This window comes from Thalassotalea piscium (genome assembly GCF_030295935.1).
Lineage (GTDB): Bacteria > Pseudomonadota > Gammaproteobacteria > Enterobacterales > Alteromonadaceae > Thalassotalea_B > Thalassotalea_B piscium.
In genome coordinates this window covers 2,883,570-2,941,240 of record NZ_AP027362.1, presented here as the reverse complement: position 1 = coordinate 2,941,240, position 57,671 = coordinate 2,883,570, and the positions used below count along the sequence as shown (strand labels likewise).

The following is a 57,671-nucleotide window of genomic DNA, read 5'->3' as shown; positions in this document are numbered from 1 at the left end:
ATGGTTTGAATGATGAATTATGCTCGCCAATTGATATTTCAGGCGGACATCAAGGCAGTATTGCTTTGTATCGAAAATACGGTAAACATAATCAAACTTTGGGTGAAGATGTGTTAATTGTGAACCATTTAAGTGAACCACTCGTAAAACAAGTTAACTGGGAAAAAACTGCACGTATCGAGCATCGATTGGGTGCGGCAAGTTTGCAATATAATGCCTACGTTAATGTGGTTTTTACCTTGTTAAATGTGGTTGATGCCGTTAAAGCATTTGAAGAAAACAATAGGTTTGTAGCGCCTTTAAACGCCTTAACTAAACCACTACCTTTATCCTTGTACGATGAAGGGCGAGTGTTAGGGGCGTATAGTTTATTCAAAAAGGCGCTTTGGTTTGAACAGCGTTTAAATGAAATTGAACATATAATGTTAGCAGGCAGCGCATGCCTGCCTGAGAAAATTGGTAGTAAAATTAAAAATACCATTTTAGATAAGTACTGTAATAAAAAAATTGTGTTTAGCACTAGGACAGATGGCAACTAATGAATAAAAATACTCAAGCTAAAACACCTTGGCTGACAGGGACTTGTGTTGATGAAAAAAAATCAGAACTAAAGCGATATTTTCAAAATACGTGGCAAACTTATGAAAGCTTATTTTCGTTAATCAATAATGATGAAGCTTATTATCTAAGACCTGAATCACTTCGTCACCCTTTAATTTTTTATTTTGGGCACACTGCAACGTTTTATATTAATAAGTTGATTTTAGGTAAATATATTAAGCAACGTGTGAATCACTCGCTTGAAGCTATTTGTGCTGTAGGTGTTGATGAAATGAGCTGGGATGATTTAGACAGCCGTCATTACAACTGGCCTACAGTGGAGGAGGTTAAAGCTTATCGACAGCAAGTGTATGCGTTAGTTAACCAGCTAATTGATACTATGGAGTTGTCGTTACCTATTACTCAAGACTCGTTAGCATGGGTAATATTAATGGGCTGTGAGCACGAGAGAATTCACTTAGAAACCTCTTCAGTAATTATGCGCATGCTTGATCTCGCTCATTTAACACCAGATTGTGCATGGCAAGCGTGCCAAGATTTTGATAAAGCCCCAAAAAATAAGCTGGTACCTGTTGCGGGTAAATCATTTTCTTTAGGTAAAAAAGCTGAAGATTTAACTTACGGCTGGGATAATGAATATGGTGAGCTACCGGTAGAAGTTGAAGACTTTCAAGTTGGGCAATATTTGGTATCAAACCAAGAATACCTAACCTTTATTGAAGCTGGCGGTTACCAAAATTTAAAGTGTTGGACGGAAGAAGGACAACAATGGTTGGCGTATAGTAAGGTATTAATGCCTCGCTTTTGGCGCAAAAAAGGCGATCAATATTTTCAGCGAAACTTACTTGAAGAAGTGCCATTACCATTAAATTGGCCTGTTGAAATTAACTACCTAGAAGCAAAGGCATTTTGTAATTGGAAAGCATCAATAACTCAGCAAAATGTTCGGTTACCTACAGAAGCCGAATGGATGGTAATGCGAGATTTAATTGAACAAGACTTAACTACTTGGCAGCAAGCACCGGGTAATACTAATCTTGAATATTTTGCTTCCTCTTGCCCTGTTGATAAATTTGAACACAGTGGGGTTTATGACATATTGGGAAATGTATGGCAGTGGACTGAGTCAAGCATTGATGGTTTTAATCAATTTACTGTTCATCCGCTATATGATGACTTTTCTACACCAACCTTTGATGGTAAGCATAACTTAATTAAAGGCGGATCATGGATCTCTACCGGTAACGAAGCAATAAAGTCTTCTCGTTATGCCTTTAGGCGTCACTTTTATCAACATGCAGGCTTTCGTTACGTGGTGTCAAAAAATGCTGAGGTACCATTAACTGCAGTAAACCCTTATGAAACATCGTTAGATATTTGCCAAAAAATTGCCCAAGAGTACGACCTTGTTAATCGCTATGCACCACAATTAGCTACTTTAATTAATCAATCGATCGACAAAGTGGGAATACCTAAAGCACGATTACTGAATTTAGGCTGTGGCGTTGGTCGACTAGCATTTGAATTAGGGCCATGTTTTGAGCAAATAGATGCGATTGATTTTTCGGCTCAAACCATTCAACACGCAGTGCGATTACAGCAACAAAAAGATGTGCGCTACATAACGGTTAATGAAGGTGAACTTGTCGACTATCATCAAATTAACTTATCTGATTTTAAGCTCTCGAAGCAGGTTGATAATATTTTATTTAGTCAAGGCGATGCGAGTAACCTCAAGCAGAAGTTTACAGACTACAATATTATTGTAATTGATCAAGTACTTGAAAATAGTTATCAACCTAAACAGGTATTGGCTAATGTGATAGAGCGACTTTTACCTCATAGTTTACTCATTGTGGCCAGTAGTTATTGTTTTAATGAGTTAAACACTGCAAAAGAAAGCTGGCTTGGTGGTGTTAAAGTTAATGGTGAAAATGTAACGGGATTCGATGGTCTGCATAATCAGCTTGCAGCGCACTTTACATTAATTGATCAACAAGCCTTAACAACGATAAATAAAATTAACTTACGACAATTTTTGACAACATCAATTGATGTAACTGTTTGGATGAAAGGCGAATAATGAATGAGCTAACAACATTTGATTTGCCTACACATATTGCTTATAGCCAATCAATAACTGCCAATATAACGATAAACTTGAGTCACTCATGTGCACAAGCCATGTCGTTAGCAGATCTTGTTCAGCTCTCCCCAGTCGATTTTACAAACATTAATCTTGAGTATGCATCATTGCGTGGTAGCGAAGAATTAAGACTCGCTATTTGTCGTTATTACCAGCAGTATAGCCAATCAGTTCTGTCAAAAAGTAACAGTTTATCACCAGACGATGTAGTAACGTTTTGCGGTGGGCAGGAAGCTTTAGCTGCTATCTATCAAACTGTTTTAAAACCAGGTGATGAAATAGTGGTGTTTACCCCCTGTTATCCTTCTTTAATATCCATGGCTGAGCAAATGGGTTGCAGTGTTAATATTGTTGAGCTTAATCAAGCTAATGCATGGCAGTTTAGTATTGATGAGGTTGAGTCCTTGATGTCAGCAAAAACAAAGCTACTAGTACTAAATTCACCGCATAACCCAACCGGCGGTGTAATAGACACTAATCTGAGTAAGCAATTACTTGCATTAGCGATTAAGTACCAATGCTATTTAATTGCAGATGAAGTAGCGCAAGCGTCTAATTATTATCAACTTCCATTAACTAATGACTATCTTAGTTATGATAAAGCTATCTCTGTCGGCGTAATGTCAAAGAGTCTTGGCTTAGCTGGGGTCAGAATTGGATGGGTAGTGAGTAAAAACCAAGCGTGGTTATCACAACTTATTGCCGTAAAAGCGACAGGTTCAATTTGTATTTCGGCGATTGACCAAGCACTAGCGATATGCGCGTTAATGCATAGTAATGAAATTATCGATAATAATAATCGGTTAATTTTAAAAAATATTGATTTGGTTAAACATTTTATTAATGAATACAATCATCTTTTTGAATGGGTTGAGCCTAAAGCAGGGATGCTCGCGCTAGTAAAGTATTTAGGTAGTGAAGGAGTGGAGGTCTTAAGCGCAAATATGGCAAATAACTATGGTGTGTTAATTTTACCAAGTAAATTGTTTGGCTTATCTGGAAATTTTTTTCGCTTAGGTTTAGGACAAAATAACTTATCTACAGGCCTTGGTGCGCTTAAAGACTATTGTACTGACTTCAAACCCACTTAATGTACTCTTAACACTGACTGTTTTGGGGACATTAAGTTGGTTTGAACATACCTAGCTATGCTAGGTAATAATAACAGTTACTTATTAAAGCGCTAACTCTATGACCATCTGTTTTAATTCATCTTTAGAAATTGAGTTACTATGGTTTTTGTCGAAGCGATGAAAAATTGTTTCACACATGCGAATGCCTTTGTCTTGTAATAAACAATCAATTAATTCAACAAACTCTCTGCGGTTAATGACACCGTCTTTGTCTACGTCGAAAACCTCAAATAACTCATCTACCCACTGATTAATTTCCATTGCGCTACTCCTGCGTGAATACTTCTATATAGACTCTATCGTTAATTTAATGATTTGTGAATGATTAAAAACGGATCTTGTCGTTTATTGTGTATGTGTGATTAAAATTGATGCAAATTCAGCGTATTAAGCGAAATTATTATCTCTAAGTTTGTCTTTTATTTTGTTAATTTACATTAATTTAAAAATTATTGTAATAAATTTGTTAACTTTGAGACTATAGGGGAGACGTTTTTAAAGGAAGATAATAATGAAGAAACCTTGGAATAGCATTTTTGTAGCAAGTTTACTGCTTTGCTCAAGCCAATCTTATGCTAATGCTGATAAATTAGCATTGGAAGATTGCCATATAGATGGCATAAAACAAAAAGTACAATGTGGAACTTTGCAGGTTCCTGAAAACTATCAAGTACCTGCTGGCACTCAAATTAGTGTTAATTTTGCAGTTATTCCCGCAATCGACAAAACCCAAAATAAAGAGCCTCTAATGTTTTTAGCCGGTGGACCTGGACAGGCAGCGGCTGAAATTGCTGCAAGTTTACGTCAGGGTTTTACCCAGGTGAGAAAAACGCGTGATTTAATTTTAGTTGATCAACGCGGAACAGGTAAATCAAACCCTTTGCAGTGTGAAGAAGTTGATGATGTTGATCCTTACGCCTCAATACCTGAAGATTTAGATGTTGAAGATATTAAACAATGCTTGGCGCAATTTGAAGGTGATCTGAGTCAGTTTAATACTGAAAATGCCATACGAGATTTTGATGCAGTAAGGGCTGCATTAGGTTATGAGAAAATTGCCATTTATGGTGGCTCATATGGCACACGAGCAGGATTAGTCTTCATGCGCATGTTCCCTGATTCGCTTAGTGCAGTAGTACTAGACAGTGTTGGCCCTATTGAAGTGCCAATTGGTACTTTTGGGCAAAGTTCAGCGCGATCATTTAATATGTTAATACAGCACTGCATGGAAGAGGCGACATGCAAACAAGCTTATCCTAATTTAGCGCAAGAGTTTGCCACTGTAATGGAACGCTTAAGTGAAAAGCCGATAACCACTACCATCACACATCCAAGACTAGGTACGCCCACTGAATTTGTTATCAGTCGTTTGAAGTTTGTTTCGACTTTAAGAATGCAATTATATACCGTTGAAATGAGAACCATGGTGCCTTTAGTCGTTCATCAAGCATTTTTAGGTAACTTTGCTCCATTAGCGGGCTTAACAGCGATGCAAGACAGCAGCATGGGTATGTACGTTGGTTTATTATTTAATATCGTTTGTAATGAAGACGTACCGCGTATTAGTGATGAAATGTGGCGTAAAGATGCAGATAATAATTTTGGTCAAGACGCTAGCCATTTAGCTTGGAAAACCGTATGCCCTGTATGGCCACAATACCGACTGAATGAAACTTTTTATCAACCAGTTACCACAAACGTACCTACCTTGATTATTTCTGGCGATGTAGACCCAGTAACACCGCCGAGCAATGGAGAATATTCAGATAAATCGTTACCAAACAGTAAGCATTTAATTTTAAAAAATAGTGGCCATACGCCTGGCCCTTCAACCTGTGCGATTAACATTATTGATGAGTTTTTAACGATAAAAGATCCTAATGTTTTAGATGAGTCTTGTTTAAATAAGATCCCGAGTGAATCGTTTATGACTAGTTTAAATGGCAGTATTTAAGGAAGAATTATGATTGAAGTTAACAATTTACATAAAACATTTAAATCGAAAAAGAATACAGTTGTCGCCTTAGATGGTTTGTCATTTACTGCAAAAGACGGTGAAATTACCGGTATTTTAGGCCCAAATGGTGCAGGAAAAACAACCTGTTTAAGAACGCTTTATGGTTTGTTAGATGCTGACCAAGGTTCAGCAACTATTGATGGTATTTCGGTAACTGAACAGCCTTTAGTAGCAAGGGCCAGATTAGGTATTTTTCCTGATAAATTTGGTTTGTATGAGCGCTTAACCGCTTATGAGCAAATAGATTACTTTGCTAGTATTCATGGATTACATGGTATAGGTAAAAAAAATGCGATTGAACAGGTGATAAAAGACCTTGATATGGAAGCATTAGCACATCGAAAAACAGCGGGCTTTTCTCAAGGGCAACGTATGAAAGTTACTTTAGCGCAAGCGTTAGTTCATCAACCACAAAATTTTGTACTTGATGAGCCAACCCGCGGCTTAGATGTAATGAGTACTCGTGTATTGCGCGACTACCTCAGCAGCTTTAAAGCAAAAGGGCATTGTATTTTATTTTCATCACATGTAATGCAAGAAGTAGCAGCGCTTTGTGACCGAGTGATAATTGTTGCTAATGGTAAGTTAGCTGCTCAAGGCACTCCACAAGAGTTATGTGATTTAGCCGGTAAAACTCAGCTAGAAGACGCATTTGTTAAACTGATTGGTTCTGATGAAGGAGTCGCAGCATGATCCAGTTTAAAGCATTACTTAAGAAAGAATTAAAAGAAGCTTTTCGTGACAAGCGCGCCTTAATGGTGGCAATGATGATGGCGATTATGGCGCCAATTATGATCTTTGCGATGTCTAAAATGATGATTAAAGAGATGGCATCAACACCGCTTGTCTACGTTAAAGTAACGGGGAGCGAGTTTGCACCAAAACTAATAAAAGCATTTGCAGATGACAATATTAAGTTATTTAGTGATGTGCCAGCAGAAGAGGCTGAGCTTTGGGATAAACGTAATATAGAACTCACTATTCCTGAAACGTTTGCACAGGATATGCTTGATGGTAAAAGAATTGATATATATCTAAAAGCTGACTTTAGTGAAAAACCAATGAATGCACCACTTCGACGTATCAAAGAAACCATTCAAAACTATGCTCAGGCTATTGGATATAAAAGGCTGTTAGTACGAGGAATCGACGTTAATTTATTACGACCTGTCAATGTAATCGAGCAAGATACATCGTCCCCTAGTAGTAACTTTATTATGATTTCAATGATGCTTGGCTTGTATTTATTAATGGCTGCATTTATGTCTGGGTTATCTGTCGCTATTGACAGTAGCGCTGGTGAGCGTGAACGTAATGTACTTGAAATGTTATTGTGCCAACCTGTTAGCACATTAAAAATTGTGCTTGCTAAACTTTCCTGCGCTAGCACCATTGCCTTTATTGGTGTGTTACTCACTATTTCATTGACCTTTGCCTCAATTGGGTTTGTTGATTTAACGAAAATTGGCGCTAGCTTCAGCCTAGATTTGAGCGCAGTTGTTATAATAGTTGTGATGCTGATCCCAATTTGCTTTTTCGCTTCAGCGCTGCAGTTATTTTTTTCATTTCAAGCAAAAAGCTTTAAAGAAGCCCAATCTTCAGTGACTATGGTAGTGCTTATTCCTGCAATGTTACCTTTTATCATGACCTTTATAGACGATAAACCTAAGTGGTTTGATTGGGTGCCAGTAACAGGGCAGTCATTAATAATGGAAGATATTTTTAAAGGCTTGCCTGTCGATTGGACTAACTTAGCGTTAACAACGTTAGTTACTATTGTGTTGACCGCGATATTAGTTTTTACCCTAGCAAAAAAATTAACGTCTGAAAAAGTTGTTCAGTCGTTAAGTTAATGAGGGTTTAATATGAATAACTCTTTAGAATTACAGTTTAATAAAAAAGATCGTTTCCAAACGACAGCAACTAACAATAAGAGTCATTCCTTGAACTATAAAACAACTTTCTACCAGTGGATGACGGAGTATGAAAAATTACTTCGTCATATTATTAACGGCTTTGAAGCTGATACAGCTATACAAGATGAGCTGTTTCAAGAAATATCATTAAATATTTGGCGTGCGTTGCCAAGTTTTAGAGAAGACAGTTCAGTGAAAACGTTTATCGCTCGAATCGCTCATAATGTCTTAGCAACTCATGTTGCCAAAGCCGTTAAACGTATTAAACCCGAGAAAAAACTATCAGAAATACCTGTTGAGGCCGAGCAAGATGAAGTTCAACCCACACCTTATCAAGCCTTAGATAAACAGCAACGCCAACAACGGCTAGCGATAGCTATTCGTAAATTAACATTAGATCAACAGCAAGTGATCACATTAGCGTTAGAAGGCATGAGTTACCAAGAAATAGCAGAGGTTTTGTCGATTACTACAAATTTAGTCGGTGTACGTTTGCAGCGCGCTAAACAGGCGTTACAGCAGAAATTGGCGGTGAATTGATGACAGGCATAGAGCATAAACAAGTGAAAAATCCAGAAGATTTATCAAGTGTCGAAGCAGAACTCGACTTATCATGGGATGAGCTGTCTAGCGACTGGCAAAGCCAAGCTTATAAAAAAACAGATATTAAGCAACTCATTAAGCATACTAAACGCCGAGTTTATCTTGCTAAATGTTGTCTGGCTGGAGATTTACTCGCAACGCTAGGTGTTATTATTTCCTTTATATGGGGGATTATTGCAGGTGACTGGGAAAAGGCCACTATTTATTATTTAGGGTTTGGTAGTGTTACATCCATTGTTTTTTGTATCTATGTAATACAATTTCGGTTACAAGCTTGGCGACAAGTAAGAGATGCACCTGATAAAGCCATTGCTAATGCAGTGGTAAACTGCCAATCATCGATAAAGTATGCACAGCTTGTGAAGTTTTCCTGCCTCCCTTTTTTACCAGTGGCAAATTGGTATCTATACGAAGTTACAACAGCAGCTGAAAAACCTATTTTGCCCGCATTACTATTTGTTAATGTTTTTATCGCAACTATTTGGTGGGTTAGCGAATATTTTCTGCGAAAACGTCGAGTTGAGCTGGAACGGTTAAAGGGTTTTGTATCAGAATAAATTACAGGTAAGGCGCCATTACTTTAACTTAAATTCGGAAATGATGATGTTTTGTTTATCTATGTTCTTGATGTTTTGTTTTTTATTCGATATATTCAAGCTAAGACGAACTTACTCTCGTTGAAGAAATTTTCTACTGCATATTTATGGTTACTGTCGATATTTAGCCTTTTTGATGCTTTGATATAAATCATCGCAAAATAAGCTAAAACCTATAGGTTTTATCGTGTACAAAAGCACCTGATTCAGGCAAAATATGCGGCAATTTTAATTAATCCATTTTTTCCAGTGAATAACTGTGAACTTGAGGTAAAGACATGCTTACTCGTGATATGAATATTGCTGATTTTGATGCTGAATTATGGCAATCAATGGCTGACGAAGTTGTTCGTCAAGAAGAACACATTGAATTGATCGCATCAGAAAACTATTGTAGCCCTCGTGTACTAGAGGCACAAGGCTCTCAACTAACTAACAAATATGCAGAAGGTTATCCTGGCAAGCGTTATTACGGTGGTTGTGAATTTGTTGATAAAGCAGAAACATTAGCGATTGAGCGTGCAAAAGAATTATTTGGTGCAACATACGCTAACGTACAGCCACACGCTGGTTCTCAGGCGAACTCTGCTGTATTTCAAGCGCTAGTATCTCCAGGCGGTAAAGTATTAGGTATGAGTCTTGCTCATGGCGGTCATTTAACACATGGCTCACATGTGAACTTTTCTGGTAAGTCTTATGAAGCAATTCAGTATGGTTTACACCCAGAAACAGGTGATATTGACTATGAAGAGCTTGAGCGTTTAGCAAAAGAGCATAAACCAGAAATGATCATTGGTGGATTCTCTGCATTCTCAGGTATTGTTGACTGGGCTCGTATGCGTAAAATTGCTGATGAAGTTGGCGCTTATTTTATGGTTGATATGGCGCACGTAGCAGGTTTAGTAGCTGCTGGCTTATATCCTAACCCTGTTCCACATGCTCATGTGGTTACTACAACTACTCATAAAACATTAGCAGGCCCTCGTGGCGGTTTAATTGTTTCAGGGTGTAATGATGAAGAGATATATAAAAAATTAAACTCTGCGGTATTTCCTGGTGGGCAAGGTGGCCCATTAATGCACGTTATTGCGGCTAAAGCGGTTGCATTTAAAGAAGCATTACAGCCTGAGTTTAAAGTGTACCAACAGCAGGTATTGAAAAATGCTAAAGCTATGGTTGAAGTATTACAAGAGCGTGGTTATAAAGTGGTATCTAACGGTACTGAAAACCATTTATTCTTACTTGATTTAATTGACAAAGACATTACTGGTAAAGATGCTGATGCTGCCCTTGGCCGTGCACATATTACGGTAAATAAAAACTCTGTGCCTAATGACCCACGCTCTCCTTTTGTCACTTCAGGCTTACGTTTAGGTACACCTGCAATTACTCGCCGTGGTTTTGGTGTTGAAGAAACGAAGCAATTAACAGGCTGGATTTGTGATATTTTAGACGATATTAACAACGAAGATGTTATTGCTACTGTACAGGGTAAAGTAAAAGAAATTTGTGCACGTTTTCCTGTTTATGGATAAGTTTTAGCAAACGCTAATTTACCTTAATTAAAGCTCAAACTATTTCAGTTAGAGCTTTTTTATTGCCAAAAATTTACAGTATTGCAATAGTGCTCGTTACTTGGCGGCGAAAATAGATTAAAATAAGTGTTATTGAATTTTTACTTATAGAGAATGGAATGTATTGCCCATTTTGTTCAGCTACCGAAACAAAAGTTATTGACTCTCGATTAGTGGCCGATGGTCATCAAATACGTCGTCGTAGAGAATGTATTACTTGTAGCGAACGCTTTACTACTTTTGAAACTGCAGAGCTATTAATGCCACGCATTATTAAGCGTGATGGTTCGCGTGAACCCTTTAATGAAGACAAAATGCGCAGCGGATTAATTAGAGCACTTGAAAAGCGACCAGTTAGCATTGAACAAGTTGAACTAGGTATCAATAAAGTGAAATCTCAAATGCGAGCAACGGGGGAGCGAGAGGTAAGTAGTGAGCTCTTAGGTAACTTTATTATGGAGCAATTAAAAACGCTTGATAAAGTAGCGTATGTTCGCTTTGCTTCTGTTTATCGCTCTTTCGAAGATATTCGTGAATTTGGCGAAGAAATTGCGCGTTTAGATGATGATTAATGCCATTCAGTATAAATAAGTGGTCACTTCTTTATGCGCAATGGTAAAACAGGAATATCAATGGATTTTGAATTTATACAGTGGCTAGGTTTGTTAGGGCTACCCCTAGTTATCTACAATTATTATAAAGGTAACTTAGGTAATAAGTATGGTATTGAAGTTATCGACGATACACTATTGATCAAGCCTTTTATAGTAACGCGTGTTGGTAAAAAAGCATCAGCGACAATTGCAATGAAAAAAGTAACTAAGCTGCAAAAGTCGAAAAATGCCATTTCTTTTTTCTACCAAAGTGGTCATGCCATTGATATTTGGCACAGGCGAAAAGGTAGTGATGAATTCTGGTTTAAGTTAGTTACGTTATTTCCTGATGCAGAACATATTATTATTGATTAAATAGTAATACCAATCTCACTAACTATGTGATCATTTCTACTGGTTAAAACAATCAACTACTGCGTTATTTATTTTATAATTAGAACAACTAGTTATGAAAACAAATGCCTTGTATTTGACTGTTTTTACTGCGTATAAAATAGATCACTTAATTAATGAAACTGGTATAATACCAATTCGAATAAGAAAAAAGTGATCACTTTTTTCGTTCGGTGAGTATTACTAAACCTAAACTTACATAGGCTTTTTTTGACAGAATTTACATTACTTGATCACCAATTTATGACACGTGCTATTAATTTAGCAAAAAAAGGGCGCTTTACTACGTCTCCTAATCCCCGTGTTGGTTGCGTGCTTGTTAAAGCAGGAAAAATTGTGGGTGAGGGTTTTCATGTAAAGGCAGGGCAAGGTCATGCTGAAGTTAATGCACTTGTTCAAGCAGGCATGAAAGCAAAAGGCGCAACTGCTTATGTAACATTAGAGCCTTGTAGTCATTTTGGGCGAACACCACCTTGTGCACAAGCACTGATAGATGCTGGCATAAATAGCGTTATTTGCGCAATGGTTGATCCTAATCCTCAAGTGAGTGGCCGTGGTTTGGCGATGCTCAATCAAGCAGGTATTGAAACCAAGTCAGGATTACTAGAACTTGATGCTAAGGCACTTAATGTTGGCTTTATTAAGCTGATGAAACATCAAGTGCCGTATGTTCGCTGTAAGTTGGCAGCAAGTTTGGATGGTAAAACGGCAATGGCAAGCGGCGAAAGTCAGTGGATTACCTCACCTGAAGCGAGAAAAGATGTTCAAAAGCTTAGGGCTCAATGTTGTGCAATAGTTGCTGGCGCAGACTCTATTATTTTAGATAACGCCCGTATGACAGTGCGTTTTTCAGCGCTCGAGGCAGCGCAACTTGGCTACCCTGATACAGAATTAAGGCAACCTGTTCGCGTTATTATTGATAGTAAAAATAGATTAACACCAGATTTAGCATTATTTAACGACTTGGGTGAACATGCACCTATTTTATTAATTAGAGCAGCTATTGAAAATGTGCATCAATGGCCGCACTTTGTAGAACAAGTACAAGTTAAAATGCAACCTTCAGGCTACATTGATTTGCCAGCCCTAATTGCCTTGCTAGGCCAACGGGGGTTGAATAATGTGCTAGTTGAAGCGGGTAAAACCTTAGCAGGCGCATTTATTGAGCACAATTTAGTAGATGAATTAATACTATATCAAGCGCCTAAGTTAATGGCTGATAACGCTCAAGGCTTAGTGTCAATGCCAAGTTTAATAACGCTTGATGAAGCGAAAAAATTAACGTTTAAAGACATTACTATGGTAGGCCCTGATATTCGTATTACCGCGGTATTTAACCACTAGTTTAAAAGAGAAGAATTATGTTTACTGGAATTATTGAAGCCGTAGGTAAAATAAAACAGATCAATATCACAGCAGATGGCGCAAGACTCACTATTGATACCCAATCATTAGACATGGGCGATGTCAATTTAGGTGACTCAATAGCAACCAATGGCATTTGTTTAACGGTTGTTGCTTTTGACTCGTCAAGCTTTAGTGCTGATGTTTCTAAAGAAACCCTAACTCGCACAGGCTTTGGCAGTTATCAGGTAAATCAAATAGTTAATTTAGAAAAAGCGATGTTACCAACGACACGATTTGGTGGTCACATTGTATCAGGGCATGTAGATGCGGTAGCAACGATAAAGTCAATTGCGCCTAGCGGTAATAGTATTGACTATTGGATCAACATGTCTGATGAAATCGCGCATTATATTGCCGAGAAAGGCTCAGTTACTGTTGATGGTGTTAGCTTAACGGTAAACACTGTACTTGAAGACAGTTTTCGATTAACGATAGTGCCACACACGACTGAAAAAACAGTGATCAGCCAATACAAAGTTGGTACGCCTGTTAATATTGAAGTTGATGTTATGGCTCGATATATCGAACGATTATTATTAAAGAAACAAACACCGGTAGCGTCAAGTAACGTTACAGAAGCTTTATTGAAAAAAAGCGGATTTATTAAATAATACTTTAAAATTTTAAGAGGTTGTCATGAATTTAAATACTCCGCAGGAGATCATTGAAGACATCAAACAAGGCAAGATGGTTATTTTGATGGACGATGAAGATCGTGAGAATGAAGGGGACTTCATTATGGCGGCAGAGTTAGTAACTCCAGAAGCCATAAACTTCATGGCAACTCATGGTCGTGGTTTGATCTGTATGCCGATGTCGGCTGAAAAGTGTAAACGTTTGAATTTACCATTAATGGTAGAGAAAAATGATGCTCAGTTTACTACCAACTTCACAGTGTCCATTGAAGCGGCTGAGGGGGTTACCACTGGTATTTCTGCAGCAGATAGAGCAACAACAGTACTTGCAGCAGTTTCTAAAGAAGCTAACCAGCACTCTATTGTTCAACCAGGTCACATTTTCCCATTAATTGCGAAAGATGGCGGTGTATTAAATAGAGCAGGACACACTGAAGCTGGTGTTGATCTTGCGCGTTTAGCCGGCTTAGAGTCTGCTGCTGTTATTGTTGAAATACTCAACGAAGATGGCACTATGGCGCGTCGCCCTGACCTTGAAGTCATTGCAAAAAAACACGATATTAAAATGGGTACTATTGCTGATTTAATTGAATATCGTAATGCGAATGAAACAACTATAGAACGAATTTCACAGTGCAAACTACCGACCGCATTTGGTGAATTTGATTTAACCGTATTTAAAGACACAATAGACGGTAAAGCGCATTTTGCTTTAACCAAAGGTGACATTAAAGCAGATCAACCAACCTTAGTGCGAGTGCATTTAGAAAACACTTTCAGAGACTTATTATTTAGCCAGCGAGAAAGCGTGGCTAAATGGCCAATTGGCAATGCGTTAGAGCGTATTGGTAATGAAGGTGGTGTTTTAGTGCTACTAGGTAAGCATGAGTCGCCAGAAGAGTTGATCGCACAGGTTAAAAAATATGCCAAACTTGATGCTGGCGAAGAAGTTAAAGAAATAAAGCGTCATGTGGGTTCGCGAAATGTCGGCGTAGGCTCGCAAATATTAGCAAATTTAGGCGTAAGTAAAATGCGTTTATTAAGCTCTCAAACTAAATATCATTCATTATCGGGTTTTGGTTTAGAAGTGGTTGAATATATCTCTGAGTAATACCTGTTTCATTAGGGCTGTTGAACTACCGCTTATAACAACGCAACGTTATACGTATTTTTAAAAGATAACGTTGCGTTTTTAACATTTGATGAATGCAATTGACTTTAATGAGTTACTTGGTTGCGCCCTGATCTTTTAGCGGAATATAAATTTTCATCTGCTTGTTGAATGATCTTGTTATTATTATCTAGATTACGATATGTAGTAAGGCCAATACTTATAGTTAAGCGTTTAAAGGGAGATGAGCCATGAGTTAAATTAAGGGCTAAGATATTTTCAATAATTTTTTCGGCAATCAACTTCCCACCATTTAAATTTGTCGAAGGTAAAACTACTGCAAATTCTTCACCACCAAAGCGTGCTACAAAGTCACTCGGTCGATTCAACGTTCTCACAATAGTTTCTGCAACTTTTACAAGTGCTATGTCTCCATTGATATGCCCATAAGTGTCATTAAATTGTTTAAAAAAATCTATATCAATAAGAAGAAGTGCGTAATCATCATCATTTCTTTGAGAGATAAGTTCAGTTTGAGCTAAGTGTGTATCGAAATATCGACGATTATAAATTCCTGTTAAGCTATCTAAGAACGCTAACGCTTTTATTTTATCACGTTGTAATTTAAGCGTTAAATGAGACTTTACGCGATTAAAAACAGTTTTATAACTTATCGGCTTTGGAATAAAGTCGACACCACCAGCTTCCCAGAAAAAATCTTCATGCTCTTGGAGTGAAGTGATAAAAATAATAGGGATATCTTTAGTTCTAGGGTCGCTTTTAAGATGCTGACATACTTCTACACCACTAATACCCGTGAGTTGAATGTCGAGTAAAATAAGATCTGGCATATTCGTTCGGCATTCATTGATGGCATCTTCACCACTTTCTACAGCACTAACTTGATAATAACTTGAAAGAATACTTTGTAGTAGTACAACATTCATTGGTTGATCTTCTACAATGAGAATTTTTGATTGAGGTAATGTGTCTTTAACTTCTTGATCAATATTCATTATTAATATTTACCCCTTACTTAAGCACTGAGCGCCTAACCCTTATGACGTGTATCATTTGATTTTAGCAGTATTAATGGGTAAAAGAACAGTAATAAGGGGTATTGCCAATTGGTATAGCGCTAAGCCATTATTCATATCTGAATAATGGCTAATGAATGTTAAATTGATCGCGGTAAGTAACCTGAGTTCGGGGTAAGCTAAGTACACCGATGCTACGATTTTTGCGCCCATCCATTATCCCGAGCTCAGGTTAAGTAATAACTTAGAATAGGTTATGCGACTTGCACTTGGTTTCTGCCTAAGTTTTTAGCTTTATAAAGCGCATCATCTGTACTTTTTAACAATTCATCACTTGTTTGAGTGTCGGTTAATGTGGATACGCCAAGGCTAATGGTAATTTTTACTTCTTCACCTCCAAGCATGAAAGTGTGCTCTTCTACTTTTTTTCTGATACGTTCTGCTAGTGCAGCAGCCGTGCTTTTATTTTTTCCTAAGCTAGTAATTGAAAACTCTTCTCCGCCAATACGAGCAACATTATCTGAAGGGCGGGTGTTATTCTTTAAAATATCAGCAAGTTCTTGTAGAACTTTGTCGCCAGCAGCGTGACCATAGGTATCGTTAATGGTTTTAAAAAAGTCGATATCAATATAGGTAATTGAAAAATCTAGCTTGTTTCGTGCTGCTATCGATAAGTCATGATTAATTCCTTCCATAAACTTTCGTCGATTACCAAGTTGAGTTAACGAGTCAGTTCTGGCATCTTTTTCTGCTTTAACTCGTTCATGGTCAAGTTGCTGGGTATGCTCTCTAATTTTGACTTTTAAACGACGATTATGAAAAATTAATGCAATAGTAAATAAAATAACAAGTAGTACTAAGGCTTGAGTTTTAAAGTTTACAAGTGCTTGCCAAACTGAAACTTTTGAAGTTGATGAATAAATAAAACGATTAAGATCTACTTGAGGGTTGTCTAAAATTTCAACTTCTTGTAGCGCTAACAGAATTGCCTCCCAACGCTCACTGTTCATGTAACCTAAAGGTATAATGTCGGCATACATTAACTCAATGAGTTGTTGGGCTTCAAACTTGAGCTCTGCTTTTGTTTTGTTTTGGCTATTATATTTCTCAACAATAATGTCTATTGTTTCGTCTATATTATTAATTGCATAGCGCCAGCCCTCAATGGTGGCTTCTGTGATATGTTCGACTTCCTCGGGCTTGTTATTAACCGTATTTTCTAAGGTAAGTAAAACATCTCCATAAAAGTTTATACCATGATCACTCGGGCGAAATGCATAAAATTCCACGCCTTTCTTATTTAATGAATATAGCTCATTGGATGTGTAAACATTATAAGCATCTACATTACCTTTAATAAATTCAGTGAGAGACTCTTGGGTTGCAATAATATTCATCTTGTTGGTATGCAGGTGATACTTTTTAAACATTGCAATTATTTCAGCATTCATTAAACCCTTAGTTATCATGACTTTCTTGTTAATCAGATCTGAAAGCTTGGGATAACGGCTAATAAGTAACGAGGGGGAATGCTGAAAAAAGCTCGCTAAAGCAACTAAAGGAACGCCATTTGCTCTATAAACAATAGCACCAGCAGCTCCTATGGCATAATCTACATCGCCGTAGCTGAGTTTTTCGATAGGCGAAGGGCCGGTAGTACGTTCAATTAAATTAACCTCTAGGCCGTATTTTCTATAATAGCCTTTCTCTTTGGCCATATAGTAACCTGCAAATTGAAATTGATGCCGCCATTTAAGTTGAAGATCTATCTGAGTGAATTGTTGGGCAGTATTATTTGCATTGGCAAAGGCGAAGTTTCCCGACAATAATATGTAAGTAAATAGAAAAATAGATGATAAAACTGCTGTACTCATTGATATTCCATTAACAATGTACCGATTACAAGCTTAAGTATAGCTTGAATTTACTATAAATCGAGTTTAACTATGAAAATTTATCTTTGCTCTGCGATTGCCACTAGCTCGTCAGCCAAACGTTTTTTTTGTATGAGAGGAACGGTTAAACGTTCACTGTTTTTACGCTCTGTATAGCCGAAGGTGGAATCAAATTTTGAGCCACCCTCGTTGCTTATTTTAACTAATCGTTGATTAACTATTTGATAAGTTGAGCGTTCAAAACCGTCTGCTTTAACACTTAATACTAAGTATGCACGCCCTCTACCATTAAAAGTTAATTCTGTTGTTAAGGGCACACCTGTATCAGAAATAATAACACTGTACTGACTTTGGAATTTTTTAACATATTTACGGGTACGCTTATCACGGATAATAGAGCTAACAGGCAATTCAAAGTTGAGTTGTCGCAATGTTTTCCCGTCAACGATTACCTGTTCTTCGCTTAAGAATGTGGCTTGCGCTAAGGTTCTTTCTATACCTGGAGCAGCTGATAAGGTTGACTTAAGTTCAGTTGCTCTATTGGTATCAATAGCGTTGAGTGTTGGTGTGTCTGCATCTTCATTATTGATGCGCTCACTTGACTCAAGCTCTAACTTTGAGAGTACTTCTTTACTATAGGTAATCTGAAGACCATTATCGCTATCGTTTAAGATTATTTCAGCTTTACCTGTGCGTACAATTTTCTCTTTTCCTTCACCCTGCTGATAATAATTTGTCGCGATCAGTGTTGCACTAATAGGACTATTGCTTTTAAGTGTAGTTAATGCACGATTTAAATCGGCAAGACCGTCAGCTTTGCTTATGAAAGGTATTATTAGTAGGGTAAATATAAGCGCAAACGCTTGTTGCTTAAGCATTAAAGATCCTTTTTTAAAACTGAGAAGTTAAAGTTTATACATTGCGGTTATAAAAATCACTAGTGTCGAAATTTTACAACACTAGTGTAAGGTTATATCAGCTGTCTGGTGTCAGTCTATAGCGATAAAAAAGTATTAATTTTATTCACAATACCTTCACAATCTAAAGCAAGTTCATGATGAATTTCTTCTTGAGTTCCGTGTTTAATAAATTGATCAGGTAAACCTATATTTAAAATATTAATTTTACGTGCTTGCTGTAAAATATATTCATTAACTGCAGAACCAGCTCCTCCAGCAATAGCATTGTCTTCTATGGTTATGATAGTGTCATGTGCTTCACAGAGTTGGTCAATTAAATTGTGATCTAACGGTTTAACGAAACGCATATCCGCTAGTGTCGCGTCTAATATTGTTGCAGCTTTTTGGGCTTGGCTTAACATTGTGCCAAAGCTTAATATTGCGACACGCTGACCTTGCTGGATAATTCTTCCTTTACCAATTTCTATAGTTTCATGAATTTGTGGTAACTCTTTACCTAAACCGTTGCCTCGCGGATATCTTACAGCCGATGGTTGATTGAGTTGATGTCCGGTGGTTAACATTAATTGGCATTCACGCTCATCGCTAGGGGTCATGATAACTAAATTAGGAATGCAACGCATAAAGCTTAGGTCAAATGAACCTTGGTGTGTTGGACCATCTGCACCGACAATACCTGCTCTATCAATAGCAAACATTACGGGTAAGTTTTGAATAGCAACGTCATGAATAAATTGGTCGTAACCTCGCTGTAAAAAACTTGAGTAAATAGCAACTACAGGGCTATAACCACCAATGGCTAGGCCTGCAGCAAATGTAACGGCATGCTGCTCTGCAATCGCGACATCATAGTATTTTTCAGGAAAGCGCTGGCTAAATTCAACCATGCCTGAGCCTTCTCGCATTGCCGGGGTTATTGCTACTAACTTCTCATCTTTTTCTGCAGTTCTGCATAACCAATCACCAAAAATTTTGGAATAAGTGGGAAGGCTTGGCTTGCTTGGTGGCAAGGAAGTTTCTTCCGGGTTAAATTTTGGTACGGCATGGTATTTTATCGGGTCTTGTTCGGCTGCTTGATAACCTTTACCTTTTTTGGTGGCAATATGAAGCAACTGAGGCCCTTTTAAACTCCGCATATTGCTAATCGTATCTACTAAGCCATTTACATCATGGCCATCAATAGGGCCGATATAGTTAAAACCTAATTCTTCGAAAAAAGTGCTAGGAACAACCATACCTTTTAAATGTTCTTCAGCGCGACTTGCCAATTCTTTAATTGGAGGTATATTTTTAAGTATGCGCTTACTTCCTTCACGTATCCCAGTATATAAGCTGCCAGATAGCATTCTAGCTAAGTGATTATTTAATGCGCCAACATTTTCTGAGATCGACATCTCGTTATCATTTAAAATAACCAGCATATCTTTATGAATATCACCTGCGTGGTTTAATGCCTCAAACGCCATACCTGCCGTCATTGCGCCATCACCAATTACGGCGACAACTTTACGTTTCTTTCCTTCTTTTTCTGCTGCAACGGCAAGCCCTAATGCTGCAGAAATAGAAGTGCTGGAATGGCCAACACTAAGCACGTCGTATTCACTTTCCTCACGCCAAGGAAAGGGGTGTAAGCCTTCTTTTTGTCTAATGGTATGTAATTGATCGCGGCGACCCGTCAGTATTTTGTGTGGGTATGCTTGATGACCAACGTCCCAAATTAACTGATCGAAGGGGGTGTTGTAGACATAGTGAAGCGCAACGGTTAATTCAATAGTGCCTAAGCCAGATGCAAAATGCCCGCTGCTCTTACTTACCGAGCTCAAAAGATAACGACGCAGTTCATCACTTGCCTGTGGCAATTGAGAACGGGTTAATTCGCGTAAATTTTTTGGCGAATCAATTTGAGACAACAATGGAAAGTCGTTAAGGTTTTTAGTCATAGTAATATTAGCCAGGTTAACTGGTTCGCTTTATTATAAATGTAGCGAATTGCGACAAAGTTTGTGTATTGTAAGGCAAACGGGCTAAAGCTTGAAGTGCTTGTTGATATAACTGTTCAGCTTTTTCTTGTGCGCCCTTTAACCCCAGTAGTGCAGGATAAGTACTTTTATTAGCTGCAAGGTCTGAACCGCACGGTTTACCTAGCTCTTCTTCGGTAGAGGTAATATCGATTATATCATCTCGAACCTGATAGGCTAAACCTATGCTTCGGGCAAATATTGCCAACTGATTTTTATCTTCGTCACTCACTTGTTCAGCGCATTCAGCGACCATCAACACACAAGCTTCTAATAGTGCGCCTGTTTTCAACGCATGCAACTTTTCTAGCTCAGCTAGTGTAATTGTTTTATCTGTTGCGGCTAAGTCCATTGCTTGACCGCCGCACATACCCTGATATCCAGCTGCATTAGCAAGTTGTTGAATTAGCTTAACTTGTTTGGTCTTACCGTAAGGTGAAAATTCATGGTTGGCAATGATATCAAAGGCCAATGTTTGTAGGCTGTCTCCTGCAAGTATTGCAGTCGCTTCATTGAACGCTTTATGGCAAGTTGGCTTTCCTCGTCTAAGGTCATCATTGTCCATTGCAGGTAAGTCATCATGCAATAACGAATAGGCATGAATACACTCAATTGCAGCGCCAATAGCATCGGCATCTGTACTTTCAACATTTAGTGTAATTGCGGTGACGTAAGAAAGGTAAGGGCGCATGCGTTTGCCACCCATTAGAAGCCCATAACGCATCGCGGCTAATAATTCGTCATTATTTACATTAAGTTGATCGAGTTTACTGGTAAGAAAGTGATCTATATGCTGTTGTAAATATTCTATATCGATTAGCTGGCTCACTACTCGTTCTCTTCAACGTTGAAATCAGTTAGGGTTTGTTGCCCATTTGCTGTCATTAACATTTGAATTTTTTGTTCCGCGTCTTGAAGTTTTTCTTGGCTTAATTGGCTTAAATTAAGTCCACGTTCAAAGAAATTCATTGAGTCTTCCAAACTAAGCTCTCCGGCTTCTAATTTTTGAACAATTAGTTCAAGTTCTTTCAAAGACTCTTCAAAGCTTAAGTTTTCTATTTTTTTACGTGCCATAGTTTTTAGTGCCAAAATATTGCGATTGATGCTATAGATAAATGGAAAGAAGGATTTAAAGCGCAAAGTTACCTTAGCTAAGCCCTTTGGTCAATCTAACATTAAGTTATCTTTATTGCGTGATAAAAATGAAAAATACAAAATAATCTTAATTATAAGTTAAGTTATTGACAATATGGGCGATAATAAAAGAGCAACATCAATTTTATATTCGTATATAGTCGCGTATATTTAAACCTTATTGTATTATTTAAAGTATAAGCAAAACAAAGGTTGTTATTAAAACAGCGTATAGGGGAGACATTTTGTGGATTTAGCTACGCTACTGGGGATTTTAGGGGCTATTGGTTTTATCGTAATGGCGATGGTGCTGGGTGGTGATATCAGCATGTTTATCGATACCCAGTCTATATTGATTGTTTTTTGTGGATCTACCTTTGTTGTTTTATCAAATTATACTCTTGGTCAGTTTTTTGGGATTGGGAAGATTATTGCTAAAGCATTTATGTTCAAAATTGAACAACCAGAAGAGCTGATTGAAAAGTCAGTTGAAATGGCAGATGCAGCACGTAAAGGTGGTTTTTTAGCATTAGAAGAAGCAGAAATATCGAATGCCTTTATGCAAAAAGGTGTAGATATGCTGGTTGATGGGCATGATGCCGATGTCGTTAAAGGAACGTTACAAAAAGATATTAATTTAACCTCTGAACGTCATGAAACTGGTGTAGGTATGCTAATGGCTTTAGCTGAAGTTGCACCAGCAATGGGGATGATAGGAACGCTCATTGGTTTAGTTGCAATGTTATCAAATATGGATGATCCAAAAGCGATCGGTCCCGCTATGGCCGTTGCATTATTAACCACACTATACGGCGCATTTTTAGCTAACGTAATTGCTATCCCTATTGCGAATAAACTAAAACTAAGGCTTGCTGAGGAAAAGTTAAACCAAGAATTAATTCTTGATGCAGTATTAGGCATTCAAGATGGGCAAAACCCACGAGTAATTGAGGGATTATTGAAAAATTATATATCGGAAGGTAAACGTGTTGTGAATACCACTGAAGAGTAACGAGATTAATTATGGCTAATCCTCCAGAATGTAAATGCCCACCACCCGGACTACCCGCGTGGATGGGAACGTTTGCCGATTTAATGTCATTATTAATGTGCTTTTTCGTGTTGTTGTTGTCTTTTTCAGAAATGGATGTACTTAAGTTTAAACAAATTGCAGGTTCAATGAAGTTTGCGTTTGGTGTACAAAATAAAATTGAAGTAAAAGATATTCCAAAAGGCACTAGTATTATTGCGCAAGAGTTTCGTCCGGGTAAACCAGAACCAACACCTATTGAAGTGATTCAACAACAAACTGTTGAAATGACACAGCAAATGTTGGAGTTTCAAGCGGGTGATGAAACCTCGGCGGGTGGTCGCCAAGAGCAACGTGGCGCAGAACGAGGTGGACAATCGCAAAGTACTGATGACTCCCAATCAGCTCAAGCTGAACAGCAAGCAAAAGATGCACTTGAACAAGCTTCTAAAGAGCAAGTTAATGAGTTGGTCAAGAAGATTGCTGAGCAAATGGAAAAGCAAATACAAGACGGGGCGATTGAACTTGAATCTCTGGGACAACAAGTGATAATTCGAATACGTGAGAATGGTTCATTTGCTGCAGGTTCAGCATTTTTACAGCCTAAGTTTAAGCCAATTGTTCAAAAAATTGGAGAGTTATTAACCACAATTCCAGGCGAAATAATGGTGTCGGGTAATACAGATAGCCAAGGTATGAACTCGGAGCTATATAGTTCTAACTGGGACTTATCGAGTAAGCGTGCAGTTGCAATTGCTCATGAATTAATAAAGGTACAAGATTTTGATGCTACACGAATGTTAGTTGTAGGTCATGCTGATACAAGGCCATTAGTGCCCAATAGTAATGCGCTAAACCGCCGCCGAAATCGACGAGTTGAAATTGCGATTAATCAAGGTAAAGCAAAGGTGTCTGAGCCTATTTCAATTTCTAACGAGGCCAGTAATTAGGGTCTGTTGAGTTTTTGAGACTATAGGCTCTAATGAGCTTTGTAGAGCCGAGCTTGAAAGGCACCTATTACGCGCCACTGATTTATAGCAAAGGTGATTACATGGATGTAATTTACTGGAGCAGTTACGAAAAATAACCATTCTTACGATCAATACCTTGTCTTTACACCTTTATATTTACTATGTGTTCAGCTCATTAATTCAATTGGCATGTACCAAATTTAGTGTTAACTGTGTATAATTCGCGCCAATAATTTATGTAGGTCCCTTAATTACCATGAAGTTTATCGTAAAATTACAAGCTGAAATCACTATTAAAAGTCGCCCAGTACGCAAGCGCTTTACTAAAATCCTTGAGTCTAGCGTTAAAAATGTACTGCGTCGTATTGATGAGCAAGTAACGACACGAGTTAATTGGGATAATATAGAAGTTAACACTAAAAATAATACTCCTGAAAATCGTTTGGCATTGATTGAAGCGTTAAAGTGTATTCCTGGAGTACCTGCTTTTCTTGAAGTGCAGCAAATGGAGTTTACAGATCTACATGACATTTTTGAAAAAACCTTAGCAGTTCATGCAAAAACAATTGAAAATAAAACGTTTTGTGTTCGTGCTAAGCGGACAGGGAAGCATGAATTTAAGTCATTAGATGTTGAACAGTATGTGGGTGGCGGTTTAAACCAGCATGTTGAAAGTGCAAAAGTTCAGTTAAGAAAGCCAGATGTTACTGTTCGCTTAGAAATTAAAAATAATGTACTAAATGTTGTTAGTAACACGTTTAAAGGTTTAGGTGGCTTTCCTATTGCAACCCAAGAAGATGTGCTGTCGTTAATGTCTGGAGGTTTTGATTCTGGTGTCGCTAGCTATCAAATGATTAAGAAAGGCTCACGTACACACTTTTGCTTTTTCAATTTAGGTGGTTCAGCACACGAGGTAGGTGTTAAGCAAGTAAGTTATTATTTGTGGGATAAATTTGGTGCTTCTCATCGTACAAAATTTTATGCGGTAGATTTTGAGCCTGTTGTGGCTGAAATTCTAGAGAAAATTGAGAATGGTCAAATGGGTGTTGTTTTAAAGCGAATGATGATGCGTGCAGCAGCTAAAATTGCTGAAAGTAGAGGTATTCAATCATTAGTAACGGGTGAAAGCTTAGGTCAAGTATCAAGTCAAACGCTCACTAATTTAAATGTGATTGACCGAGTCACTGAAACCTTAATTTTACGCCCTTTGGTTGCTTATGATAAACAAGAAATTATTGATATTGCTCGTGAAATTGGCACAGAAGACTTTGCTAAAACCATTCCTGAGTACTGTGGCGTTATTTCGAAAAAGCCGACGGTAAAGGCAGTTCTATCGAAAGTTGAGAAAGAAGAAGAAAACTTTGATTTTTCAATCCTTGATAGGGTTGTTGCCCAAATGAGAGTGTCAGACGTGCGTGATATTGGGCAGGAAACTGAAGCAGAAATAACAGCTGTTGAAACAGTAGGTGAAATTACCGCTAATGAGATTGTTGTTGATATTCGCAGCCCTGAAGAAGAAGATGAAAACCCATTAATTATAGATGGTATTGAAGTTAAGCATATACCCTTTTATAAATTATCAACCCAGTTTGGTGATTTAGATAACAGTAAACAATATTTACTTTATTGCGACAAAGGAGTTATGAGTAAGTTACAAGCACTGTATTTAATTGATAATGGTTTTACAAATGTGAAAGTATATCGAAAATAACCTTGCCCGCTTTCATGTAATCAACGCGGTATTTAATAATGTTGCGTTGATTAAGTAATTGTTAACACGAACTGAGATTTTTATACGGCTACTTCCTTTTTTCTAATGAGTTAACTTGTTGCCAAAAAAATGTATTTTGTGGTGTTGCGATTTTGTGGTGAATACCAAGTTGATGAATATAGCCATTGATATTGTCGATCTCAGTTTTACGAGCAGCTAAAATATCACTGAGCATAGAAGAGGTGTTTTCAGCTGTAAGAGAAGCGACTTTTTTTACCGTTGTTATCAGCGATTCACTCGTTAGGTTAACACCTTCCATCTGAGCAATTGTAACTAACTCAGCTATTGTTTCACTTATTTCCTGTTTATATTCGATATTATTAACTTGCCCATTTTTAATGTTATTTATTGCAGTAATTGGGTTGATAACACAATTAATTGCAAGCTTTTCCCATTGCTGTTGTTTTACACTATGCTGCCAGTAAACATTAGGAAGCGCATTATTGAGCGTTTTGAGGATCCGCTCCTTAGTATGGTTATTTAACTTGCCATAAACACTTCCAATATCAGTTTTACCATTGCCTGTATGAGTGATATTAAAAGATGCGTTAGCTTTTGCTCCATGAGTGATCAGCATCGAAAGTATATTGTGTTTTTTTATAATACGCTGTGGTAATTTTTCAGCAACCCCCATACCGTTATGGCATAGTGCTATAACGGCGCTTTGATTAATGGTGCATTTTACACTATCAATTGCATCAACAACCTGAAATGCTTTAACACAGAGCAGTATTAAATCAGCACTTTTAATTGACTCTTGTGACGCTGTAACAAGGTCTATTTGCTCAGACTTATTATCTAAACTCGTAAAAGTGAATCTCTTGGGGGGGCGAGTAATGTTTTTAGAGCATATTAGTTGAACATTGTTGTTATTGGATAACGATAAGTATCGATACCACAGTAATCCAATGGCGCCTTGGCCGATGATAACAATTTTCATGTCAGTTTATTTTGACGATATAGTAATACTGCCCACTTGAGTGTGGCAAATAATGCAATACCGACCAAGTCTGCAAAAAAATCGCTAACTTCACCATTGCGAAAGCCCAAATAGTACTGCCCAAACTCTGTTAATGCCGCATATAAGCTAATGGTTATTACACAATTTATCAGTGGCAGTTTGGCGATGCTATTCAATAACCATGTGAGCAGGAAAAAACTGATTATATGCCCAACAGAATCAATTTGTGTACCTCTAAAAATAACTGCACGTATTTCATCTGAAATAAAATACGTACTTAAACTGATAGTAAGAGCGATTAAAACGATAAGTAACTGGTAATGGCGGTTCATTGTTAAAGGTATTAGGAAAGTAGAATGTTATTTTAGCATGATAACGAAAAAGCACCATGGTCTTGAAGAATAACTATAATTTGGTTCAGCAATGATGAATATTTTGTTAGAATCTTGTTTATTTAACTGGTTAGGGTCTTGTTATGCCTTCAATGGATATAGTGTCAGAAATAAATTTAGAAGAAGTACGCAATGCAACTGATAATGCAAGTCGTGAGCTAGCGACACGATTCGATTTTCGTGGTGTGGAAGCAAGCTTAGAGTGGAAAACCCCCAATGTGGTCATTAAGTCTGAAGGTGACTTTCAGGTTAAGCAAATAGTCGATATATTACGCTCGCAATTAACTAAGCGCAGTATTGATGCTAAAGCAATGACCGTTGGTAAATACGAATTTTCTGGGCGAAGTTGCAGTGTTAATGTCTCATTTAAAGAAGGGATTGAACAACCGGTAGCTAAAAAGGTAGTGAAGCTAATTAAAGACAGCAAATTAAAAGTTCAAGCTGCTATTCAGGGAGAGCAATTGCGTGTTACTGGTAAAAAACGTGACGATTTACAAGCTGTAATGCAACTTGTTAAAAATGGTGAATTTGAACAATCATTTCAGTTTACTAACTTCAGAGATTAAGCCCATAACTTAACTTATCGTTCAAAACTTATGAAATGCACATATGCTATTGTTTATAAAGACTAAGGCGTGTTGCTTTGTGCGGTAACCAACTTGGGCCTCAAAGAGCAAAACGTCCTACTATAAGCACCTAACATTATTGGCGTAGTTTTAACCCCTTTGTATTTAATTTAGGTAACATAATGCTTCCACAGCAAGAAGAACTTATTAGTACGGTTAATCAAGTAATGCCATTTGGCAAATATGCTGGTCGAAAGTTACTGCATTTACCCGAACCCTATTTAGTATGGTTTCATGGAAAAGGTTTTCCAGAAGGTAAGCTCGGTCAGCAATTAGCATTAATGTATGAAATAAAACTTAATGGCCTTGAAGAAATGCTTAAGCCTTTATTAAAAAATTAATAATAGACCAATTAATTATCAATAATGTCTTTCATAGATCTAGTTTTTCGTTCCACTTTTAATAACAAGCTGTTTTTACAATGAATTATAATTCGACAGTTTTTGCACATAGATTCAATAATGAACTTCTCGTTATTTTGGTCATTTCTCAGGACTATACTACTTGCAAAGCACTACATTATGATCTTAAATGAATTATCGAACTAGTGAATGTTCGATTGTGTAATTATTTAATAAAGCTATGCTTATTAGTAAGTTATGGAGATTTATAAATGAGAAGACAAAAACGAGATCGTTTAGATAGAGCATACTCAAATGGCTACCAAGCAGGCCTTTGTGGTAGAAACAAAGAAAATTGCCCCTATCAAAACACTACGGCTAGATCTGAATGGCTAGGTGGTTGGCGAGAAGCGGTTTCTGATCGACATTCAGGGTTATTCAAATAAATATATTGCTGACTTAAGCCCTCTAAAGAGGGCTTTTTATTAACTAATATTTACTGGTCAAACTAAAAAAACGTTGTGCTTGTTGCCATTGCTCAGGTGTGTTTGTATTGAACAAACAGCTTTGATCGGGTTGGTTAATTTCCTGATGGGGTATTGCTTTGAATAATTGCCGAATAGATGGCCCTTTTTCAATCAGTGAATTTTTACTTAACGCTTGTTGTATAAAAAGTTCAACAAAGCTATTAACCGGCAGGTATAAAGGTAAAGGATGGTCTTTATATGAGCAGGCTTTATTACTAAGCTCACCTACTAGCTTTAACTGCATTAAAATTTCAGGGGTTATTAATGGTAAATCTACCGGCATAATTAGTAAGGCACTCGCAGGGCATTGTTTAATAACACTAAAAATACCAGCTAAAGGGCCTAAATTTATATAAGCGTCTTTAACTTGGTAGTTACTACCACTGATCACAATATCATCAACATCACATTTTTCTAGTGTTGACCGACTAAACTCAAGCATTGTTTGATGATTTCTTTGCAGGGATGCCTTATCTTGCTTCATTCGTGATGAAAGACCTCCTGCAAGTACAACACCTAACGTTCTTTGTATCATATAGCTTAACCTTTTATCCGCCTAGCATCGCTAAATTTTCAGTAGCACCGACAAGTTTGTCGTGCAAAAAATGCGTTGATTTTTTATCAGCAAGTAATTTGATAAGTTCACGTTTGAGCGCGGTATTATCTTCCAGTTGGAGCAGATCACGCAGAGACATTCCTTGTTCGGCAAATAAGCATAAATGCAATTTACCCAGCGCACTTATGCGAAGGCGATTACAGGTATTACAAAAATCTTTACTATAGGGCATTATTAAGCCGATACTTCCAGCATAGTCATTATGAAAAAACTCTTCTGCGGGTCCTGCAGTTTGAGCTCTTTTTTTCAGCTGCCAGCCCTGCTTTAACAAGTCGTTTTTAATATTTTGACCTGAAACATGTTGCTCATTAAAAAAGGTCGCATTATCACCAGTTTGCATTAATTCGATAAACCTTACTGTAACTGGGGTTTCTTTAAGCCAATCGAAAAAGTAGCTCATGTGCTGATGATTAAACGATTTCATTAATACACTATTTACTTTGATATTATTGCAGCCCAATGTGAAAGCTTTGTCGATACCTTTTAGAATATAAGGCAATTTGTTATGCCCAGTAATGCTATTAAATAGCCGAGGATCTAAACTGTCGATACTAATATTGAGTGAGCTTAACCCGGCATCAAGCCATGTATTAATGTGGTCGAATAGTTTATAGCCATTACTGGTAAGTGCGACTGTTTCAATACCTGGGGTTTGATTAGCAATTGCTATGATCTCAGGAAGGTCTTTTCGTAATGATGGCTCGCCACCTGTAATTCTGATTTTTTTGGTACCCAGCTCTGCAAATGTTGTAATAATACGAGAAATTTCAGTGGTTGTAAGAAAGTCTCTATCAGAATTGCACTGGTAGCCATCAGGTAAACAATAGTTACAACTAAAGTTGCATACATCGGTAATTGAAAGTCGCAAATAACTAAACTTGCGTCCATAAGTATCTGTTAACATCTCACCTTTCCAAATGTCGGGAGGTCAAAACGTTTCCATTGTGACCCTGGCGGTTTACTTTACCTGCATAAGGCAGAAACCACGGCTAAAAAAGCATACCTAAATCTATTAGGTGAAGCTCGTTGAGCTCGGCGAATTAAATTGAGTGTAATTAGTGTACGCAACTTAACAGAGGATGTCTGTATTTATTAAAAAATTGAATAATATTCAATGTAAAGATAATCTATTTTCACTTGCAATCATTAGTTATAAGCGTATATTACTGTGTATGCATACAGCGTTAAAGTGTTTAATTGTACTGATAGTAGATTAAGGGAAAAAAATGGCAGTAGAAACTAGATATGTCGTCATGAGAAAAGGTGTAGAGGTAGAAACATTTATGGATAAGAAAGCCGCTGATGAATATGACAAAATGTTAGACATGGCTGACAACCTTGCTGAAATGTTTCAACATGCGCCAGTCGAACTTTCTGAAGCATTACAGGAAGAATTAAGTATTTATCTTGCACAAAATAGAGAAGAGGTGTTGATTGCCCTACAAGCAAAGAAACCAAAGCCGATTAACAAAGTAAAAGCGGATAATAAAGCTAAAAAAGTTGAGGATCTAGACACAAATAAAAAAGCAAGCGACGCGGCTTAATTTGTAGCTTTTCTATCAAAGTGGAATATCAATTAGTAAAAAGTAGAAGAACATCTATTTCCTTGCAAGTTATTGCAGGTAGGGTTGTTGTGCGTGCGCCATTAAAGATAAAGGAGCAGTATATTGAAAAGTTGCTGGAAAATAAATCAGCGTGGATTGAAGAAAAAATCAATCAACAGATCTTAGCACAAAAACACCAAAACCAACTACGCGTTAATGGCCAAATGTGGTTTGACGGCAATCTTTATCCGCTTAATGTGACAAATGCGATTAAACACGATGTATATTTTGATGGAGATTGCTTTCAAGTTAGCCTTAAAGTTAATAAAATATATCCGCCAGAGTCGATGTCAACCGCCGCTTTAATAACTGATGCACCAATGCGGCAACGACTAAAAAAATTACTAGAGCGCTGGTTAAAGTGCCAAGCTCAACAGTACCTAATTCCACGAACAGAAAACTTAGCCAAACAAACGTTACTTATACCCAAAAACATTACTATTCGCCAATATAAAGCCCGTTGGGGGAGTTGTAATAGTTTAGGTAATGTTCAATTTAATTATTTGTTAATGATGGCCCCTAAATGGGTTGTTGATTACGTCATTGTGCATGAACTGTGTCATTTAAAACATTTAAATCATAGTCCTAAATTTTGGTCTTTAGTTGCGCAATACTCTCCAAATTATTTATTAGCAAAACAGTGGCTAAAAAAACATCAGCATAAACTACAGTGGACTCTTTAAATTCAATCTAAAACTTAATTTTTGGCATGGAAATTGATTGATTATCTCTAAATCGTCAGCCGAAAAATAGAGGAAATAATGGAATTTAAAAGTTATCGTGTGAAAATAACTTGCTTATATTTAACTTCATGCTTTTTATCATTGTTGATATTGGATACTTTACTAATGGTTTTATAGCGTAAACACTTTTAGCTTGTGTAATAGCAGTTAACTTTGTAATTGATTATTACTATTGTTTCTCTTGTGTTTCTTTTTTGTGATATTTTATCTAATTTGTTGTAAAGTAAAGTTTTTATTCTTTTGTAAAGCTTTGTAGAAGGGCTACTACAAATAAAGTAGGACTTTTTAGCAATTGTGCATTAACACCAGGGAATATTTAAGGTAAATTAGCAGTATAAAAATAATAATTATAGGACTTACCATTTTATGAGCTCGTCAATCCTTATTTGTGATGACTCTAACTTAGCACGTAAGCAAGTACTAAGAAGTTTACCAGATTCATTATCCACTAACGTACAGTTAGCTACTAACGGCCAAGAAGCACTAGAATTATTAACAAGCCAGAGCTTTGACTTATTATTTCTTGATCTAACAATGCCTATTTTAGATGGCTTAGGGGTTTTACAAGGCATTAAAGACAATAATATTAATATTTCTGTCTTTGTTATCTCTGCTGATATTCAACCTGAAATGCAAAGTAAGGTATTAGAATTAGGTGCTAAAGCTTTTCTTCAAAAACCGGTTAAAAGTGAAGTATTAATTGCGCAACTTGAGCAACACGGGTTTCTATGAAAAATATTAATTTAACGGAAGATCAAAAAGATTGCCTGCAAGAAATTATAAATGTTGCCATGGGGCAAGCGAGTGACCAACTAGCACGCTATTTGGATACGTTTGTTCATTTAAAAGTACCGAGTATTGAACAGGTTGATTCTCAATGTATTATTGGGGCATTAAACTCTGAAGATGATAGAGTTGCAGTTGTTAGCCAGGGTTTTTTTGGCTATGAAGGCGTTCGTGGTGAAGCCCTACTTATTTATCAACCAAAAGATTCTGATAAGTTAGCCGATTTATTAGGGTATGAACCCGGTGAATTGTCAGTTGAAGAGCAAATTATCGATTTAAGTTCAATTTTAACGACAACATTTTTGAATGTTTTTGCTAGCCAGATTGAAAATCAGATGTCTTATAGTGCGCCTAGATTACTTTCTTCTAATAAAGGTGCAATTTCTGAACACATTGAACAACAGTCCTTTAATTGGGATCTTGCTCTGAAAGTAAAAATTACTTACCAAGTAACAGACTATTCGTTTAATTGCGATATGGTTTTGCTGATACCAGAGTCTGCAATTAATAATATAACCGATGTACTCGATAGAATTTTGGCGTCTTTTTAATGTCACTTGATAGTTACTGTTCACATATAACAGATAAAATAAATACTGGAATTTTAGTATTAGATCTTGATTATAATATTGTCATGTGGAATCGGTTTATGCAGATTCATGTGAATAAAAAATCAGATGAGGTGCTAGGAAAAAATATATTTGAGGTTTTTTCTGAATTACCTCAGCGATGGTTTGAAAGAAAGTTATCAAGTGTAACCCAGCTAAATACACAATCTTTCTGCTCTTGGGAGCAACGACATCATTTATTTGAACTACCTCACACCCGACCTATTACTACAGACAGTGTCTTTATGGCACAAAATTGTACATTTTCTCCGGTAATTGATGAAGGTAAAATAACGAATATTTGTATCTTAATTGAAGATGCTACCGACGTTTACCATTATCAAACAAAGTTGAATGGTGCGCTAGAGCAACTTGCTCTATCAAATCGAATTGATGGCTTAACTCAGGTTTTTAACCGAAAACACTGGGAAGAGTGTTTAGCTAATGAGTTCTCAAGAGCTAGACGCTATGATCATGGCTTGGCCTTAATTATGTTTGATCTCGACTATTTTAAGTTGTTAAATGACACTTTTGGGCATCAAGGTGGCGATAAAGTGTTAATTGATGTTGCAACTCAGGTGCAATCACTTTTACGCACTTGTGATATTTTTGGCAGATATGGCGGAGAGGAATTTGCTATTATTTTACCTGAAACGGATTTAACTGGCGCTATTGATGTTGCAAAAAGGGTACGAAGTACCATTGAAAATATGACTGTCACTTTTCAAGAAGATCATATTAAAGCAACCGTTAGTGTAGGTGTAGCGGTTATGAACAACGAAGATAAACGCTACGAAGATCTGATTTCAAATACCGACATTGCATTATATAAAGCTAAAAGCTCAGGCCGTAATATGGTTTTTACCGCTAAAGAAACAAGAGAATGTGCATAAACATTCAATTATTCACTTCAACTGCCGTTTTATTCATAAATTATAACTTTTTAGTCATAGATAAAGGTTGACACTAATTAGCAAATCGGGCATTTTATCGTCATGAATTTATTTATCAGCCGCATTACCATTATTATTACCACTACCATTCTCACACGACTGGTGGTTATTGGCTGACGTATAAAAAAGAAGTATTTTATCGAAGTCTGTGACCATCAAGGTTACGGACTTTTTTTGTTTTTAGGGGATGTAAAAATGCGTGTATTAAAGTTTGGTGGATCGTCATTAGCAACTGCAGATAGGTTTATCCAGGTTGCTAAGATCATCAAAGAAAAAAGTAAAGACTCACCACTAGCTGTAGTGGTTTCTGCGCCACAAGGTGTAACGAATCATTTAGTTGCAATGGCTGAAAATATTACAGATGAAGTAAAGCTTAGCAGTGACTTAATTCAGTTTAACCGCGCTATAACCACTATTGTTGAAGATCTATCCACTAAAATACCTACATTCTCTGGACAAGCAACACATGAATTATTGGCTACTTGGGAACACAAACTAGGGCGTTACTTGCAAGGCGCTGTAATGCTCTCATACTGTCCTGACCATATACGTGCAATTATAATTAGTATTGGTGAGCGTATGAGTGTTTCAATCTTAACCTCCTTGTTAAAAACTAATGAAATTAACGCTTCTATTATCGAACCAGAAAAGTTTCTTTACACGAATAATGTTTCTTTAAATGCTTTAGCTGATTTAGTGTTATGTAAAGAGGCGTTCCAAAAAGAATACAGTGAGTTAAATCGTGTTTCGCTTATGCCCGGTTTTATTGGCACGAGCGAAAAAGGTAGCATAACAACCTTAGGTCGTAATGGCTCTGACTATTCCGCAGCTGTTTTAGCTGTGTGTTCACAAGCAGAATGTTGCGAAATATGGACAGATGTAGATGGTGTATATAATGCAGATCCGCGCTTGATTAAAGATGCAACTTTACTTGATTATTTATCGTATCAGGAAGCGATGGAGCTCTCTTATTTTGGTGCGAGTGTATTACACCCCAAAACCATTGGCCCAATTGCTCAATACCATATCCCTTGTTTAATTAAAAACACTGGCAACCCAGAAGCCCAAGGTACTTTAATTGCTAACGAAAACGATAAGAAAAAACAAGTAAAGGCTATTTCTAATCTTGATAACTTAACTATGGTTAACGTTTCAGGTCCAGGTATGAAAGGTATGGTTGGCATGGCAAGCCGAGTTTTTGCAACGATGAGCCGTGAAAATATATCATTAGTGTTAATTAGCCAATCTTCCAGTGAATATTGTATTAGCTTTTGTATTTATTCTGCTGATGCTGCTATTGCTGAAAGCTGTTTGAAGCAAGAGTTTGAACTAGAATTACTCAATGGCTTGCTTGAACCAATAGGTTTGAAACACGAACTTTCTATTGTTTCATTAGTCGGAGATGGTATGCACCATCAACAGGGTGTTGCGGCGAAGTTTTTTAGCTCGTTGGCCCAAGCGCGTGTAAACGTGGTTGCCATAGCCCAAGACTCTTCAGAACGAAGCATTTCAGTGGTTATTGAGAAACGTAAATGTACTGCTGCTATGAAAGTCAGTCATCAGAACTTCTTCTCTCATAAACCGACTATCGATGTATTCTTGGTAGGTTGTGGTGTAGTGGGAAGTGAACTTATTGCGCAAATCTTCCGTCAACAAGCAAAATTGAAAGAACAAAATATATCTTTGAAAGTTTATGGCTTAGCAAATAGCAAGGGTATGGTTTTTGAAGCTGATGGTATTGATTTGGAGAACTGGCAAGGTCTTCTGGGTAAAGATCCCGTTGAAGTTAATGCTGAAAATATTAAGCAATTTGTTCGTGATCATCATTTAATTAATCCCGTCTTGGTAGACTCTACATCGAATGAAATATTAGCGATGAGCTATGTTGATTTTTTACAAGAAGGATTTCATGTAGTTACGCCAAATAAAAAAGCGAATACTGATTCTTGGGAATACTACCAAGCATTAAGAAAGGCAGCGCAAACAACTAATCGTCGTTTTTTATATGAAACAACGGTGGGAGCAGGTCTACCGGTAATTGATACCTTACAAAGTTTAATTAAAGCGGGTGATGAGTTAGTTCAGTTTGAAGGGGTGTTGTCAGGTTCGCTTTCTTATATTTTTGGCAAACTAGACGAAGGTATGAGTTTATCACAAGCAACAAAAATCGCTAAAGAGAATGGTTTTACTGAACCAGATCCTCGTGACGACCTTAGTGGTTTAGATGTTGCTCGTAAATTATTAATTATGGCGCGTGAAGCTGGAATGAAATTAGAATTATCTGATATTGAAATTGAACCTGTTTTACCTCAAGGCTTTGATGATAGTGGCGATGTTTCACAATTTATGGCAAATATAGTTACATTGGATGATGCTTTTGCACAACGGGTTGAAGCAGCTAAAGATGAAGGTAAAGTTCTGCGCTATATCGGTAATATTATTAATGGTAAATGTCGTGTTTCAATAGAAGCAGTTGGAGTGGGTCACCCTCTATACAGTATTAAAGATGGTGAAAATGCTCTTGCTATACATAGTCGTTATTATCAACCATTACCTTTTGTGTTAAGAGGTTACGGTGCAGGAGCTGAAGTGACAGCTGCGGGGGTTTTTGGTGACTTGTTAAGAACATTGGCTTGGGAGCAACAACACTAATGTCTATTTCAGTTTTTGCTCCAGCCTCAATTGGCAACGTTAGCGTAGGGTTTGATGTATTAGGATTGAGCGTAAAACCTATTGACGGAACATTGCTAGGCGATGTAGTGTCTATCGTACAAGCAGATAAAGACAGTTTGTCTGTTATTGGCGAGTTCTCGAATAAGCTACCAGGAAATGTGAAAGATAATATTGTCTGGCACTGTTTAACTTTATTTAATAAAGCGATGGCGCAAGCTGGACATAACACAGTAAAGTTAGCCTTAACATTAGATAAGAGAATGCCAGTAGGTAGTGGCTTAGGTTCAAGTGCCTGTTCGGTTGTTGCAGCACTTGAAGGATTAAATCAGTTTTATCAACAATTCAATAATACGGGCTTTAATCAAAAGAAAATGCTATTAATGATGGGCGAAATGGAAGCTCAAATTAGTGGAAGCCTACATTACGATAATGTTGCGCCTTGTTATTTAGGAGGCATGCAGCTGATGGTGCCTGACGCTAATATTATTAGCAGAGATTTACCACAGTTTGATGATTGTTTTTATGTGATGGCCTATCCAGGCATTTCAGTATCAACTAAAGCTGCTCGTGAAGTGCTTCCCGCTCATTATAACAGGGCTGATTTAATTACTTTTGGGCAGAACTTGGCTACTTTTGTTGACGCATGTCATCGAAATGATAAAGCTCAAGCATTCTCAGTGTTAACAGATGTGGTTGCTGAAAAGTATCGTCAACATTTATTGCCTAAATTTATTGAAGCTAAGCAATATCTAGTTTCTCAAGGGTGTTTAGCCGTTGGTATTTCTGGTTCGGGTCCTACGTTATTTTGCGTTGTTGATGATGAAGCTAAAGCGAATAAGTTTGCTAAGTGGCTTAAAATAAATTATTTACAAACTGAGACTGATGGTAAAAACTATGGTTTTGTTCATGTTTGTAAAGTAGATAATCAGGGTGCGTGTGTGATTGAAAACGACACATAGCACAACAGTTAATCGTGTTAAATTGATAGAAATTTAATACTGTTACCACGTATATAAAGTGTAATAGGGTTTTAGAGTGAAATTTTATAATTTAAAAGAAAATAATGAAGTGGTGAGTTTTGCGGGGGCAGTTAAACAAGGTTTAGGGCGTAATCAAGGATTGTTTTTTCCTGAGAGTGTTCCCGCGATAGCTGATATTGAAGCACTACTTGCATTACCTTCAATAGAACGCAGTGTAAAGGTACTCTACCCTTTTGTGAGTGATGATTTAACTGAAAGCGAGTTATTGGCGATAGTCACTGAAGCCTTTAATTTTCCTGCTCAAATTCAACCAATAAGCGAAAAACGTGCAATTTTAGAGTTATTTCATGGGCCTACACTCGCATTTAAAGATTTTGGCGCTCGCTTTATGGCTAAATGTTTGCAAAAATTTAGTAAAGACAAAAAAATCACTATTTTAACTGCTACATCAGGGGATACCGGAGCCGCTGTTGCTCATGCATTTCATGGCATTGCTAATATTAGAGTTGTAATTCTTTATCCAAAAGGAAAAATCAGCTTATTACAAGAAAAAATGTTTACGACGCTTGGTGGTAATATAGAAACATTGGCGATCGATGGTAGCTTTGATGACTGTCAAGCTCTCGTAAAGCAAGCATTTGATGACAACGAACTTAAAGATGAGATTGGCTTAAACTCTGCTAATTCAATTAATATCAGCCGCTTATTGGCACAGATTTGTTATTACTTTGAAGCAATAGCACAGCTTTATCGTCAAAAAGGTGATAAAGCATTAGACAATATTGTTTTTTCTGTACCTAGTGGCAACTTTGGTAATTTAACCGCTGGCTTATTTGCTAAAGCGATGGGTTTACCTATTAAACGTTTTATCGCCGCAACAAATGCTAATGACACAGTCCCACGATATTTGCAGACTGGTGAATGGTCACCAAATGAAACCATTGCAACAATGTCTAACGCAATGGATGTGAGCAATCCTAACAATTGGCCTCGCGTTGAACACATGTTGAAGTCGGGTATTGTAGAAGAGGGTTGTGTAAGCTCAGTATCTATCGATGAAGAGCAAACACAAATGACAATGATAGCATTGGCAAAGCTTGGCTATATAAGTGAACCGCATGCGGCAGTTGCATATAAAGCGCTGCAGTACAACGCAAATGATGAAGAGTTTGGCGTGTTTTTAGGTACTGCTCATCCAGCTAAATTTAAAGATGTGGTTGAAAGTACGTTGGGGCAGCCAATCGGTTTACCTAAAGAGCTAGCTGATTGTGCAAGCGAAACTATATTGTCAAAAGATATGGACGTTAATTTTGCAGATATGAGAGCGTACTTATTAGCTGGGAACTAAAGGTAACACCGTTTTACATGAACAGCTATGCAGTCCCTCAGTTGGATTGATAAAGTTTTCAAATTTTAATTTTTAAGAGCAGTACTCAACTGCTCTTTTTTATCAGGGAAATAAATGAATTTACCACCTGTATGGCAATCAACCTTTGAACAAGAACAAGCCAAACCATATTACATCGCTTTACAAGCAGAAATAACTCATCAAAGAGCGATTGGAGAGGCTATTTATCCTGAACAAGCCCATGTTTTTTCTGCGTTTAATTATAAAGATTTGCCTGATGTTAAAGTGGTAATACTTGGGCAAGATCCGTATCATGGTGTGGGATTAAATGGGCAACCGCAAGCACATGGACTTGCTTTTTCAGTACAGCCTCCAACTAAAGTGCCCCCTTCATTAATCAATATTTATAAAGAGTTAGCTCAAGATGTTGATGGTTTTTTCATACCTGAACACGGCAACTTATCGGCTTGGGCAGAGCAAGGTGTTTTATTGTTAAATACGGTGTTAACTGTAAAAAAAGGACAAGCTAATTCACATGCGAAGCTTGGCTGGGAAACCTTTACAGACGCTATTATTGAGGCGATTAATTTAAATAACTCAGGTTGTGTATTTATCTTGTGGGGCAGTCATGCTCAGAAAAAAGGAAAGCATATTGATCGTAATAAACACTGCGTTTTAACAGGGCCACATCCTTCACCATTATCAGCTTATCGAGGTTTTTTTGGTTGTCAGCACTTTTCAAAAGCTAATCAATGGCTTTTAAAAAAAGATATTAAAGCAATTGATTGGTGTATTTAATCATTTTTATTTAGCGCCAGCGCCACTGTATTTGGCTAGTTTTTTCTCTGTTATATTTCGCTTAAAAAAATTAATGACCTACATGGCCACAAAGTAGGAGATCGTATTTTATGCCACCTGAGCGAACTAATTTCAGTTAACATCAGAGATGTTGATCTTTTAGCCCGTTGGGGTGGGGATGAATTTGTCATTATTTTACCTGAACTAGATCTTGAGCAAGCTAAGTTAGCCTGTGAAAAGCTTAAATCTCTTATCAATAGTAATCCGATAAGTTGTGATTTATCGGTAACCTGTAGCTTTGGCGTTGCGCAATACCATTTGGGTGACACGTTAAATGAACTTTTTGTTCGTGTAGATAAATTATTGTACAGCGCAAAGCAACAAGGCCGAAATACAGTCCAAACTTAGATAATGAGACGCGCTAGGTTGTGGTCTTTATACTAATCAGCTGAAATCACTTTCCAATAATGCGCTAAAGAAATAGCGTATCGGTTGAATAATCTTATTAAGATGTTAAAAGTAGAAATATTTTGCGTAATATCTCTTCTGATTGGTTTTGTATTGCTTATGGTTGCATTATTGGTAAAATTTAACCACTGTAATAATTGTCAACCAGAGTGATTTTATGTCTTTAGAGCACTATTTTTCACAATTTCGCCACCATATTATTGGTCAAGACTTAACACATACCATTAATGGTGTGGACCATAAAATAGTTTACGCAGACTGGACCGCAAGCGGTCGGCTATATCGACCTGTTGAAGATTATATTACCAACGTTCTTGGGCCTTATGTTGCCAATACTCATACAGAAACGAACTTGACGGGCTGTGCGATGACACATGCATATCACGATGCGCAAAAAGTTATTAAAAAGCATGTAAACGCTTGTGATAATGATATTTTAATTACTGCTGATGCGGGTATGACTGGTGTGATCAATAAGTTTCAACGCTTACTTGGATTGCGTATTCCTGAAAGAATGCAGTCGCAAGTTCATTTTTCTGATGAAGATAAACCTGTTGTTTTTATTACGCATATGGAGCATCACTCAAATCAAACTTCTTGGTATGAATGCGATGTAACCTTGGAAATAGTAGATCCTAATAACGATGGACTACCTTCTCTCGCACACCTCGAACAACTATTAATAAAGTATGCAGATCGTAAGGTTAAAATCGGCTCATTTACTGCTTGTTCTAATGTTACCGGTATAAAAACACCCTATCATCAGCTTGCTGAAATTATGCATGAGCATGGTGGCTTATGTTTTGTCGATTTTGCCTGCTCAGCACCTTACGTTGATATTGATATGCATCCGACAAATGCAAAACAATCGTTAGATGCTATATATTTTTCACCTCATAAATTTCTAGGTGGGCCTGGTAGCTCAGGAGTCTTGCTGTTTAATAAAGCTTTGTATAAGAACAGAGTACCAGATCATCCTGGTGGTGGTACGGTAACTTGGACTAACCCTTGGGGTAAACATAGTTTTTTTAATAATATAGAAATGAGAGAGGATGGCGGAACACCAGGCTTTTTACAATGTATTAGAACTGCGTTAGCCATTAAAGTAAAAGAGGCTATGGGAGTTAATAATATAGCCAAAAGGGAACAAGAGATAACAGATTATGTAATGGATAGGCTAAGTCAAAATGACAGGGTGGTAATGCTAGAGCCCAAAATTCGAGACCGTTTAGCGATAGTCTCATTTTATGTTAGAGATGCTCACTATAACCTTGTTGTTCGCTTGCTCAATGATAAGTTTGGTATTCAAACACGTGGTGGCTGTTCTTGTGCAGGCACATACGGGCACATTTTATTAAACGTTGATCAAGACACATCTTCAAAAATAACGCAGCAAATAGATTTAGGTGATTTTGCTGGAAAACCGGGTTGGATTAGAGCTTCTTTTCATCCTACTATGACAGATAAAGAAATCGCTTTTGTCGTTGATGCAATAAACCAAGTAACAGAAAATATTGAATTATGGGGTAAGGAGTATCGTTTTGATCCTGCTTGCGGGGATTTTACCTATGCCAATAACAAGGTTGCTTATCCAAGTCTTGATGGTTTTTCTGCGTTAATGTGTAATCCAATTAGATCAACAGCCCCTTCATTGATGAAAAAGCTGTTTGGTTAGGTTAGATTAACTATATCTGTGCTAGCGCTAATTTAACGATCTAGCACAGATATAATTGAAAATTAATGTAATATTCTTGCTTTAATCGTTCCTTTGATCTGTTTTAATTCTCTTAATGCAAGGTCACTATTTTCTGCTTCAATATCTATTACTACGTATCCGATCTTTGAATCTGTTTGTAAGTATTGGGCGGCAATATTAATATTGTGCTCAGCAAAAGCTTGGTTAATTTTTGTTAAAATACCGGGCTGGTTATGATGAATATGTAACAAACGACGTGCGCCAACATATTCAGGTAATGATACTTCAGGAAAGTTCACCGCGGATAATGTGGAACCATTATCAGAATACTTTGCAAGTTTGCTAGCAACTTCCAATCCAATATTTTCTTGCGCCTCTTTAGTGCTACCACCAATATGAGGGGTAAGAATAACGTTATCAAATGCTCGTAACGGTGAAATAAATTCTTCGTCATTACCCTTAGGCTCTATTGGAAATACATCAATAGCTGCTCCTGATACTTTTTTAGTTGCTAAGGCATCAGCGAGTGCCTCTATATCTACTACGGTACCGCGGGAAGCATTAATAAAAACAACACCGTCTTTCATAACTTCAAATTCAGCTGCGCCCATCATGTTTTGAGTTTGTGCAGTTTCAGGTACATGTAAACTAATAATATCTGATTCTTGAAGTAAAGAAGTAAGTGAGGTTGCTTGACTGGCATTACCTAAAGGTAACTTAGTTTCAATATCATAAAAGCGTACTTTCATACCTAAGGTTTCAGCTAATATGCCTAACTGCATACCAATATGACCGTAACCAATGATCCCCAGTATTTTGCCTCTAGCTTCAACAGAACCTGCTGCAGATTTATTCCATACACCACGATGAGCTTGCGCACTTTTTTCAGGAATACCGCGAAGGAGCAATAATAACTCACCAATAACTAACTCCGCGACGGAGCGAGTGTTAGAAAATGGCGCATTAAATACAGGGATACCACGTGATTGTGCAGCGGCAATATCAACTTGGTTAGTACCAATACAAAAACAGCCAATAGCAACTAATTTTTTTGCGTGATTAATAACTTTTTCAGTTAATTGGGTGCGGGATCTGATACCAATAAAGTGAACTGAAGCGATCTTTTCAATGAGCTCTTCTTCACTTAGAGATGTTTTAAGGTATTCAATGTTAGTGTAACCCTTGGACTTTAATTCTTCTAATGCGCTCTGGTGTACACCTTCTAATAATAAAATCTTAATTTTTTCTTTTGCTAAAGAGTTATTGCTCATGATTAACATTCTCTAAGTTATTTTTCTTTTAGATGGCTAGATATCTAAAACTACCCACCTAAATTATCATATAGTGTATAAACTCTAAAGTGTTATTTTATGATTTTTGGACCTAGCGCAGTGCCAAGGATCAAAATATCTGCGCAGCGATGCGCAAAAAGGCCATTAGTAACAACGCCTACTAATGCATTGATATCTGATTCAAGCTGCTTTGGATTAATTATGTCTAAGTTATGCACATCAAGAATTACATTACCATTGTCTGTGACCACGCCTTGGCGATAAACAGGATCTCCGCCAAGCTTTACAAGCTCTCTTGCTATGTAACTTCGTGCCATTGGAATAACCTCTACTGGCAATGGAAATTTGCCAAGCATTGGCACTTGTTTGCTCTCATCGGCAATGCAAATAAACGTTTTAGCGACAGCAGCTACTATTTTTTCACGAGTGAGCGCTGCACCACCGCCTTTGATCATGTGCATGTGTTCGGTAATTTCGTCGGCACCATCAACATAAACGTCAATAGCGTCTATATTATTTAAATCAAATACCTCTATACCTAAGGCCATTAATCGTTTTGTAGACTCTTCAGAGCTTGATACCGCACCTGAAATACGATCTTTTTTTGTAGCTAAAGCGTCAATAAAGTAATTTACAGTAGAGCCTGTACCTACACCTACAATTGTATCGTCTTTAACAAATTCTAGCGCTTTTACTGCGGCTGATTTTTTCATTTCATCTTGTGTCATACCAGATCCTTGAAGAGTTATTGATGTGTTAGTTGAATGTATTATATACCCATTGGTATGGCATTTGTTATTTAAACAGTGAAATCATAAATAGCTGTAGGGGTAACTATTTTTGCAAGTGGAATATCCCAGTCTTGAACCGCTAGACGTTCAACTTTTTGGCAGTCATGAGCTAAACCAATTGGGCGTGGCTTAGCGTTAATATCACTCTGAAATTGCTGGTACCATTTGCTTAAGGTTCGATCATAAAAACCACCACCCATACCCATTCTGTTACCTTCAGCATCAAAGGCAACCAGAGGTGTAAAGATAATGTCGAGATCTGACGTTGAAATAATATCAAGTACACTAAGCTTAGGCTCTAGAATGCCATATATATTAGCTTTCATTTGGCTGTGTTGATGGTAGCGCAAAAACAGTAACTGGCCTTTACTAAAAGGGTGAAGAACGGGTAAATATGTATTAATGCCTTGCTGCCAGCACCACTGTATAAATAATTCAGGATTAAGTTCGCCATCATTACTTAAGTAAATTGCAATATTATTAGCCTGCCCAACATCAACTAGCTCACGCAATTGTATTAAAAGTGCTTCGCTAGCAATGCTCTGCTCTTGAAATGATAATGCTTTTCGGCGCTGGCGTATTTTTGCACGAACGGCATGGGCTGAATTCGTTGAAAAGGATGGTTTATTCACAAAGCTTGCCCTGACGATATATTTGCTTGTTAATTTAAACAAAAAAAAAGCAGTGAACAAGTTATTGTTTCACTGCTTTTATAACTAATAATTAGTTTTTATTGCATTGTAGGAACTACGTCTTCAGGTTTAATCTTCTTTTCATCATTTTCGTCTTGTAAGCTTTCCCAGAAACGAGTTTTTAAGCTAAAGAGTAGGATCATTATACCAATACCAATACTAAATAAGCTGATTTGTAAGTAAAGTTGAGGTAATTGATCGATAGCATTTGGATCAAAGTTACCCGCTAACAATCCTGAAATAATGTTACCTATTGAATAAGTTAGTACAAATACCCCCATCATTTGACCTGCAAAGCGACGTGGAGAAAGCTTACTAATTGCACTTAATGCAACAGGGCTTAAACATAGTTCACCAACCGTGTGTAAAAAGTATGTAGCAATTAACCAATATGGTGCAACTTTTAAACCAGATGCTGCCCATTGCGCTGCAAGGAACATTAGGATAAAGCCACTAGCCATAATAATTAAACCAACAGCACATTTTATGCCGTAAGCAGGTGTAACATAGCGTTTACCTATATTAATCCAAAGGGCTGCGAAAAATGGTGACAATACCACAATAAACATTGAGTTTAATGACTGGAACCAACCCGTTGGTACTTCAAAACTTCCAACAAAACGGTCTGTGTAATCTCTGGCAAATAAATTCATTGAAGAACCCGCTTGCTCGAAACCTGACCAAAAGAAAGCTGAAGCAATACACACTAGTAGAAGAGCGCCAAGGCGTTTCTTCTCGTTAGTCGTTAAATTACCAAACCAGTAAATAGCCACATAATATGCGACAAATATAGCAGTGAAACTAATCGCTACATATTCAGCAACAGTAACAGGATCTATTGTTAAACCACCAGTTAATGCCATATAAGCAATAATACCAATAGCGCCAAGTACACCAATGATAATAGACCAACTAATTTTTTCACCTTTTGGTGATAGTGGAGATTCAGGCTTATCACCAATAGAATTTAGTTTCGGAAGTGTTCTTTTATATTGAATTAAACCAATTGCCATACCAATAGCTGCAGCACCAAAGGCCCAGTGCCAACCTTGATATTCCATTAAATATCCACAAATAAGATTACCAAGTATTGAACCAATATTAATGCCCATATAGTAAATGGCAAAGCCACTATCGCGTCGTACATCTTTATCAGAATATAACTGCCCAACTAGCGCTGCGATATTTGGTTTAAGTAAGCCTGTTCCTAAAATAACTAGGATCAAGCCAACAAAAAAGGTTTTGTCGTTAGGGATTGCTAACACAATATGGCCAAACATAATAATAAGGCCGCCATACCAAACTGCGCGTTGACCACCTAATAGTCGATCAGAAATCCAGCCGCCAGGTAGGCCCATAAAGTATACACAGCCGGTGTATAAACCATAAATAGCGGTAGCCGAGGCAACGGTAAGTGCTAAACCACCCTCTTGAAGGGTTGCGGTCATAAATAACACTAACAGCATACGCATGCCGTAGTAACTCATTCGCTCCCACATTTCGGTGAAAAATAAGGTTTGTAAACCTGCTGGTTGACCAAAAAATGTTTTTTCGGTTTGCGTTGTCATAAAGTTTCCTTCCAGATTGCTTCATTACTTTGTAATTATTATTTGTTGCTTTAAATTTAAACGAATTGAATAAAAAGTAACACGAAATGATGCATATTAAATAAAATCTGCGCTTGTTATACCGAGGAAAATCGATAAGTGCAAGTTCTTGGTGCTTTCATATGCAGGGTACTATGAAAGTTTTATTTACATAAATTAAGTGAATTATAATTTAATATAAGGCCGATATATTCAACTTTCCCCAAGGTTTATATAACTTTTACTAGTCTTCATTTGTTAATTAATAGTAAGATTGATCTATTAAATGTTTCTAAGATAGATATACGTTAAATATAAAAGGATTGAGTGCGAACTATGTTTCATACATTAGAGAATACTAAAGTAGCTGTTATTGGTTTAGGATATGTTGGCTTGCCGCTCGCAGTTGAGTTTGGTAAAAAATACCCGACCTTAGGCTTTGATATAAACAAACAACGCGTTCAAGAACTTAATCAAGGTAATGATTTTACCTTAGAGGTATCAAAAGAAGAAATGGCAGACTCGCCATTAATTCGCTATTCAGCAGAAGTTGCCGCGCTAAAAGAGTGCAATGTCTATATCGTAACTGTGCCAACTCCAATTGATCAACATAAACAGCCTGATTTAACTCCGCTAATAAAAGCGAGTCAGATGCTTGGTAGCGTTATTTCCAAAGGTGACATTGTTATATACGAATCAACCGTTTTCCCCGGTGCTACTGAAGATGAGTGTTTGCCTGAAATAGAAAAAGTGTCTGGTCTGATTTTTAACAAAGACTTTTTTGCCGGTTATAGCCCAGAACGAATTAATCCAGGTGATAAAGAGCATAGAGTTACCAATATTTTAAAAGTAACGTCTGGTTCTACACCTGAGATTGCTCAATTTATTGATAGCTTGTACGCCTCTATTATCACGGCGGGGACTTATTTAGCGTCTTCAATTAAAGTGGCAGAAGCAGCTAAAGTAATAGAGAACACACAAAGAGACTTAAATATTGCGTTAATTAATGAGCTTGCAGTAATTTTTAATAAACTAGGTATTGATACCGAGGAAGTACTAAAAGCGGCGGGGACTAAATGGAATTTTCTTCCGTTTCGTCCTGGGCTAGTTGGCGGTCATTGTATTGGTGTTGACCCTTACTATCTAACACATAAGGCGCAGTCTATTGGGTATAACCCTGAAGTTATTTTAGCCGGTAGACGTATCAATGATGGTATGGGGGCTTATGTCGTTGCACAATTAACTAAGCAAATGATTAAACGTAAAATACAAATTAATGGTGCAAACGTGCTCGTTATGGGATTAACCTTTAAAGAAAATTGCCCTGATGTTCGTAATACAAAAGTTGTTGATATTCTTTCTGAGTTGGGTGAATACTACGTAAATGTTGATGTATATGACCCTTGGGTAAATCCAGATGAAGCCAAACATGAATATGGTGTTGATTTAATTAAACACCCTGAAAAGAATAAATATGATGCGGTAATTTTTGCCGTTGCTCATCACCAGTTTAAAGCACTTACTGCTGAAGATATTAAAGGTTACTTAAAAGCAGATCATGTTATTTACGATTTAAAATATATGCTTGATCCTGCACTTGCTGATATCCGTTTATAGCTTACAGCTAATTAAAACTTAATGATTGAGTGCCAATAAAGCAATTTATTGGCATTTTCATTTATTTCAGCTGTCGGTGCCATTGTGCCAAGCAAATAGGCAGTGTTAAACTAGCCAGTAATTATCAAGCAATAATAAATGGACGTTGTATGAGTCAATATCATCTAATTCAAGCACAATTACAAACTACACAGCATACTTGGCTAGTAACAGGTTGTGCGGGCTTTATTGGCTCTAACCTACTAGAAACTTTGTTGTTACTTAACCAAAAAGTAATTGGTTTAGATAACTTTGCAACTGGCCACCAAAAAAACTTAGATGAAGTACAAAGTACAGTTTCAGAGCAACAGTGGAATAGCTTTACTTTTATTAAAGGTGATATTCGTGAGTTAAGCGATTGTCAGCAAGCAGTGAATGGAGTTGACTATATTCTTCATCAAGCTGCCTTAGGTTCTGTACCACGCTCTATTGCTGATCCAATTACAACCAATGCAGCTAATGTTACTGGCTTTTTAAATATGTTAGTAGCAGCTAAAGAAGCCAAGGTTAAAACCTTTGTATATGCTGCGTCAAGTTCAACTTATGGCGATCATCCGGCATTACCAAAAATTGAAGAAAATATTGGTAACCCATTGTCACCTTATGCCGTTACTAAATATGTTAATGAACTTTATGCCGATGTCTTTAAACGCACGTATGATTTGAACAGCATAGGACTTCGTTATTTTAATGTGTTTGGCAAGCGTCAAGACCCAGATGGTGCATACGCAGCTGTTATTCCTAAGTGGACTGCGGCAATGTATAACCAAGAAGATGTTTTTGTGAATGGAGATGGTGAAACTTCTCGCGACTTTTGTTTTGTCGAAAATGCAGTGCAAGCTAATATTCTAGCTGCGCTAGCGAATGACGAGGGTAAAAACCAAGTATATAATGTTGCTGTAGGCGATAGAACCACGTTAAATATTCTGTTTGATAGTTTAAAAGTTGCTTTGGCGGAAAATAATGTCAATGTAGATAAAGCTCCTGTTTATCGAGATTTTAGAGCAGGTGATGTTCGTCATTCACAAGCTGATATTTCAAAGGCTAAAAAGCTATTAGGCTATGAACCTGAGTATCGCATTCAACAAGGTATCACGAAAGCAATGAAGTGGTATGTTAGCAACCTATAAGTAAGTTAAGCGTAGCTAATCGGTTATATAAGAAGCTCAAATAAACTATCAGCTTACTTTGAAATTAAATGGATTAAAAGAGACGAACAATGACTAACAATATAAAAAAAGCTGTGATCCCTGTCGCTGGATTAGGCACAAGAATGTTACCAGCAACTAAAGCCATACCTAAAGAAATGTTGCCAATAGTAGATAAACCATTAATTCAATATATAGTGAATGAATGTGTAGCTGCTGGTATTAAAGAAATTGTTCTTGTTACTCATTCATCTAAGAATGCAATAGAAAACCATTTTGATAAGTCATTTGAACTAGAAACTACGCTTGAAAAACGGGTAAAGCGCCAATTATTAGACGAAATACAAGCTATTTGTCCTAAAGATGTCACTATTATGCATGTTCGTCAGGGTGAAGCTAAAGGATTAGGTCATGCAGTCTTAAAAGCAAGGCCATTAATAGGTGAACAACCTTTTGTAGTTGTTCTACCAGACGTGATTTTAGATGACGCAAGTGCAAATTTAAAAACAGAAAACCTTGCTGCTATGCTCAAACGTTTTGAAGAAACGGGGCAAAGCCAAATTTTAGTTGAACCTGTACCTGCCGAAATGGTGAGTAGTTATGGTATTGCTGATTGTAATGGGGAGTCACTTAACGCTGGCGAATCTAAAGTGATGACACAAGTTGTTGAAAAACCAGCAATTGACGAAGCGCCGTCTAACTTAGCGGTTGTTGGTCGTTATGTACTTTCTGCACCTATTTGGGATTTACTTGAGTTTACACCACCGGGTGCAGGTGATGAGATTCAGTTAACTGATGCTATTGCAAGCTTGATGAAACTAGAGCCTGTTGAGGCTTTTCATATGACAGGAAAATCTCACGACTGTGGTTCTAAAATGGGTTATATGAAAGCTAACGTTGAATACGCACTCCGTCATCATGAATTAGGTGATGAGTTTAGCGACTATCTTAAAAATTTAATAAAAACGCTTTAACAGCATTAGTTATCATGGTGGCTTAAATGGAATTATCAAACGCTAGTCAAATGGCTTTGCAGGCAAAAGAGCGAACAATAGCTTCATTGTTTACAAATGATGATCGTGCAAAAAGTATGTCTATAAAAGCTGCCAGCTTATTCCTTGATTACTCAAAACAAAATATTAACGATGATGAGCTAGCTACTTTATTTTCTTGGGCAAAAGAGCAAAAGCTTACCGAAAATATTACTCGTATGTTTGCTGGTGAAAAAATTAATAACACTGAAAATAGAGCTGTATTGCATACGGTTTTACGCGCACCTAATTCTGTTAAGCAAACCATTTTAAAAACCGAAGCAGATGAGGTTATTGAGACCGAAAAGCGGGTTGAACAAATTGTTAATAATATCCGCTCAGGTAAATCTGTTTCGGCCGCAGGTAAGCGATTTACTGATGTGCTTGTTATTGGTATTGGTGGCTCTTTTTACGGGGTTAAAGTCGCACTGTCAGCGTTAAATCCTTTTTGTAGCCCGTCATTATCAGTGCATGTACTTGCTAATATCGATGGTGGAGCAGTTCATGAAAAGCTTGCTAAGTTGTCAGTAGATACCACCTTAGTGATCGTTATTTCAAAGACATTTACTACCCAAGAAACTATGCTTAACGCGCAAGCCGTTAAACAATGGATGCGAAGTAACGCTAATAATGAATTAATTGATTTTTCAGAGTTAATGCAATTGCAATGGTATGCGGTGAGCACGAACATTACAAAAGCAACTGAATTTGGCTTATCAGCTACTAATGTGCTCCCTATGTGGGACTGGGTTGGAGGTAGATTTTCACTGTGGTCAGCAGTTGGTTTACCCTTAGCGTTAGCCATTGGCAATAATGAATTCTCTCAATTGAAAAATGGTGCTTATGAAATGGATCAGCATTTTTTAACTAGTCAATTTGAGCAGAATATGCCAGTGATCATGGCATTAGTGGGGTTATGGAACCGAAATGTTTTAGGGCATTCAAGTTTAGCCATACTTCCTTATGATCACGGAATGAGAGCACTTCCAGGTTATCTACAACAAACTGATATGGAAAGTAATGGCAAATCTGTTAATAAACAAGGGGATCATCTTAGCTGTGCAACTGCTCCTATTGTGTTTGGGCAAGAAGGGACGAATAGTCAACATGCTTTTATGCAATTAATGCATCAAAGTAATGAAATAATTCCAACTGACTTTATTGTGGCTTTGCAAGGCTCATCTGACTTGAAAGAACATCATAAAGTACTTGTTGCCAATTGTTTTGCACAAAGTGAAGCATTGATGAAAGGTAAAACACTATTGCAAGCTCAGCAAGAATTGATTGAACAAAACTTTGACAAAGAAGACGCAGAACAGCTTGCTCCACATAAGGTCATGAAGGGGAATACTCCAAGTAATATGTTATTGCTTGATAAAGTTACACCTTATTCATTTGGTGCCTTATTGGCGCTGTATGAGCATAAAATCGCAGTACAAGGCTTTTTGTGGAACATTAATTCGTTTGACCAGTGGGGTGTAGAGCTAGGTAAACAACTGGGACAACAAATATTAGCGGTAATTGATGGTGGCGAAGATGTGTCATTATCCTCTTCAACCACTGCATTGATTAGTCAATTTAAATCAGCAAATTTCTGTAAATAAAAATATCGCGCTATAACTCAATCTCTTATTTCTTATTGGTATAACTAGTCTTTTTCTTATATGGAAAGATAAAATTATTTGTGTCAAAATAGCCTCATTAAATTTCACCCATGCTAGTGATAACGTAATGAAATTAACACATTTACAAAAATTAGAAGCAGAATCTATTCATATTATCCGCGAAGTAGCAGCTGAGTTTGATAAGCCAGTAATGCTTTATTCAGTCGGTAAAGACTCTGCAGTACTACTACATTTAGCCCGTAAAGCCTTTGCGCCAGGTAAAATTCCTTTTCCGTTATTACATGTTGATACAACATGGAAGTTCAAAGAGATGATCGCCTTTCGCGATGCCATGGCAAAAGACTATGGTTTTGAATTATTAGTGCATAAAAATCCCGAAGGGCTAGCGATGGATATTAATCCATTTGTACATGGTAGTGCTAAACATACCGATATTATGAAAACACAAGGCTTGAAGCAGGCATTGGACCAACATGGTTTTGATGCCGCATTTGGTGGAGCACGACGTGATGAAGAAAAGTCGCGTGCTAAAGAGCGAGTATATTCATTTAGAGATAAAAACCATCGCTGGGATCCTAAAAGCCAACGTCCAGAGTTGTGGAACGTTTATAATAGCAAAGTTAATAAAGGCGAAAGTATTCGCGTATTTCCGTTATCAAACTGGACTGAACTAGATATTTGGCAGTATATATATTTAGAAAGCATCCCAATTGTACCTCTATACCTTTCAGCAAAGCGACCTGTAGTTGAGCGTGATGGGACATTGATTATGGTTGATGATGAGCGTTTTCCGTTAGCAGAAGGCGAGCAAGTACAAATGAAAAATGTTCGCTTTAGAACCTTAGGTTGCTACCCATTAACGGGTGCGGTTGAGTCTGATGCTGAAACATTACCGGAAATAATTCAAGAAATGCTGTTAACCAAAACATCTGAGCGTCAAGGTCGTGTTATCGATCATGACTCGGCAGGCTCAATGGAAAAGAAAAAAATGGAAGGCTACTTCTAATACCAGTTTCATTAATTCAGTGATCTATTTTATACGCAGTAAAAACAGCCAAATACAAGGCGTTTATTTTCATAACTAGTTGTTCAGGGCAATTATGCTCCAGCATTGCCCACATAAGCTACATCCATGTAGCGATAATTATAAAATAAATAACGCAGTAGTTGACTGTTTTAGCCAGTAGAAATGATCACATAGTTAGTGAGATTGATATAAGTTTATTCAACGTAATATTCAAGGCATTTAAAAGCCCAAATATAGGTTACAAGTTTCAAAGGAAATAACATGAGTCACCAATCAGACTTAATTGCAGATGATATTCAAGCATACCTAAAACAGCATGAAAATAAAGAGTTGGTTAGATTTTTAACCTGTGGCAGCGTTGATGACGGTAAAAGTACCTTAATAGGACGTTTGTTACATGATTCAAAAATGATCTTTGAAGATCAATTAGCAGCAATAGAGAAAGACAGTAAGAAGTCGGGTACCACAGGTGAAGCGATTGACTTAGCCTTATTAGTTGATGGCTTACAGTCTGAGCGCGAGCAAGGTATTACTATTGATGTTGCTTATCGATACTTCTCAACCGATAAGCGTAAGTTTATAATTGCTGATACCCCTGGTCACGAACAATATACCCGTAATATGGCAACAGGGGCTTCAACTTGTGATCTTGCAATTATTTTAATTGATGCTCGTTATGGTGTGCAGGTACAAACCCGCCGACACTCTTTTATTTGTTCTTTACTCGGGATCAAGCATGTCTTGATTGCGATTAATAAAATGGATTTGGTTAACTATAGCCAAGATCGTTATCAAGAAATTAAAAAAGATTATCGAAGTTTTGCTGACGATATGGAATTCGAAGATGTGCGTTTTGTACCTATTTCAGCATTGAATGGTGATAATGTTGTTGAAGAAAGCGCCAATATGGATTGGTATCCAGGTGCAACGTTAATGAAGTTATTAAATACCGTTAATATTGAAGCCAATCAAGTAAGCACTGAATTTAGACTGCAAGTACAATATGTAAATAGGCCAAACCTTAACTTTAGAGGCTTTGCTGGTACTATTGGTTCAGGCCATATTCGGGTGGGTGATGAAATAGTCGCATTACCATCGGGTAAAGAAAGTACGGTTAAATCTATTGTCACTTTTGATGGTGAGCTTGAACGTGCAGATAAAGGCCAAGCTATCACGCTTACGTTGGAATCAGAAATAGATATCAGCCGTGGAGAGATGATTGTTAAAAAAGGTTATTTACCGACGTCGGCAAAAGAGTTTAACGCCCAAGTGGTATGGATGCATGAAGACGAATTAGAAAAAGGGCGTGAGTACTACATAAAACAAGGGAGTAAAATGACCACAGGTCATGTGGTAGAAATAGAGCACCGTGTTGATGTCAACAGCATGGAAACTTCTAGTGCATCTCAGTTGGCATTAAATGAAATTGGTTCAGTTAACTTTGAAGTGGCTGAAACATTACATTTTGATTCATATCAATTTAATAAGTCGACTGGTGCCTTTATTATTATTGATAGGCTCAGTAATATTACGGTAGGGGCTGGTATGATCACCGATGCGATTGTCGAGCAGCAACAACATGCTTACAGCGAATTTGAAGTAGAGTTTAATGCCTTAGTGCGTAAACATTTTCCTCATTGGGGCTCTCGCGATATAAAGAAACTGTTTAATAGTTAATCATATTTTGGACGTTAAGAGTCAATAAATCTAATAATTGGTTATCATCACTTTTGTTAACTGTAGGTCAGCATTTATGCCGTCAAATAGCTGTAAGTTAGCTAATGAACGTCATAGATGGGCTTATCGGTAATTGCTCCTGCATTACCCTACTACCGCCATCCTTAGCGGCAAAGCCCAACCTACAAAAACGATGATTCATCTTAAAGTCTCACCTATGAATAGTTAATATAAACGGCATTGTTGGTATTCTTGTGCTGATAATGCTGTTAAATTTCTCAATATTTCATACGCATTAGAGGTTATTCCCTAGTGGGTTACTGATAAGGAAAACAATAATGGTAGCAATACAGTGGTTGCTTATCGCTATTTTTATTGCAACCTTCTTTGGGTTGGTAAAGTTTCAACAATTCCCTGAACGAGTATTTGCTGTCGCATTATTTGCTTGTTTAGGTTTTTCATTTGTAGATACTCAGGACATTCTTTCAAATGCAGTAAACCCAGGCCTTGTCACCTTAATTTTATTAGTGCTTGCTTCATTTTCATTTGAACGAACCAGTATTTTACGTCGTTTATCTGCAGTAATGATTAATGGTTCCAAATTTAAATCTACGGTACGAACGCTAGTTTATACCGCACTTGCTTCTGCACTTATGAATAATACAGCAGTGGTGGCTGCATTAATTTCTACCGTTAAAAACAATAGTTTAATAAACCCCGGTAAATTGCTATTACCCTTATCTTTTGCTGCAATACTCGGTGGTACGTTAACGTTAGTGGGTACCTCTACTAACTTAATTGTCAATACTATGCTGATCAAACAGGGGCATCCGAGTTTAGGCTTTTTCGATTTCACTGCTATTGGTTTGTGTGCAGCGGTGGCGTGTTTAGCCGTTATTATTGTTAGGCAAAATAGTTTACCTGAGATGCTTACCGAAAAAATGTCAAACCAAGATTACTTAGTCGAAGCTGAAGTATCGACTGAATCAAAATTAATCGGCTTAACGGTTGAAGAGAATGGTTTACGCAACCTAGATTCGTTATTCTTAGTTGAACTTGTTAGACATGGACGTTTAATAACACCCGTTGCTCCAGATGAAGTGCTGCTAGCTGAGGATAAGCTAATTTTCTCAGGGGATGTTTCTAAAGTGCTGGTATTACAACAATTTGACGGACTAACGTTATTTGCCGAAAAAGATGGCTTACTCAGAGACAATTTAACCGAGGTGTTGATAAAACCAGACTCGGCAGTAGTGGGAAAAACACTAAAAAAAGCGGGTTTTCGGGCGCGTTTTGATGCGGCTGTAGTAGCCGTGAAGCGTGAAGGCTCTGCCTTATCCGGTAAACTAGGTGATTTAATAATTCAGCCGGGAGATTTTTTAGTGTTAGCGGTAGGCAATGACTTTAGTTCGCGCACTAACTTATCAAAAAACTTTTATATTTTATCAGGTCATAAGCCCGATAATATGCTTTCAGGATGGCGGGATAGGCTAACTGTTATTGGCTTCATTGCGGTAGTAGCGACCTCTGTTTTTACGTCAATTGGTTTACTTAAAGCATTAATGTTTTATGTAGCTATTTTGATTTTTACGGGCTGCTTAACGGTAAATGAGATCAAACGTCGTTTTCCGCTTGAAATATGGATGATAGTGCTGGGCGCATTAACGTTAGCGCAAGCGTTAGATTCAAGTGGTGTCGCACCATTAATTGCTAAGAATATTGAAATGTTATTACAAGGGCAAAGTGCTTACTTAACCTTGGTGGTTATCTTTATTTTAACTTTATTAATGACAGAGGTAATGACAAACAGTGCAGCTGCGGCGTTGTTGTTTCCTATTGCTTATAGTATCTCAGTAGGGCTTGAGGTGAGCCCTTTGCCATTTGTAATGGCGGTTGCTTTTGCGGCCAGCGGTAGTTTTATTAGCCCTTATGGCTATCAAACGAATGTAATGGTTTACAATGCAGGTAACTACACGTTAACCGATGTTGTTAAGTTTGGAGTGCCAGTCTCCATTGTTTATTCCATAGTTGTTTTAATACTATTACCTATGGTTTTTCCCTTTTAATCGAATGAATTGATGATAAATATGAAAACAGAAAATACTGTGTGGCATGCGCATCAAATAAGTAAAGTACAACGCGCTAACCTTAAAAAACAACGCCCATGCTTATTATGGTATACCGGTTTAAGTGGGTCTGGAAAGTCAACTGTTGCCAATGCTGTTGATACTTTATTATTTGAGCGTGGTTTTCATAGTTACCTACTTGATGGTGATAATGTTCGCCATGGCTTAAATGGTGATTTAGGTTTTAGTGATCAAGATCGGATTGAAAATATTAGGCGAATTAGCGAAGTTGGTAAATTATTTATTGATGCCGGTATGATAGTGTCAACAGCCTTCATTTCTCCGTTTGCTGCTGAGCGAAAAGTTGCCAAAAACATGCTTGAACAGGGTGAATTTATAGAAATTTATATTGATACGCCGATAGCTGTGTGTGAGCAGCGTGACCCTAAAGGGTTATACAAAAAAGCTAGGTCAGGTGATATTAAAGACTTTACAGGAATAGACTCTACTTATGACGTGCCATTAACACCGGATATTCATATAAAAACTGAAAAGTTAAGTATAGTGCAGTGTGCTGAGCAAATTATTCATTATTTAATTGCTCATCAATATATTAAGTAACTTGAATTTGGGTGTAGGCAACATTGCTTAAGCCGAGTTCAGAGAAATAAGCTAACTCATTTTTAAAGGTTAAGGTATGCATTTTGATGTGTTTAATGGTGACGCAGATGGGATTATCGCATTAGTTCAATTGCGTTTGGCTGAGCCCAAAGACTCTATTTTGGTAACGGGAGTAAAGCGAGATATTAAGTTAGTTGCTCAAGTCGATGTTAAACAGGCAACATCTGTAACGGTATTAGATCTTTCTATGGAGAAAAATACTATAGCTTTAAACAAAATATTAGCTCATGGTATCCCTACCTTGTATGTTGACCATCACAGACCCGGAGATATTCCTGAAAGTGATCAGTTAACAGCCATTATAGATACTGATGCAAATACATGCACTAGCCTGCTGGTTAATCAATACCTTAATGGTAAATATGCCTATTGGGCAGTTGCTGCGGCTTTTGGTGATAATATGAATGCATCGGCTATTGAGCTGGCAACTCAACTAGGGTTAAGTAAAGATCAACAAGAAAAGCTAAAAGCCTTAGGTATCTATATAAACTACAACGGTTATGGCGCTTCAATTGATGATTTACATTACCCACCAGCTGAACTTTTTAAACTATTAATCGCATTTGAAAACCCCTTTGTGCTAATCGATGATGAACACTCTGTATTTTCAGCGCTAGAACAAGCCTATAGCCAAGACATGCAAAAAGTGAAGCTTGCGCAAACGCTTGCCGATGAAAAGCAGTGTAAAGTTATTACCTTACCTGATGAAGCATGGGCAAGGCGTGTTAGCGGTGTACTCGGAAATGATTTGGCTAATCAATCTCCTAATAAAGCTCATGCGGTACTTACTGAGAATA

55 protein-coding genes and 1 riboswitch (2 of these 56 cut by a window edge) are annotated in these 57,671 nt (G+C 37.3%); of the genes, 40 read left to right on the top strand and 15 right to left on the bottom strand.

Translation table 11 applies throughout. From position 1 onward, the window contains the following. The 3 genes in view from QUD79_RS12950 to QUD79_RS12940 are tightly spaced (each overlapping or abutting the next) and all read left to right on the top strand, a layout consistent with a single transcriptional unit that may run on beyond the window. Window positions 1-539, top strand: partial view of a hypothetical protein gene (locus QUD79_RS12950; protein WP_184421396.1) — the 3' end only. It extends 604 nt beyond the left edge of the window; the window shows 539 of its 1,143 coding nt (coding positions 605-1,143); its start codon lies off the left edge, out of view; the stop codon is at window positions 537-539. Then, a complete protein-coding gene (gene ovoA, locus QUD79_RS12945) occupies window positions 539-2,644 on the top strand; it encodes a 5-histidylcysteine sulfoxide synthase (RefSeq protein WP_184421398.1) in 2,106 nt (701 codons plus the stop codon). The genes QUD79_RS12950 and ovoA overlap by 1 nt, the downstream gene beginning before the upstream one ends. Then, on the top strand, window positions 2,644-3,798 hold the full coding sequence (locus QUD79_RS12940) for a pyridoxal phosphate-dependent aminotransferase (protein ID WP_184421402.1): 1,155 nt from the start codon (window positions 2,644-2,646) through the stop codon (window positions 3,796-3,798). Before ovoA ends, QUD79_RS12940 begins: the two co-directional genes overlap by 1 nt. Window positions 3,799-3,882: 84 nt before the next feature. Here the strand turns inward: QUD79_RS12940 and QUD79_RS12935 are convergent, their stop codons facing one another. Continuing rightward, complete coding sequence (locus tag QUD79_RS12935) at window positions 3,883-4,101, bottom strand: EF-hand domain-containing protein (protein WP_184421405.1); 219 nt, start codon at window positions 4,099-4,101, stop codon at window positions 3,883-3,885. A gap of 250 nt (window positions 4,102-4,351) precedes the next feature. Here QUD79_RS12935 and QUD79_RS12930 point away from each other — a divergent pair, with 250 nt between their 5' ends. The 11 genes from QUD79_RS12930 to ribBA all read left to right on the top strand — a co-directional run bounded on the left by QUD79_RS12930 (window position 4,352) and on the right by ribBA (window position 14,706). Continuing rightward, entirely contained in the window at window positions 4,352-5,794 is a 1,443-nt protein-coding gene (locus tag QUD79_RS12930) for an alpha/beta hydrolase (protein WP_184421408.1), read from the top strand. A gap of 9 nt (window positions 5,795-5,803) precedes the next feature. Then, on the top strand, window positions 5,804-6,550 hold the full coding sequence (locus QUD79_RS12925) for an ABC transporter ATP-binding protein (protein WP_184421411.1): 747 nt from the start codon (window positions 5,804-5,806) through the stop codon (window positions 6,548-6,550). Then, window positions 6,547-7,710, top strand: a complete 1,164-nt coding sequence (locus QUD79_RS12920) for an ABC transporter permease (RefSeq protein ID WP_184421415.1) — start codon at window positions 6,547-6,549, stop codon at window positions 7,708-7,710. Before QUD79_RS12925 ends, QUD79_RS12920 begins: the two co-directional genes overlap by 4 nt. Window positions 7,711-7,722: 12 nt before the next feature. Further along, window positions 7,723-8,313: an RNA polymerase sigma factor gene (locus QUD79_RS12915; protein WP_184421418.1), complete on the top strand. Its 591-nt coding sequence runs from the start codon at window positions 7,723-7,725 to the stop codon at window positions 8,311-8,313. Beyond that, a complete protein-coding gene (locus tag QUD79_RS12910) occupies window positions 8,310-8,933 on the top strand; it encodes a hypothetical protein (RefSeq protein ID WP_286288543.1) in 624 nt (207 codons plus the stop codon). Before QUD79_RS12915 ends, QUD79_RS12910 begins: the two co-directional genes overlap by 4 nt. Window positions 8,934-9,250: 317 nt before the next feature. Continuing rightward, on the top strand, window positions 9,251-10,507 hold the full coding sequence (gene glyA, locus QUD79_RS12905) for a serine hydroxymethyltransferase (RefSeq protein WP_184421423.1): 1,257 nt from the start codon (window positions 9,251-9,253) through the stop codon (window positions 10,505-10,507). A 158-nt stretch (window positions 10,508-10,665) separates the two neighbouring features. Next, window positions 10,666-11,118, top strand: a complete 453-nt coding sequence (gene nrdR / locus QUD79_RS12900) for a transcriptional regulator NrdR (protein ID WP_184421426.1) — start codon at window positions 10,666-10,668, stop codon at window positions 11,116-11,118. 60 nt (window positions 11,119-11,178) lie between these two features. After that, window positions 11,179-11,514, top strand: coding sequence for a hypothetical protein (locus QUD79_RS12895; protein WP_184421429.1), 336 nt, complete (start codon window positions 11,179-11,181; stop codon window positions 11,512-11,514). Between the two features lie 249 nt (window positions 11,515-11,763). Continuing rightward, window positions 11,764-12,897 carry a bifunctional diaminohydroxyphosphoribosylaminopyrimidine deaminase/5-amino-6-(5-phosphoribosylamino)uracil reductase RibD gene (gene ribD / locus QUD79_RS12890; RefSeq protein WP_246454848.1) on the top strand — a complete coding sequence of 378 codons (1,134 nt, stop codon included), beginning with the start codon at window positions 11,764-11,766 and terminating at the stop codon, window positions 12,895-12,897. Window positions 12,898-12,914: 17 nt separating this feature from the next. After that, on the top strand, window positions 12,915-13,571 hold the full coding sequence (locus QUD79_RS12885; RefSeq protein ID WP_184421432.1) for a riboflavin synthase: 657 nt from the start codon (window positions 12,915-12,917) through the stop codon (window positions 13,569-13,571). A gap of 25 nt (window positions 13,572-13,596) precedes the next feature. Beyond that, complete coding sequence (gene ribBA, locus QUD79_RS12880) at window positions 13,597-14,706, top strand: bifunctional 3,4-dihydroxy-2-butanone-4-phosphate synthase/GTP cyclohydrolase II (protein ID WP_184421435.1); 1,110 nt, start codon at window positions 13,597-13,599, stop codon at window positions 14,704-14,706. 107 nt (window positions 14,707-14,813) lie between these two features. Here ribBA and QUD79_RS12875 read toward each other — a convergent pair whose 3' ends face one another. The 6 genes from QUD79_RS12875 to QUD79_RS12850 all read right to left on the bottom strand — a co-directional run bounded on the left by QUD79_RS12875 (window position 14,814) and on the right by QUD79_RS12850 (window position 21,650). Next, the gene (locus QUD79_RS12875) at window positions 14,814-15,722 is read right to left on the bottom strand and encodes a GGDEF domain-containing response regulator (protein WP_221435105.1); all 909 of its coding nucleotides are present in this window, start codon (window positions 15,720-15,722) and stop codon (window positions 14,814-14,816) included. Window positions 15,723-15,997: 275 nt separating this feature from the next. Continuing rightward, window positions 15,998-17,617 carry a GGDEF domain-containing protein gene (locus QUD79_RS12870; RefSeq protein WP_184421452.1) on the bottom strand — a complete coding sequence of 540 codons (1,620 nt, stop codon included), beginning with the start codon at window positions 17,615-17,617 and terminating at the stop codon, window positions 15,998-16,000. An 80-nt stretch (window positions 17,618-17,697) separates the two neighbouring features. Beyond that, window positions 17,698-18,516: a hypothetical protein gene (locus QUD79_RS12865; RefSeq protein ID WP_184421455.1), complete on the bottom strand. Its 819-nt coding sequence runs from the start codon at window positions 18,514-18,516 to the stop codon at window positions 17,698-17,700. A gap of 116 nt (window positions 18,517-18,632) precedes the next feature. Continuing rightward, entirely contained in the window at window positions 18,633-20,498 is a 1,866-nt protein-coding gene (dxs, locus tag QUD79_RS12860; RefSeq protein WP_184421458.1) for a 1-deoxy-D-xylulose-5-phosphate synthase, read from the bottom strand. Window positions 20,499-20,514: 16 nt separating this feature from the next. Beyond that, window positions 20,515-21,405, bottom strand: a complete 891-nt coding sequence (locus QUD79_RS12855; protein ID WP_286288530.1) for a polyprenyl synthetase family protein — start codon at window positions 21,403-21,405, stop codon at window positions 20,515-20,517. After that, window positions 21,405-21,650 carry an exodeoxyribonuclease VII small subunit gene (locus QUD79_RS12850; RefSeq protein ID WP_184421461.1) on the bottom strand — a complete coding sequence of 82 codons (246 nt, stop codon included), beginning with the start codon at window positions 21,648-21,650 and terminating at the stop codon, window positions 21,405-21,407. Before QUD79_RS12850 ends, QUD79_RS12855 begins: the two co-directional genes overlap by 1 nt. 307 nt (window positions 21,651-21,957) lie before the next feature. Between QUD79_RS12850 and pomA the strand changes: the two genes are divergently transcribed. The 3 genes from pomA (at window position 21,958) to thiI (ending at window position 25,422) form a co-directional block, all read left to right on the top strand. Then, window positions 21,958-22,722: a flagellar motor protein PomA gene (pomA, locus tag QUD79_RS12845; RefSeq protein ID WP_184421465.1), complete on the top strand. Its 765-nt coding sequence runs from the start codon at window positions 21,958-21,960 to the stop codon at window positions 22,720-22,722. An 11-nt stretch (window positions 22,723-22,733) separates the two neighbouring features. Next, complete coding sequence (locus QUD79_RS12840; RefSeq protein WP_184421467.1) at window positions 22,734-23,690, top strand: flagellar motor protein MotB; 957 nt, start codon at window positions 22,734-22,736, stop codon at window positions 23,688-23,690. Between the two features lie 277 nt (window positions 23,691-23,967). Further along, window positions 23,968-25,422, top strand: coding sequence for a tRNA uracil 4-sulfurtransferase ThiI (gene thiI, locus QUD79_RS12835; protein ID WP_184421471.1), 1,455 nt, complete (start codon window positions 23,968-23,970; stop codon window positions 25,420-25,422). A gap of 88 nt (window positions 25,423-25,510) precedes the next feature. Here the strand turns inward: thiI and QUD79_RS12830 are convergent, their stop codons facing one another. Both QUD79_RS12830 and QUD79_RS12825 read right to left on the bottom strand, forming a co-directional pair. Further along, window positions 25,511-26,422, bottom strand: coding sequence for a ketopantoate reductase family protein (locus QUD79_RS12830; protein WP_184421474.1), 912 nt, complete (start codon window positions 26,420-26,422; stop codon window positions 25,511-25,513). Next, window positions 26,419-26,775, bottom strand: coding sequence for a VanZ family protein (locus QUD79_RS12825; protein ID WP_184421476.1), 357 nt, complete (start codon window positions 26,773-26,775; stop codon window positions 26,419-26,421). The genes QUD79_RS12830 and QUD79_RS12825 overlap by 4 nt, the downstream gene beginning before the upstream one ends. A gap of 143 nt (window positions 26,776-26,918) precedes the next feature. Between QUD79_RS12825 and QUD79_RS12820 the strand changes: the two genes are divergently transcribed. From QUD79_RS12820 to rmf, 3 genes are all read left to right on the top strand, one after another. Next, complete coding sequence (locus QUD79_RS12820) at window positions 26,919-27,401, top strand: YajQ family cyclic di-GMP-binding protein (RefSeq protein WP_184421479.1); 483 nt, start codon at window positions 26,919-26,921, stop codon at window positions 27,399-27,401. Between the two features lie 182 nt (window positions 27,402-27,583). Then, window positions 27,584-27,802: a DUF3820 family protein gene (locus QUD79_RS12815; protein ID WP_184421482.1), complete on the top strand. Its 219-nt coding sequence runs from the start codon at window positions 27,584-27,586 to the stop codon at window positions 27,800-27,802. Between the two features lie 272 nt (window positions 27,803-28,074). Next, window positions 28,075-28,248, top strand: coding sequence for a ribosome modulation factor (rmf, locus tag QUD79_RS12810; RefSeq protein ID WP_184421485.1), 174 nt, complete (start codon window positions 28,075-28,077; stop codon window positions 28,246-28,248). A 43-nt stretch (window positions 28,249-28,291) separates the two neighbouring features. Here rmf and mobA read toward each other — a convergent pair whose 3' ends face one another. Together mobA and moaA are read right to left on the bottom strand one after the other, a co-directional pair. Beyond that, a complete protein-coding gene (gene mobA, locus QUD79_RS12805; RefSeq protein WP_184421488.1) occupies window positions 28,292-28,864 on the bottom strand; it encodes a molybdenum cofactor guanylyltransferase in 573 nt (190 codons plus the stop codon). A gap of 13 nt (window positions 28,865-28,877) precedes the next feature. Further along, on the bottom strand, window positions 28,878-29,849 hold the full coding sequence (gene moaA, locus QUD79_RS12800; protein ID WP_184421491.1) for a GTP 3',8-cyclase MoaA: 972 nt from the start codon (window positions 29,847-29,849) through the stop codon (window positions 28,878-28,880). Then, window positions 29,836-29,995: riboswitch (molybdenum cofactor riboswitch) on the bottom strand. Its footprint overlaps the gene before it by 14 nt. Window positions 29,996-30,171: 176 nt before the next feature. Between moaA and QUD79_RS12795 the strand changes: the two genes are divergently transcribed. The 11 genes from QUD79_RS12795 (at window position 30,172) to QUD79_RS12750 (ending at window position 41,581) form a co-directional block, all read left to right on the top strand. Then, on the top strand, window positions 30,172-30,489 hold the full coding sequence (locus QUD79_RS12795) for a YebG family protein (RefSeq protein WP_184421494.1): 318 nt from the start codon (window positions 30,172-30,174) through the stop codon (window positions 30,487-30,489). 20 nt (window positions 30,490-30,509) lie between these two features. Continuing rightward, window positions 30,510-31,232, top strand: coding sequence for a M48 family metallopeptidase (locus QUD79_RS12790; protein WP_184421497.1), 723 nt, complete (start codon window positions 30,510-30,512; stop codon window positions 31,230-31,232). A gap of 426 nt (window positions 31,233-31,658) precedes the next feature. Then, window positions 31,659-32,024 (top strand): response regulator, encoded by a 366-nt coding sequence (locus tag QUD79_RS12785; RefSeq protein WP_184421500.1) that lies wholly within the window; start codon window positions 31,659-31,661, stop codon window positions 32,022-32,024. Further along, the gene (locus QUD79_RS12780; RefSeq protein ID WP_184421503.1) at window positions 32,021-32,629 is read left to right on the top strand and encodes a chemotaxis protein; all 609 of its coding nucleotides are present in this window, start codon (window positions 32,021-32,023) and stop codon (window positions 32,627-32,629) included. The genes QUD79_RS12785 and QUD79_RS12780 overlap by 4 nt, the downstream gene beginning before the upstream one ends. After that, window positions 32,629-33,579, top strand: a complete 951-nt coding sequence (locus tag QUD79_RS12775) for a sensor domain-containing diguanylate cyclase (RefSeq protein ID WP_184421505.1) — start codon at window positions 32,629-32,631, stop codon at window positions 33,577-33,579. Before QUD79_RS12780 ends, QUD79_RS12775 begins: the two co-directional genes overlap by 1 nt. A 255-nt stretch (window positions 33,580-33,834) precedes the next feature. Beyond that, window positions 33,835-36,291, top strand: a complete 2,457-nt coding sequence (gene thrA, locus QUD79_RS12770) for a bifunctional aspartate kinase/homoserine dehydrogenase I (protein WP_184421508.1) — start codon at window positions 33,835-33,837, stop codon at window positions 36,289-36,291. Beyond that, on the top strand, window positions 36,291-37,271 hold the full coding sequence (thrB, locus tag QUD79_RS12765) for a homoserine kinase (RefSeq protein ID WP_184421511.1): 981 nt from the start codon (window positions 36,291-36,293) through the stop codon (window positions 37,269-37,271). The genes thrA and thrB overlap by 1 nt, the downstream gene beginning before the upstream one ends. A 76-nt stretch (window positions 37,272-37,347) precedes the next feature. Then, window positions 37,348-38,640, top strand: a complete 1,293-nt coding sequence (gene thrC, locus QUD79_RS12760; RefSeq protein WP_184421516.1) for a threonine synthase — start codon at window positions 37,348-37,350, stop codon at window positions 38,638-38,640. A gap of 114 nt (window positions 38,641-38,754) precedes the next feature. Next, a complete protein-coding gene (gene ung, locus QUD79_RS12755) occupies window positions 38,755-39,438 on the top strand; it encodes a uracil-DNA glycosylase (protein WP_184421519.1) in 684 nt (227 codons plus the stop codon). A 54-nt stretch (window positions 39,439-39,492) separates the two neighbouring features. After that, the gene (locus tag QUD79_RS17470; protein ID WP_184421903.1) at window positions 39,493-39,846 is read left to right on the top strand and encodes a GGDEF domain-containing protein; all 354 of its coding nucleotides are present in this window, start codon (window positions 39,493-39,495) and stop codon (window positions 39,844-39,846) included. 217 nt (window positions 39,847-40,063) lie between these two features. Then, window positions 40,064-41,581 (top strand): aminotransferase class V-fold PLP-dependent enzyme, encoded by a 1,518-nt coding sequence (locus QUD79_RS12750; RefSeq protein WP_184421520.1) that lies wholly within the window; start codon window positions 40,064-40,066, stop codon window positions 41,579-41,581. Between the two features lie 62 nt (window positions 41,582-41,643). On the opposite strand, the gene serA is transcribed toward QUD79_RS12750, so the two are convergent. From serA to QUD79_RS12730, 4 genes are all read right to left on the bottom strand, one after another. Continuing rightward, a complete protein-coding gene (serA, locus tag QUD79_RS12745) occupies window positions 41,644-42,873 on the bottom strand; it encodes a phosphoglycerate dehydrogenase (protein ID WP_184421523.1) in 1,230 nt (409 codons plus the stop codon). Between the two features lie 92 nt (window positions 42,874-42,965). Next, window positions 42,966-43,622, bottom strand: coding sequence for a ribose-5-phosphate isomerase RpiA (gene rpiA / locus QUD79_RS12740; protein WP_184421525.1), 657 nt, complete (start codon window positions 43,620-43,622; stop codon window positions 42,966-42,968). A 71-nt stretch (window positions 43,623-43,693) separates the two neighbouring features. Beyond that, window positions 43,694-44,317, bottom strand: coding sequence for a 5-formyltetrahydrofolate cyclo-ligase (locus tag QUD79_RS12735; protein WP_184421527.1), 624 nt, complete (start codon window positions 44,315-44,317; stop codon window positions 43,694-43,696). Between the two features lie 98 nt (window positions 44,318-44,415). Next, a complete protein-coding gene (locus QUD79_RS12730; RefSeq protein ID WP_184421529.1) occupies window positions 44,416-45,945 on the bottom strand; it encodes a peptide MFS transporter in 1,530 nt (509 codons plus the stop codon). 354 nt (window positions 45,946-46,299) lie between these two features. On the opposite strand from QUD79_RS12730, the gene tviB reads away from it, so the two are divergent. The 9 genes from tviB to QUD79_RS12685 all read left to right on the top strand — a co-directional run. Then, window positions 46,300-47,580, top strand: coding sequence for a Vi polysaccharide biosynthesis UDP-N-acetylglucosamine C-6 dehydrogenase TviB (tviB, locus tag QUD79_RS12725; protein WP_184421531.1), 1,281 nt, complete (start codon window positions 46,300-46,302; stop codon window positions 47,578-47,580). Between the two features lie 149 nt (window positions 47,581-47,729). Then, the gene (locus QUD79_RS12720) at window positions 47,730-48,749 is read left to right on the top strand and encodes an NAD-dependent epimerase/dehydratase family protein (protein WP_184421533.1); all 1,020 of its coding nucleotides are present in this window, start codon (window positions 47,730-47,732) and stop codon (window positions 48,747-48,749) included. An 89-nt stretch (window positions 48,750-48,838) separates the two neighbouring features. Further along, a complete protein-coding gene (gene galU, locus QUD79_RS12715; protein ID WP_184421535.1) occupies window positions 48,839-49,741 on the top strand; it encodes a UTP--glucose-1-phosphate uridylyltransferase GalU in 903 nt (300 codons plus the stop codon). Between the two features lie 26 nt (window positions 49,742-49,767). After that, window positions 49,768-51,402: a glucose-6-phosphate isomerase gene (gene pgi / locus QUD79_RS12710; protein ID WP_184421537.1), complete on the top strand. Its 1,635-nt coding sequence runs from the start codon at window positions 49,768-49,770 to the stop codon at window positions 51,400-51,402. An 88-nt stretch (window positions 51,403-51,490) separates the two neighbouring features. Next, window positions 51,491-52,429 carry a sulfate adenylyltransferase subunit CysD gene (gene cysD / locus QUD79_RS12705; RefSeq protein WP_286290802.1) on the top strand — a complete coding sequence of 313 codons (939 nt, stop codon included), beginning with the start codon at window positions 51,491-51,493 and terminating at the stop codon, window positions 52,427-52,429. Between the two features lie 282 nt (window positions 52,430-52,711). After that, window positions 52,712-54,127, top strand: a complete 1,416-nt coding sequence (gene cysN / locus QUD79_RS12700; RefSeq protein WP_184421543.1) for a sulfate adenylyltransferase subunit CysN — start codon at window positions 52,712-52,714, stop codon at window positions 54,125-54,127. A gap of 338 nt (window positions 54,128-54,465) precedes the next feature. Beyond that, on the top strand, window positions 54,466-56,193 hold the full coding sequence (locus QUD79_RS12695) for an SLC13 family permease (RefSeq protein ID WP_184421546.1): 1,728 nt from the start codon (window positions 54,466-54,468) through the stop codon (window positions 56,191-56,193). 21 nt (window positions 56,194-56,214) lie between these two features. Then, a complete protein-coding gene (gene cysC, locus QUD79_RS12690) occupies window positions 56,215-56,814 on the top strand; it encodes an adenylyl-sulfate kinase (protein ID WP_246454849.1) in 600 nt (199 codons plus the stop codon). Window positions 56,815-56,890: 76 nt separating this feature from the next. Then, on the top strand, window positions 56,891-57,671 hold the 5' portion of the coding sequence (locus tag QUD79_RS12685) for a DHH family phosphoesterase (RefSeq protein WP_184421553.1). The gene runs 173 nt beyond the window's last position; only the first 781 of its 954 coding nucleotides appear in the window; its start codon is at window positions 56,891-56,893; its stop codon lies beyond the right edge, outside the window.

Excerpts from the sequence above, each read along its gene's own strand:
- QUD79_RS12935 (WP_184421405.1), bottom strand. The coding sequence starts at position 4,101 with ATGGAAATTAATCAGTGGGTAGATGAGTTATTTGAGGTTTTCGACGTA.
- QUD79_RS12830 (WP_184421474.1), bottom strand. The coding sequence starts at position 26,422 with ATGAAAATTGTTATCATCGGCCAAGGCGCCATTGGATTACTGTGGTAT.
- QUD79_RS12895 (WP_184421429.1), top strand. The coding sequence starts at position 11,179 with ATGGATTTTGAATTTATACAGTGGCTAGGTTTGTTAGGGCTACCCCTA.
- QUD79_RS12695 (WP_184421546.1), top strand. The coding sequence starts at position 54,466 with ATGGTAGCAATACAGTGGTTGCTTATCGCTATTTTTATTGCAACCTTC.
- glyA (WP_184421423.1), top strand. The coding sequence starts at position 9,251 with ATGCTTACTCGTGATATGAATATTGCTGATTTTGATGCTGAATTATGG.
- QUD79_RS12850 (WP_184421461.1), bottom strand. The coding sequence starts at position 21,650 with ATGGCACGTAAAAAAATAGAAAACTTAAGCTTTGAAGAGTCTTTGAAA.
- pgi (WP_184421537.1), top strand. The coding sequence starts at position 49,768 with ATGGAATTATCAAACGCTAGTCAAATGGCTTTGCAGGCAAAAGAGCGA.
- QUD79_RS12885 (WP_184421432.1), top strand. The coding sequence starts at position 12,915 with ATGTTTACTGGAATTATTGAAGCCGTAGGTAAAATAAAACAGATCAAT.
- QUD79_RS12825 (WP_184421476.1), bottom strand. The coding sequence starts at position 26,775 with ATGAACCGCCATTACCAGTTACTTATCGTTTTAATCGCTCTTACTATC.
- moaA (WP_184421491.1), bottom strand. The coding sequence starts at position 29,849 with ATGTTAACAGATACTTATGGACGCAAGTTTAGTTATTTGCGACTTTCA.
- tviB (WP_184421531.1), top strand. The coding sequence starts at position 46,300 with ATGTTTCATACATTAGAGAATACTAAAGTAGCTGTTATTGGTTTAGGA.
- QUD79_RS12930 (WP_184421408.1), top strand. The coding sequence starts at position 4,352 with ATGAAGAAACCTTGGAATAGCATTTTTGTAGCAAGTTTACTGCTTTGC.
- QUD79_RS12920 (WP_184421415.1), top strand. The coding sequence starts at position 6,547 with ATGATCCAGTTTAAAGCATTACTTAAGAAAGAATTAAAAGAAGCTTTT.
- QUD79_RS12865 (WP_184421455.1), bottom strand. The coding sequence starts at position 18,516 with ATGCTTAAGCAACAAGCGTTTGCGCTTATATTTACCCTACTAATAATA.
- rpiA (WP_184421525.1), bottom strand. The coding sequence starts at position 43,622 with ATGACACAAGATGAAATGAAAAAATCAGCCGCAGTAAAAGCGCTAGAA.
- galU (WP_184421535.1), top strand. The coding sequence starts at position 48,839 with ATGACTAACAATATAAAAAAAGCTGTGATCCCTGTCGCTGGATTAGGC.
- QUD79_RS12940 (WP_184421402.1), top strand. The coding sequence starts at position 2,644 with ATGAATGAGCTAACAACATTTGATTTGCCTACACATATTGCTTATAGC.
- QUD79_RS12780 (WP_184421503.1), top strand. The coding sequence starts at position 32,021 with ATGAAAAATATTAATTTAACGGAAGATCAAAAAGATTGCCTGCAAGAA.
- QUD79_RS12925 (WP_184421411.1), top strand. The coding sequence starts at position 5,804 with ATGATTGAAGTTAACAATTTACATAAAACATTTAAATCGAAAAAGAAT.
- QUD79_RS12915 (WP_184421418.1), top strand. The coding sequence starts at position 7,723 with ATGAATAACTCTTTAGAATTACAGTTTAATAAAAAAGATCGTTTCCAA.
- QUD79_RS12785 (WP_184421500.1), top strand. The coding sequence starts at position 31,659 with ATGAGCTCGTCAATCCTTATTTGTGATGACTCTAACTTAGCACGTAAG.
- QUD79_RS12750 (WP_184421520.1), top strand. The coding sequence starts at position 40,064 with ATGTCTTTAGAGCACTATTTTTCACAATTTCGCCACCATATTATTGGT.
- nrdR (WP_184421426.1), top strand. The coding sequence starts at position 10,666 with ATGTATTGCCCATTTTGTTCAGCTACCGAAACAAAAGTTATTGACTCT.
- ung (WP_184421519.1), top strand. The coding sequence starts at position 38,755 with ATGAATTTACCACCTGTATGGCAATCAACCTTTGAACAAGAACAAGCC.
- thrA (WP_184421508.1), top strand. The coding sequence starts at position 33,835 with ATGCGTGTATTAAAGTTTGGTGGATCGTCATTAGCAACTGCAGATAGG.
- QUD79_RS12795 (WP_184421494.1), top strand. The coding sequence starts at position 30,172 with ATGGCAGTAGAAACTAGATATGTCGTCATGAGAAAAGGTGTAGAGGTA.
- QUD79_RS12730 (WP_184421529.1), bottom strand. The coding sequence starts at position 45,945 with ATGACAACGCAAACCGAAAAAACATTTTTTGGTCAACCAGCAGGTTTA.
- QUD79_RS12870 (WP_184421452.1), bottom strand. The coding sequence starts at position 17,617 with ATGAGTACAGCAGTTTTATCATCTATTTTTCTATTTACTTACATATTA.
- cysN (WP_184421543.1), top strand. The coding sequence starts at position 52,712 with ATGAGTCACCAATCAGACTTAATTGCAGATGATATTCAAGCATACCTA.
- QUD79_RS12840 (WP_184421467.1), top strand. The coding sequence starts at position 22,734 with ATGGCTAATCCTCCAGAATGTAAATGCCCACCACCCGGACTACCCGCG.
- QUD79_RS12815 (WP_184421482.1), top strand. The coding sequence starts at position 27,584 with ATGCTTCCACAGCAAGAAGAACTTATTAGTACGGTTAATCAAGTAATG.
- QUD79_RS12875 (WP_221435105.1), bottom strand. The coding sequence starts at position 15,722 with ATGAATATTGATCAAGAAGTTAAAGACACATTACCTCAATCAAAAATT.
- rmf (WP_184421485.1), top strand. The coding sequence starts at position 28,075 with ATGAGAAGACAAAAACGAGATCGTTTAGATAGAGCATACTCAAATGGC.
- cysC (WP_246454849.1), top strand. The coding sequence starts at position 56,215 with ATGAAAACAGAAAATACTGTGTGGCATGCGCATCAAATAAGTAAAGTA.
- ribBA (WP_184421435.1), top strand. The coding sequence starts at position 13,597 with ATGAATTTAAATACTCCGCAGGAGATCATTGAAGACATCAAACAAGGC.
- mobA (WP_184421488.1), bottom strand. The coding sequence starts at position 28,864 with ATGATACAAAGAACGTTAGGTGTTGTACTTGCAGGAGGTCTTTCATCA.
- QUD79_RS12775 (WP_184421505.1), top strand. The coding sequence starts at position 32,629 with ATGTCACTTGATAGTTACTGTTCACATATAACAGATAAAATAAATACT.
- thrB (WP_184421511.1), top strand. The coding sequence starts at position 36,291 with ATGTCTATTTCAGTTTTTGCTCCAGCCTCAATTGGCAACGTTAGCGTA.
- thiI (WP_184421471.1), top strand. The coding sequence starts at position 23,968 with ATGAAGTTTATCGTAAAATTACAAGCTGAAATCACTATTAAAAGTCGC.
- QUD79_RS12820 (WP_184421479.1), top strand. The coding sequence starts at position 26,919 with ATGCCTTCAATGGATATAGTGTCAGAAATAAATTTAGAAGAAGTACGC.
- ovoA (WP_184421398.1), top strand. The coding sequence starts at position 539 with ATGAATAAAAATACTCAAGCTAAAACACCTTGGCTGACAGGGACTTGT.
- dxs (WP_184421458.1), bottom strand. The coding sequence starts at position 20,498 with ATGACTAAAAACCTTAACGACTTTCCATTGTTGTCTCAAATTGATTCG.
- serA (WP_184421523.1), bottom strand. The coding sequence starts at position 42,873 with ATGAGCAATAACTCTTTAGCAAAAGAAAAAATTAAGATTTTATTATTA.
- QUD79_RS12720 (WP_184421533.1), top strand. The coding sequence starts at position 47,730 with ATGAGTCAATATCATCTAATTCAAGCACAATTACAAACTACACAGCAT.